This is a genomic window from Candidatus Hydrogenedentota bacterium (genome assembly GCA_035416745.1).
In the GTDB taxonomy this organism is placed as follows: domain Bacteria; phylum Hydrogenedentota; class Hydrogenedentia; order Hydrogenedentales; family SLHB01; genus UBA2224.
On the sequence record DAOLNV010000007.1, the window covers coordinates 1 to 41,567 of the forward strand.

29 protein-coding genes are annotated in these 41,567 nt (G+C 60.8%); 10 read left to right on the forward strand and 19 right to left on the reverse strand.

What is annotated here, in order from left to right; all coding sequences use genetic code 11:
- Positions 1-108: 108 nt before the first annotated feature.
- Positions 109-1,611, forward strand: a complete 1,503-nt coding sequence (locus PLJ71_04155) for a DUF2961 domain-containing protein (GenBank protein ID HQM47854.1) — start codon at positions 109-111, stop codon at positions 1,609-1,611.
- 39 nt (positions 1,612-1,650) lie between these two features.
- Here the strand turns inward: PLJ71_04155 and PLJ71_04160 are convergent, their stop codons facing one another.
- The 9 genes from PLJ71_04160 to hydF form a co-directional block, all read right to left on the reverse strand.
- The gene (locus tag PLJ71_04160; protein ID HQM47855.1) at positions 1,651-5,055 is read right to left on the reverse strand and encodes a polysaccharide lyase family protein; all 3,405 of its coding nucleotides are present in this window, start codon (positions 5,053-5,055) and stop codon (positions 1,651-1,653) included.
- A gap of 175 nt (positions 5,056-5,230) precedes the next feature.
- Positions 5,231-7,540: a hypothetical protein gene (locus PLJ71_04165; protein ID HQM47856.1), complete on the reverse strand. Its 2,310-nt coding sequence runs from the start codon at positions 7,538-7,540 to the stop codon at positions 5,231-5,233.
- 208 nt (positions 7,541-7,748) lie between these two features.
- On the reverse strand, positions 7,749-8,675 hold the full coding sequence (locus tag PLJ71_04170) for a hypothetical protein (protein HQM47857.1): 927 nt from the start codon (positions 8,673-8,675) through the stop codon (positions 7,749-7,751).
- 30 nt (positions 8,676-8,705) lie between these two features.
- Entirely contained in the window at positions 8,706-9,473 is a 768-nt protein-coding gene (locus PLJ71_04175; protein HQM47858.1) for an ABC transporter permease, read from the reverse strand.
- 38 nt (positions 9,474-9,511) lie between these two features.
- Positions 9,512-10,444, reverse strand: coding sequence for an ABC transporter ATP-binding protein (locus tag PLJ71_04180; protein ID HQM47859.1), 933 nt, complete (start codon positions 10,442-10,444; stop codon positions 9,512-9,514).
- Between the two features lie 102 nt (positions 10,445-10,546).
- Positions 10,547-11,692, reverse strand: a complete 1,146-nt coding sequence (locus PLJ71_04185) for an aminotransferase class I/II-fold pyridoxal phosphate-dependent enzyme (GenBank protein ID HQM47860.1) — start codon at positions 11,690-11,692, stop codon at positions 10,547-10,549.
- Positions 11,693-11,933: 241 nt separating this feature from the next.
- On the reverse strand, positions 11,934-12,602 hold the full coding sequence (locus PLJ71_04190) for a redox-sensing transcriptional repressor Rex (GenBank protein HQM47861.1): 669 nt from the start codon (positions 12,600-12,602) through the stop codon (positions 11,934-11,936).
- A gap of 42 nt (positions 12,603-12,644) precedes the next feature.
- Positions 12,645-13,721: a [FeFe] hydrogenase H-cluster radical SAM maturase HydE gene (hydE, locus tag PLJ71_04195; GenBank protein ID HQM47862.1), complete on the reverse strand. Its 1,077-nt coding sequence runs from the start codon at positions 13,719-13,721 to the stop codon at positions 12,645-12,647.
- A 22-nt stretch (positions 13,722-13,743) separates the two neighbouring features.
- On the reverse strand, positions 13,744-15,033 hold the full coding sequence (gene hydF / locus PLJ71_04200) for a [FeFe] hydrogenase H-cluster maturation GTPase HydF (GenBank protein HQM47863.1): 1,290 nt from the start codon (positions 15,031-15,033) through the stop codon (positions 13,744-13,746).
- A gap of 219 nt (positions 15,034-15,252) precedes the next feature.
- On the opposite strand from hydF, the gene PLJ71_04205 reads away from it, so the two are divergent.
- The gene (locus tag PLJ71_04205; protein ID HQM47864.1) at positions 15,253-16,431 is read left to right on the forward strand and encodes a GDSL-type esterase/lipase family protein; all 1,179 of its coding nucleotides are present in this window, start codon (positions 15,253-15,255) and stop codon (positions 16,429-16,431) included.
- Positions 16,428-17,630 carry a sialidase family protein gene (locus PLJ71_04210; protein HQM47865.1) on the forward strand — a complete coding sequence of 401 codons (1,203 nt, stop codon included), beginning with the start codon at positions 16,428-16,430 and terminating at the stop codon, positions 17,628-17,630. The genes PLJ71_04205 and PLJ71_04210 overlap by 4 nt, the downstream gene beginning before the upstream one ends.
- Positions 17,631-17,830: 200 nt before the next feature.
- Here the strand turns inward: PLJ71_04210 and PLJ71_04215 are convergent, their stop codons facing one another.
- Entirely contained in the window at positions 17,831-18,688 is an 858-nt protein-coding gene (locus PLJ71_04215; protein HQM47866.1) for a shikimate dehydrogenase, read from the reverse strand.
- A 14-nt stretch (positions 18,689-18,702) separates the two neighbouring features.
- Entirely contained in the window at positions 18,703-19,050 is a 348-nt protein-coding gene (locus PLJ71_04220) for a histidine triad nucleotide-binding protein (GenBank protein ID HQM47867.1), read from the reverse strand.
- Positions 19,051-19,219: 169 nt separating this feature from the next.
- On the opposite strand from PLJ71_04220, the gene PLJ71_04225 reads away from it, so the two are divergent.
- The 4 genes from PLJ71_04225 (at position 19,220) to glnA (ending at position 27,306) form a co-directional block, all read left to right on the forward strand.
- Positions 19,220-21,244 (forward strand): alpha-galactosidase, encoded by a 2,025-nt coding sequence (locus tag PLJ71_04225; GenBank protein HQM47868.1) that lies wholly within the window; start codon positions 19,220-19,222, stop codon positions 21,242-21,244.
- Between the two features lie 12 nt (positions 21,245-21,256).
- Positions 21,257-25,120, forward strand: a complete 3,864-nt coding sequence (locus PLJ71_04230) for a heparinase II/III family protein (protein HQM47869.1) — start codon at positions 21,257-21,259, stop codon at positions 25,118-25,120.
- 312 nt (positions 25,121-25,432) lie between these two features.
- The gene (locus PLJ71_04235) at positions 25,433-25,774 is read left to right on the forward strand and encodes a P-II family nitrogen regulator (GenBank protein HQM47870.1); all 342 of its coding nucleotides are present in this window, start codon (positions 25,433-25,435) and stop codon (positions 25,772-25,774) included.
- Positions 25,775-25,881: 107 nt separating this feature from the next.
- Positions 25,882-27,306: a type I glutamate--ammonia ligase gene (glnA, locus tag PLJ71_04240; protein HQM47871.1), complete on the forward strand. Its 1,425-nt coding sequence runs from the start codon at positions 25,882-25,884 to the stop codon at positions 27,304-27,306.
- A 195-nt stretch (positions 27,307-27,501) separates the two neighbouring features.
- Here glnA and PLJ71_04245 read toward each other — a convergent pair whose 3' ends face one another.
- The 4 genes from PLJ71_04245 to PLJ71_04260 form a co-directional block, all read right to left on the reverse strand.
- Positions 27,502-28,137 (reverse strand): sulfatase-like hydrolase/transferase, encoded by a 636-nt coding sequence (locus PLJ71_04245; GenBank protein ID HQM47872.1) that lies wholly within the window; start codon positions 28,135-28,137, stop codon positions 27,502-27,504.
- Complete coding sequence (locus tag PLJ71_04250; protein HQM47873.1) at positions 28,062-28,556, reverse strand: sulfatase-like hydrolase/transferase; 495 nt, start codon at positions 28,554-28,556, stop codon at positions 28,062-28,064. Before PLJ71_04250 ends, PLJ71_04245 begins: the two co-directional genes overlap by 76 nt.
- A 187-nt stretch (positions 28,557-28,743) precedes the next feature.
- Positions 28,744-29,316: a response regulator gene (locus PLJ71_04255; protein HQM47874.1), complete on the reverse strand. Its 573-nt coding sequence runs from the start codon at positions 29,314-29,316 to the stop codon at positions 28,744-28,746.
- A 370-nt stretch (positions 29,317-29,686) separates the two neighbouring features.
- Positions 29,687-30,142 (reverse strand): hypothetical protein, encoded by a 456-nt coding sequence (locus PLJ71_04260; GenBank protein ID HQM47875.1) that lies wholly within the window; start codon positions 30,140-30,142, stop codon positions 29,687-29,689.
- Positions 30,143-30,381: 239 nt separating this feature from the next.
- Between PLJ71_04260 and PLJ71_04265 the strand changes: the two genes are divergently transcribed.
- A complete protein-coding gene (locus PLJ71_04265) occupies positions 30,382-31,365 on the forward strand; it encodes an ABC transporter permease (protein ID HQM47876.1) in 984 nt (327 codons plus the stop codon).
- A 25-nt stretch (positions 31,366-31,390) separates the two neighbouring features.
- Positions 31,391-32,353: a sugar ABC transporter substrate-binding protein gene (locus PLJ71_04270; GenBank protein HQM47877.1), complete on the forward strand. Its 963-nt coding sequence runs from the start codon at positions 31,391-31,393 to the stop codon at positions 32,351-32,353.
- A 21-nt stretch (positions 32,354-32,374) separates the two neighbouring features.
- On the opposite strand, the gene PLJ71_04275 is transcribed toward PLJ71_04270, so the two are convergent.
- On the reverse strand, positions 32,375-34,174 hold the full coding sequence (locus PLJ71_04275; GenBank protein ID HQM47878.1) for a metallophosphoesterase family protein: 1,800 nt from the start codon (positions 34,172-34,174) through the stop codon (positions 32,375-32,377).
- Between the two features lie 203 nt (positions 34,175-34,377).
- Here PLJ71_04275 and PLJ71_04280 point away from each other — a divergent pair, with 203 nt between their 5' ends.
- The gene (locus PLJ71_04280) at positions 34,378-35,076 is read left to right on the forward strand and encodes a class I SAM-dependent methyltransferase (protein HQM47879.1); all 699 of its coding nucleotides are present in this window, start codon (positions 34,378-34,380) and stop codon (positions 35,074-35,076) included.
- Between the two features lie 13 nt (positions 35,077-35,089).
- On the opposite strand, the gene PLJ71_04285 is transcribed toward PLJ71_04280, so the two are convergent.
- From PLJ71_04285 to PLJ71_04295, 3 genes are all read right to left on the reverse strand, one after another.
- On the reverse strand, positions 35,090-39,652 hold the full coding sequence (locus PLJ71_04285) for a beta-galactosidase trimerization domain-containing protein (protein ID HQM47880.1): 4,563 nt from the start codon (positions 39,650-39,652) through the stop codon (positions 35,090-35,092).
- 295 nt (positions 39,653-39,947) lie between these two features.
- Positions 39,948-41,087, reverse strand: coding sequence for a Vms1/Ankzf1 family peptidyl-tRNA hydrolase (locus PLJ71_04290; GenBank protein ID HQM47881.1), 1,140 nt, complete (start codon positions 41,085-41,087; stop codon positions 39,948-39,950).
- Complete coding sequence (locus tag PLJ71_04295) at positions 41,084-41,422, reverse strand: hypothetical protein (GenBank protein HQM47882.1); 339 nt, start codon at positions 41,420-41,422, stop codon at positions 41,084-41,086. Before PLJ71_04295 ends, PLJ71_04290 begins: the two co-directional genes overlap by 4 nt.
- Between the last annotated feature and the right edge of the window lie 145 nt (positions 41,423-41,567).

Genomic DNA, 41,567 nt, shown 5'->3' on the forward strand with positions numbered 1-41,567 from the left:
GACCGTTCCTCCCTGTTTTGCCATGACCCCGCAGACCTTGCTTCTCCCAGAGGAAATTGTGAAAAAAGACGCCGAAAACTGATCCAAACGCCATAGGGAGATTGAGTAATGAAAGCCTTTGCAGTGATTGCGCTTTTGGCCGCTCTGCCCGCGTGGGCGTACGAACTTAGCGAATTGCCCAACCTGGACGTTCCCCGTATCCGGGCTGAAAACGCGCTGTGGGTCGAGAATCCGCTTGAAGAACAACTCGTATCGGCCAAGACCGTTGTGGTCGCCCGTCTCGAGGGGCCGGGCCGCATCGAGATGATGCATTTCGCGATGCCGGGCGCGCTCAAACTGGGCCGGGAAGCCATCCTCCGGATTTATTGGGATGATGCGGAGGAGCCGAGCGTGAACTGCCCTCTCGTGGACTTCTTTTGCGACCCGGCCGGGCAGTTCGAGTCGGTCGAAACGGTGGTTCTCAACAAGCGCCGGGGCTTCAACTGCTATTTTCCCATGCCGTACCGAAAGTCGGCGCGGGTCGAGGTAGCGTACGATGGAGAGCTTCCACCGGGGCAAGAACTACAGTCCAAGATGCCGTGCTACTCGTACGTGATGTACCGGACACTTGAGAGTCTGCCGCTCTCGACCGGGTATTTCCACGCCAACTGGCATCAGGAATCCCTGCCGCTCGGGCGGGCGGAGTATATCGCGCTCGACACGCAGGGCAAAGGGAAGTTCATCGGCTGGAGCGTCACCATTCGCAAACCCGGCGCTCCCGCCTATATGGTCGATATGAACGAGATGTTCTACGTGGACGGCGAGGGGACGCCCTCCGTCGAGTTTCAAGGCATCGAGGATGCCTTCGGCTTCAGCTGGGGGTTCCCCGAGACCGAAAGCGAATTCCTCGTCAGCGGGTACCGCAAGTACTTCCAGGGCGCGGCAGCTTACAAGTTCTTCTTGAATGACGCGATCCCTTTCGAGCAGTCGTTGCGCGTAACCATCGACTTCGCGAAGAACGAAAACGAAACGGTGAAGGCCATGGTCGGCGATGAGGGGTACTATCACGAGCTGTCGAGCGTCTGTTATTGGTACCAGGCGCCGGCGTCCCCGGTCTCAGCTCTGCCTTCTCTCGAAGACCGGCAGCCCGCGCCCGACGACAATCCCGCGTGGCCGCACGAGGAGGTCTTGCCAAGTGCGGAAGAATTGCGCAGCCAGGGGACGAAGTTCTACATGCTCTGCGGCAGGCCCGAGAAAGAGGTCATCCATGCCGAAGAGGGATACGCCCTTGGAAAAGTCGACGGATATTCGTATGCGGGGTGGCCGGGACGTGTCTATCACACACGGGCAAGCCAACGTGTGCTCGCAATCGAACTCGAGGTCCCGCCCTCCAGCCAGGGCATATTGCGGCTCTACATCGCCGATCCCGACCACTTCATGGGAGGCAGAAAACAGGAAATCCGTGTAGGCGGCAAGAGCGTCGGGGTATTCGATGATTTCCAGGAAGGAAAATGGATTGAGACGCCCGTTGACGCCACAATGACTCAGGGAGGAACCATTCGCATCGAGGCCGAAAACCTGCGTACGCAAGGCAACGCGGTCATCTCCATCGTCGAATGGCGTGAACAATAGCCCGCACAACCGAGAAAAGCGTCGATCACGGTCACGAGTTCAGTCAGCCGGGCGCTCGACTTTCAGCGTGACTATTTCGAACGGAAGAATGGTGATGGGGCGAGCGGCTTCCTCGATTGCCGCCCCGTCGAGATCGGCTATCCATGCCTGGAGCGGCGCGCCATTAGACGTGTTCAACGTAACCTGTTCAGGCCGCCCTGATGCGCCGAACAGGCGCAATAGCCACGCGCTCTCGTTCGGTATCGGTTTGAGTGCGGTGACGACAATGCCCGGCGGAAGCGCGCCTATCGGAGACGCGAGAAGCGGGGCATCCTCTTCGACCGGAACGGCGAGCAACGGTTGGCTTCTCTCGATACCGAACCGCGCGGCTGTCCCGGCGTCGAAACGTCGATGCGGTTGCACGGAATAGCGGAACAGGATCGCTCCTTCTTGATCATGCCGGTAGTTCGTGGTCCAGTAGTTGTTCATCACATACGAATAGAATGTTGTGGTCTGCTCGATGGAGTCGCGCCACACGCCCTGCGCGAAGGGATCGGCGGGTTGGGGACTCATCATTCCCACTTCAATGACGGGGGCGTCCATGCTGGCCCACGTGATCCCGTAGTCCTGGTTCGAAATGTCCACCCAGCGCTGGACACTTAACCAGTTCTTGCACGACCCGGGAAGCTGGTCGATTTCGGGGCGCACAACCGACCACGGCATATCGATATGCATCACGCCATCCGGGACACCAAACGCAAAACCAAAGTGAAATCCTTCCTTCTGAGGCTCGGGCTTCAGCAGGTTCTCGAGCGGAATAGCCTTCTTGTCGGCCAGATTGAAGATATCGACGCGGTTCAGCCCGTCGATCACGCGCACCTCGCGAAGGAGACGGTTACATCCCGGCGCATCCGACTCGGCGGCGATGGATGCTACGAGCGGCCCGCGATCCTTGATGGTGACTGTCACCGGCCCATTCGAGACGGCATTTTCCGGATTGAACCCCGCGATATAGTGGTAACTGTTGATGCCGGCGCTTTCGCTCTCGGCGAGATCGACGTCCAGGACGTTCCACCGCAATTGGCGAATGGCGCCGGTCGTTTCGTCCAGCGCCACCTGAACAAGGCCGTTGGTCAATGTGGCGCCCTCGGCCCAGGCCGCTCCTGAAGCGCGTGCCGTTCCCGGCTCGAAGATCAAACGCAGTGTGCCAAAGGGGGGCACGTTCTGTACTATAACGGCCAATTCACCGGCGGCCAGACGTTGCGCGGGAAGCTCGTTGCCATCGATATCGTGAACAGAGTCTCCCCGAACGGGAAAATCCTTGGGCAGTATGAGCAGGTCCGAGCGCGGCCATGAACACGTATTCACGACATCCACAGCGGCGATGGGCGCGGATAAAGCCCGCCGTTCCGCCAGTGCCTTTTCCAGAAGCGCGTGCGATTGGGTCTCGGCATCCAGTGCGAACGCCTGTTTGATGCGCCACTGGGCATCGTATTCTTCCGTGCCGGGAGAGAAGGAACTGCTCGAGCCGATATAGCTGCGTGCGCCCCAGGTGTGCTCATCGTACAGAATAACGTTTCGCCACGCGTCCCGGAATTCTTCTTTCGGGAACGGGCCTGCGTTGAAAAGGGCCCAAAGCGTTTCGGCCTGGACGAGGCGTTCCGCGGCAGCTCTGTTGATGGCTGTTTCGCGTGCCGACGAACACGCTCCGTCCTCCCAATAAGGAGAGAAGTCCCCTCTGGCCGAGGGGATACTTTCTCCATAACGGTTCTCGAATGCGCGAAACAGCTCGGCCGTTGTGGCAATGACCAGCTTCGGAGATGCGTACCGTGCGTTCCAATCGTTCACGAATGCAGAGAGAGCCGGGTCTGGGCCCTGGTTATCTCCTTTGCACTGGCGATAGTAGAGGATGTCGTATGGATACGCAGAGATTTGACGTTCGGAGTCCTTCAGAAACGCAAAGAGTTCTTCCTGGTTATTGAATATGGGCTGGTATGCGTTATCCGTCTGCCAGCACAGAACTTTGTATTTCCCGCAAGGTGACACCCACCAGAAGGGGCGGTTGTCCCATGCTTCGCGCGCATGCCCCGTGCGGTGACCGATATTCGGTCCGAGCGAAAGGTATTTCACGCCGCTCTGTGCCAACACAGGAACTGCCCCCCAGGTCAAGCCGGGACAGTCCGTGACCATGGCCGATTCTATGGAAACACCGAGGGCCTTTCTCATTTCGCGGGCGAATGCAAGCAGTTGCACGAGTTCCTCGGGACGGCAAAGGCCGGCAAGTTCGTGGCAGTAGAACGCGTCCAGCCCGATCTGTCCGCGTTTGACGGCGTCGATGAACACGGCGCGGCTCTCGGGGGAGGCTTGTTTAAGATAGCCTTCCACGGGCCAAAGCACTTCGACATTCCATTTGAATTGGGCCTTGGCAGGCAGGTTCTCGGCCTGTTGTGCGGCGGCGACGGCTTGTTCGATGAACGCCCACTGGTCCTTTTCGACCTTTGTCTGGATGTCGGTGTAGCCGATGTCGACATGCGAGTGGGGGAGCAGGTAGATCTCGAGCATGCGGGCCGGTCTCAACGTCACGGATTCCTCTGCAACTACGCCATCGGGAGTGCTGAATGTCAAGAGGAGATGCTGCTCGGCCCCGGATGCGGCCACCAGGAATTCGGCGTCAGTCGTACCGGCATCGATGGTCTGCTTCCCGATCTCGCGGCCCGCAACAGAAAGGGAGAGGTCGGCCGGCGGGCCGAAGTGACGAATCGTGGCCGATACCGGCCGGAATAAGGCGTCTTGCTGCTCTATGAGGAGATGAGGTGTGGCCTCGCAATCGGAAAGAAATGTCCCGGCAACGGCTTCGAGGGCAGCCCCTGCCGGCGCTTCGAGCCCAAGCCAATCGTAGAGGATCATGCTCCCGGAGAGCGTCGTGATTCTGATTTGGTTTCGACCGGGTTTGAGGAGGCCCGCATCAAAAGGAACGCTGAAGCAGTGTTCCTGGCCCTTGGCGGGTTCTCCGTAGTAGGCGGAATCATCGCCGCCGAGCGGCATCTGTTGCCGGAACCTGGAGTCGTTGATCGCAATCTCCAGTTCGGGGGGCTGTTCGTAATGGGTATTGATGAGGTCCACCTGCAGGCGGCATTCCCCGGCCAGACTGTTCGGGCTCAGGCCGAAGACGATGGTGAAGGTGTGCGGCCTGCTCCCGAAAGCGAGGTCGGCCGGTCCGGGCTGGAAATACGGCCAATCGTGCTTTGTTTCAGACTGGCCTACCACAAAGAAGCCATCCCGCTCGTACCGGGAGTAATCCGCTGGGGACAACGCAAACTCGGAATTGTCGTTGTCGCGAACGCCGATTTGCCACAGGAAACCTGTATCTGGGGCGCTAGCTTCGGCATTCTCCGCCGCCGGAGCCGAGAAGCACGCCACGAACCACGCGGTCACAAACAGTTTCGGCAGGAGAATTCGTGTCATGGCTCGCAACTCCCTCAATCTCCGGTCCTGTTGCTTAGGCGATGCCCTCCGTGCCGGTGCATACGTGTTCGGAGCAGCCGAAGGCATCGCTTTCGTTTCTCCTAATCTAATCGAAGCGTTAGCGGCAACTCCGTAACCGTTTGTGACGCTGCGCAATCTCCCGCCACGATGGGCATCAGCCTTCTATCTGCTCGAGGAGCCAGCGGCAATTGACCACTTTCTCCACGAGATCCAGCGGGAGATAGAAGTACTGGCACGAAGGTTCGAAACCGATTCGTGAATCTTCCCGGGTGATTGTGAAGAGCTGGCGGGCGAGGGCGAGCTCGGATTCCAGACACCGCCTGAGCTCGGCCCTGTGCCGGTCCCGCTGCTCGGGAGTCAATGCCTCCCGCGGGCCAGCCAGCGCGTCGCGTGCTATCACATACCGGGATTGGTTAGCCACCGCCTGAAAATGGATTGCGGCGGCTCGGGCCAGACGAAGGTCTCCCTGCGCTTCGGCACGCAAGTCTTGGGGAGTCTTCTGCACTGCGGCTTCGAGTTCCGCGATGCCGAGCTGCCAGCCCTGTGCGACTTTCTCGAACTGCGCGGCGAAGATCTCTGGCGGATATGGGCCGCGCCACCCGTTCAGATCGTCGTAGGGGAAACCCCACATCGTCGCGCTGTAACCGGTCTTTGTTGGATAAATGGGATTGGCGGGGCCGCACTGGACGGGGCAGGTGTACACAACGCTGATATGAAACGGGTACTCGCGAAAAGCTTCGCTCATCAGGGTCCATGCCTTGCGGGCATGGGGCGCGCCTTCGGAGCCAAACCGCTCCGCGGCCAATCCATCCAGCACGGAATCGGCGCTCGGGGCAGGGGTGAGGCTCAACCGGTGCGCGAGCTGGAAATTGGGGGAGGGGAAGCCGCCCATGGTCCAGCCAATGAGCATAGCGTCCAGTTGGGCGGCCTGCCGCAAGTTGGTGCAATGCTCCGCGATCAAATCCATTACCGGAAGATAAGGGATCGTGGCGATTTCGCAGGTGTTGTTGAACTGGATCTCCGTGCCCGTCTTCAATCCTGTTTCGCGCGCCACTTTCCATTGGGCAAGCGAACGCGGACCAGGACCCACTGATGAGATCGAGTATTCGCCTACCGTAGACTTGATACCGCCCCGCTCGATCGGCAAGTGCCACTCGCTCACGGACATCAGATACACGGATTTGGGCAGGCGGGCGATGATGTCGGGCGCGTCGCCGTGGCCGCGCCAGCCCCAGTCGGAGATCAAGACCGCGGCATTCGGGTTGCCCCGGTGCACGCCCTCCTCGATGACGCTGACGACTTCGGCAAGGATGTCGCCATCGCTGCGTGTTTTGCACCGTTCACATGACGTCCAGGCGCCGTGGGATGCGCAGTTGGTGAGGTTTTCCGATGCCGTGATCGCATACACGCCAGCCAATTCCGGCACTTCCCGGAAAACGTAGGCCAGAGCTTCGCTCATCCAGGTGCGGATAGCGGGCTGCGAGGTGCAGAGGGCGGTCAAGTCTCCTTCCTGAACGCCCGCCATGTCGGGATGGCCCTTGAAGAACGAGCTGGGCATGGCCCGTGGCTCGTTGATGTAAAGGTAGATGCCAATGCCGAACGTTTTCGCGCGCTGCACCAGTTCTCTGAGGTTTGCCAGGCGTTTTTCGTGGTCAGCGCCAAACTCCGGAAATGCGCCGCCTCCCGGCGCCAGATCTCTCAGGAGACCCTGAAGCCAGACGCCGTTGATCCCGGCTTCCGACAGGCGCGCCAGCAGTCCGTCGGGGTAGGGGTTCAGTTCGGGGGTCAGCAGGGGATCGCCATATACGGCAACGTACGAATAGACCAGCCGCCGGGGATCAGTCGTGATGCTTACGGACGCCGGCGGGGTGTAGGAGGGGGGAAGCTCCCTGAGCTGCCGGACGAAATCGAAGCGAGGCGCTTCCGGAGCGCTGATTTCGCTGCCGAACACTTCTTCGACCACGCCGCGGATCGCGGCTGCCCTCGACTTTGCCGCCTCGCTCGGCGTCTCGTAGTGAATCGGGTCACACTTGGGTTTGAGGCGGCCCAGCTTGATCCATAGGAAGTCCTCCTCACGCAACGTGAACGCCAGGCGCTCGGGAGACATCTCGACAAGCTGAAGCAGTTGCTCATATGGCAGAAGATGCCAGTTTCGGCGGATCAGGGTAGCGTATCCCCGCTTCTTCAGGTCAGGCGATACCGCCGGTTCGGCGGGGAGCCCCATCGATGTCGCCACCGCCGTGACCTGCTCGACCGACGCGCCGAGAATATCCGCCAGCTTCGCCGGCTCGACAGCATTCCAGTTGCGCCATATGAACTCATGCAATCGGTCCGGGAAATGGCCGATGGAGACTGGCTGGGGGGCATCGCCATATGGCAGCACGGTCTCTTCCGCGGATGCCTTGGCCGCACAAGGTATTAGAAAAACGCATGTCCAGGTGAGAGAAGAAAGAATTCGCGACATCGTCAAGACCTCCATCGCCAGATTGTCAGCCAATTGCACAAACAGGGAGGTTACGGGCGCCCGTTGCCCACGCCTCACGCATCTTGGTAGTTGGCCGGTAAAGACCAACGGGAGCGTGCACTATGCAAGAAACAACGGGCTGATTCAATCATGCCAGGGCGGGGATCCGGGTCCGGGACCGATTCCCGAAGAGCCGTCAGGTCTCCCCCTACTTCCTTGCCTCATTTTCATCCATGCGCTTGGCCGTGACGCGTTTCTGCACCCTGATGAGGTTATATCCGGTTGCTTTGAAACCTTCGTCGCATACAGCGAGGGCTTTTTCATACTGGCCGAGTTCTGTCAGGCTCTTCGCAAGAAAGAGATACGACTCCGCGAACAATTGTTCCTGGTACTCGTCAAGATTGCCGTGAGCCTTTTCGACACGCGCTTTTTCGTCTTTGCCGCAACGGATGGCCTCCTCGAGAACCGACGCGGCCTTTTGATAGGCTTGTTCAGGAGTCATGCCAAGCCGGTCGTGATAGTCGAAGAGATGCCTGCCCAACGCGGCACGGATCTCGAATGTCCATGGGTTCGCTTTGACGCCGGCCTCGAGCAACTCCAGGGCCTTCTGTGGTTCACCGGCGAAATCCGCCATGATGAACCCTCCCAGCGTATAAAGGCGTTCGAGGTTGGGATTGAGCTTCAATGTCAGCTGGTACCAGGGGATGAGTTCGGTGGGGTTGCTGTGGCCATGGATTTCCATGCTGGGCGTAATCATTCGATGAAGACGCCCAACGGGCCCCCGCCAGTCTGTTTCGTCACTCAAGGCGACAGGCACGCCGCACTTGTGACTCAAGCCCGTGGCTACGTCCGTTGCCTCATGGGCATGAAGCCCCCGCGCTTCTTCGGCTTCGGTAGGTATTCGCAGAGCCACACCGTTGTGTAGATATTCGAGGGTCTTCATCCAGATAAGGCTGTGCGCGGTGAACTGAATTTGCCCCATCAAACTCAGCGCGATGGACTCTCTCGCGGCATCCATTTCCTCCGCGGTGAATTGAGTGTGCACCTCTTCGACCTGCGCATTGTACAGCCGGACAAAGAGTCCGCAGAGGGCAAAGCCGGGGATAAGCAACAAGGGAAACAGCTTTGACCACATATCAGCACTCCCGGAATCCTGGAATATGCGTCACAGGGCGATACGCCGAAAACGCCACGACCCAAGGCCGATGAAGATGGCCGCGTACAGCACCGCATACGCCGTCAGCGCCGCCAGGGCCCCGGCGGGAATTGACGGCCATTCATGAATCACTTTCTTTGAAAGGTCAAAGAGCTCCAGATGAGGCGCCACCCAGTAAACCCCCTCTGCAACCCGGCGGGCCGTCCCCTGCAACTCGTCGTGCACCGCGAGGATCGTGTTCGCGAAGGTGCTCATGGCCAGGCAGAGCAAGAGCGAGATGGTTACGTTTGCGCCGTGAGTAAGGAAGAGGGACAGGGTTATAACAACAGCGGCAATCAGCCACATCGAGAGTATCCGCAAATACAGGGCCTGAAAGAAGATCGCTCCCGGGGAAATTCCGAATGCCAGGAAGAGGAGCTGTAATTCCGCCCAAAACAGAACAACAACGGCTGAACTCATCAACCCAACGCCGAGGTACTTGCCCAGGAAGACGGTTGTCCGGTTGACAGGCTTGGCGAGAAGCGGATAGAGCGTGCGGTTGGCGATTTCGACCGGAAGCTGGCGCGCCGCCGCGACAACGCATATGACGATGCATAGGATATTGGTTACCGTCAAGGCAACGTCCTTGACGAATTTTTCGAGCCCCTCGATGCCGAACTGGTTGAACAGGCCCGCGCCGAGCACGATGGCAAACCCCAGAATGAGCACGACGTATGGGTCTTTTCGGCGGACAGATTCGAGAATGGTGGCCTGCGCGATGCCAAGCAGTTTTTCCATCGTCTTTCTCCCTTGCGCGGAGCGCCCGGCCACGAGCGTTACGTCGTCTTATGCCCGAGTTTCCGGACGAAGTAGTCCTCAAGCGAGGGCGGCTCCTCTCGCACGTCAAGGATCCTGGCGCCATGGGCCTCCAGGCGCGCGCGAAGGTCCTGGGCGGCTTCCCAGCTATCGGCCGCGTAGACCTGCTCGCCGTCTCCGGACGCCCGGACGATCACGCTGCCGGGCAGCTCGCCGGGCGAGCCGGTGAGTTGCGCACGTACGACTATGGACTTCGACGAGGCCAGCATATGACCGAGTTCGTCTTCTTCAATGACCTTGCCCTCATCAAGAAGGACGATGCGATCGCACAACAAGGCCACTTCCGTCAATTCATGAGAGGAAAAGAACACGGTTTTGCCCCGAGACTTGAAATCCATGAGAATCGCCCGGACATCGTGCCGCGCCACGGGGTCCAGACCGGAAGTCACCTCGTCCAGAATCAGAAGTTCCGGTTCGCCCATTATGGCTTGGGCGATTCCTACGCGCTGCAACATACCCTTCGAGAATCCGCTGAGCCGTTCGCGCTCGCGGCCGGCCAAGCCGACCTTTTCCATGAGCTGGCTGATATTCTGCTCCCGGTCGCGGCGCGGCATGCCGGCGAGTTTTGCGTACAGGCGCAGGGCCTCGCGCGCGGTCAGAAAGGGATAGTAAACGGCCACTTCCGGGAGATATCCAACGCGGCGCCGGGCTCCAATAGAGCCGGCGGCTTCGCCAAATACGCTGACTTGGCCCCGGTCAGGCTTTAGGAATCCCATCAGCACCTTGATGGTTGTCGTCTTGCCCGCGCCGTTGGGTCCGATAAAGCCCACGACCTCCCCCTGTCTTACTAACAGATCGAGCTTATCAACGGCGGTCACAGACCGTCCCAAGGGTGTTTTGAACTCCACGTGAAGGTCTTCTATCGCGATTACCGGCACTCTGTCGCGAGTCATGGTCTGCCCCTCTCGCCCAAGGCCATGTCCTGTCAGAACCTGCGTTCTGGAAAGACACCCTCCGCAATCGCCATGATACGGGACAAGGCTGGCGCACCCGTCCTAGACGGCGGAGAGCGCCTGGTCCAGGTCTTCCAGGATCCGTTCAACCGGTTCGATCCCCAGGGACAGGCGCACCGTATTCTCGCGCACGCCGAAAATGGTTCGTCTTTCCGGGGGAAGGTACAGCATCGTTGTCAAGACGGGAATGCAGATGAGAGACTCCGTTGCGCCGAGGCTTACCGCGTGATAGATCACCTTGAGCCGGTTGATGAACTCCTTGGCATCGTCCTGGCTGCTGCCTACGTCGAAGGCCATCATGCCCCCGAAGCCGCGCACCATCTGTCTCTTTGCGATCTCGTGGTCGGGACAACTGGGCAGACCCGGATAGGAGAGGCGCGATATCTTCGGCTGTGTTGCGAGAAACTCGGCGGCCTTCTGGGCGTTGTGCGCCATGGTTGCTGCGCGCAGCTCGAACGTCTTCAGTCCGCGGCTCAGCAGAAACGCGCTATAAGCGTCAAGGGTGGTTCCGATGGCCTGGCGGGTAAACCACAGGTCGTTGTAATGTTCTTTGGAACTGGCAATGGCGCCGGCCATGATGTCGTTGTGTCCTCCGAGCGCCTTCGTTGCGCTGTGGATCACGAGGTCCGCGCCGAATTTGAGCGGAAGCTGGTGGTAGGGAGTCGCAAACGTATTGTCGACGACCATCAGGGCGCCCACCGTGTCGGCGGCGTGGCGGACGTGCTGCATGTCAATGGTCTTACAGAGCGGATTGGTGGGGGTCTCCAGAAAGATCATGCGCGTGTTCGGTTGAACGTGCTTTTCAATTTGTTCGGCGTCATTGTCATCGAGCCATGTCACCTGGACGCCCAGCTGCTCGAGGATAAGGGCGACCTTATAGTTGGCGCCGTACGTGTCATGAAAAATGATGAAATGGTCGCCGGTGCGCAGATAGGTCAGATACGCCATGGTGCAGGCAGCCATTCCGGTAGTGCAGACGATGCAGTCTTCCGCTTCCTCGAGCGCCGCGATTTTGTGTTCCACCTCACGCACGGTCGGGTTATCGTCCCGGTGATAGGTGTACCCCTCGACCTCGCCGTCCGTAATCTGGCGCAATACTTCAAACGAGGCGTATTCGTAATTCACCGCGTTGACGATGGGCGTGACCATCGGGCGGTTGCCGTATGGTGTAAGGGGATCATTAGGCATATTAAGACTTCCTCTTGTTTGCGATGTACATGGTGCACGCCTTGCTACGGTTCCGGCGATGTCCCCTTCCGTTCGAGACGTTCGGTCAATGAGCGGAGATGAGAATTGCAGCCATCGACTCCAGCCAGCAGCAACGTATCATATCAAAGAACTTACATGGGATGCCATAGCCGAGCCCATCTTCCTTGCTGCAATAAGGGCTTGCCCCGCAGTTGGGCATCTGCGCAGCACACCCCTGGGCTCACTGGGCGGCGGGGTCTGCATCTTCCCGTTCGCGCTGGAGGTGGTAAGCCAGCTCGGCGAGTCCCACGACAATGTGTTCGTGACGCACTACGACGTTTGGGGGAACGGTGAGGGTGGTAGGCCCGAAATTCCAGATACCCGATATGCCGGCGCGCACAAGACGGTCAGCGAGGTCCTGGCAGGCCTCGGCCGGAACGGCCAGAATGGCGAGCCGGACCTGATTCCGCGTGATGACTGTCTCGAGTTCGCCGGTGCTGTAGACAAAATGGCCGCCAATCGTAGTCCCGACTTTCCCCGGGTCGTCGTCGAACAGGCCCACGATGCGCAATCCATACTTCACAAATCCCCGATACGCCGCGAGTGCCCCTCCCAAGCGTCCGGCTCCAACCAGGATGGCTTTGTGAATTTTGTCGAACCCGAGGACTTCACGGATAGCTTCTATCACTTCCGAGGCGCTGTACCCGACACGGGGAACGCCCCGGACGCCAATGGCCGCCAGATCTTTGCGAACCTGGGTGTCGTCCATGGCGAGAAGCTGGGCCAGTTCGCGGCTGGATACGGTGGCCGCTTTGCGGAGATCGGACTGTTCGCTTAGAAAGTGGAAGTAGTGGACCAGCCGCTCGAGATGCGAATGGCCGAGTTCGTATTTTGCCTTGGACCGCCCCATACTGCCTGCGCACTCCTGTAACTGGGAAAAACAGCGATTTTCTCATTTAGAACCGTGAATGCGTCCTCCCGGTCCCCTCCCTGGTTCGCGACCCATGGCACGGATGCGCGCCAGCATGTCCGTGTGAAACGCCCGCGAAGTCTCTTGGATGCAAGCCTTTGCGGGATAGATCTCGTATTGGCTTCGATACTGCGGCGGCGTTAGGTTCGGCATAATGACATTTGCTCCCCGCGCTAATCCGAGTTCGCGGCCCTGGACGCGGTTCAAGGTGGCCAATGCCGTGGTGCTCGGAATATTGGCTTCCGGACAGACGATGCGCGTCAATGCTACTACCTTGTACGTCATCAACTCGGTATTGGGAACCGGTTCGCCCTCGGGGTCGGGACAACGCCATTCCCCCCTGCCCAGGGGGGTTTCCGGATGCTCAATATACGGTCCCACGCCGATCATGTCCAGATCGAGGGTGCGAAACATGTCGATGTCGTGGGCGAGACTGGCGTACGTCTGTCCGGGAATGCCTATCATTACCCCGCTTCCGGTTTCGTAGCCGAGGGCGCGCAACTGCCGGAGGAGGGCAACGCGGTCAGAGACCTGGCCCCGCGCGTCGGGGTGGATAAGCCGGTAGAGTTCGCGGTTGGAGGTCTCGAAACGCAGGAGGTAGCGGTCTGCGCCCGCTTCGCGCCACGCCCGGAGATCCTCGATGGGGCGTTCGCCCAGGCTCAATGTGACCGCAAGAGGCGTTTCGGTCTTGATGCGCCGGATGATGTTTGCCAGCCACTCGGTCTGGATGCCGTAGTCTTCACCCGATTGCATGACCACGGTACCGTAACCAAAGCGCAGGGCTTCGGCAACGCAGTCCATGACCTCCGCTTCGGTCATGCGGTAGCGCCCGAGCGTACGGTTGCCGGACCGCAGACCACAGTAGCCGCACTGGCGGATGCAGTGGTTGGAGATCTCGACAAGGCCCCTGAGATGAACCTCGTCACCGACATGGGCCCGGCGGACGGCGTCCGCAAGGATCCACAATTCTTCCAACCGTGCGAGCTCGTTTTCGCGAAGCCAAACCAGAATTTGGGATTCGGTGAGCATTTCCGGGCTGTTTGATGATTTCGTCGCCATGGTGTACCGCGTTTCCCGGGGTTCAGCGGTCGTCGGCCGCGGCTGCCGCGTCCGGGACGCGCTTCCGCGAACCGGTTCCGAGCGCTGCCCGCGCTTCGCGGTAGGCGTCCAAGGCCGCCGGGAATGGTTCCAGCGCCCGCTCAAAAATGCCCAGACTGTACGAGATGGTCAATCCGTAATTGGTGATTGGCACGCCTGCCTGGCGGCACTTGAGGATGCGGGTCAGCATTTCGCGGCGGTTCGCCGTACATGCACCGCAGTGAATGACCAGCTTATAGGGGGTGACGTCCTCCGGAAAGTCATGGCCTTGCACCCATTCAAAGTTCAGCTTGCCGCCGGCGTATTCCGTGAGCCAGCGGGGGATCTTAACGCGGCCGATGTCGTCAGCAATAGGGTGATGGGTACAATGCTCCGCGACGAGGATACGGTCGCCTGTCCGCAAGGTGTCGATGGTCATGGCGCCGAGGGTTTGCTGGACCAGATCGCCCCGGAACCGGGAGAACAAGATGGAGAAGCTGGTCATCGGGATGTCCCGCGGCGTGTCGGCGGCGACCTGGAGGAACGCCTGCGAGTCGGTCACCACGAGTTTTGGCGGCTGGTTGAGCCGTTCGAGGGCTTGGCGCAGTTCGCGTTCCTTTACGACCATGCAGAAGGCGCCGTTGTCCAGCAGATCGCGGATCGACTGCACCTGGGGCATGATGAGGCGGCCTCTCGGGGCTTCCTTGTCGATGGGGACTACCAGAACAGCCATCTCTCCCGCGCCGACGAGGTCGCCGAGTATCGTGGGACTATTGATGAACTCGTCGGGGACGCTATCAAGCAGGGCTTGGCGAAAATCGAGGATTCCGGCGCCCGTGTTCGCGGCGGTCAGGACCACGGGGACGCCGCGTTGCTCGAGGGTTACGAGCAGGCCCGGGTCGGGCCGGCACAGGTCGCTCTTGTTGAACACGACGATGGCGGGGACTTGGCGCTGAGCGAACTCCTCGAGGATATCATGCTCGAATTCCCCCCACGTGCCGGGTTCCGCCACCAGGACGCCCAAATCCGTGCGGTCAAACACCTGTCGTGTGCGCTGTGTGCGGAGCTCGCCAAGGCCTCCTGAATCGTCAATCCCCGCTGTGTCGATAAACAGGACGGGGCCCAGGGGCAGCAATTCCATGGGTTTCTCGACCGGATCGGTCGTCGTTCCTGCGTGAGGCGATACGATTGAGACCTCCTGCCGCGTGATGGCGTTGAGCAGGCTCGATTTTCCGACGTTGCGGCGTCCGAACAGGCCGATGTGCAATCTGAACGATTTCGGTGCGCTTTGCATTGCGATCATCCGGCTACTGTGGGCCATTCGTGACCAGGTGCCACAAGGCAGGTACAGGCCGCGCCCACAGGAGCTGGTTGTATGATACGTCAACGCGCGAGGGCTTTTCATGATTTCCGCAGGGCATGACGGCAGCCATACGCCTGGCGGCCGTACGCCTTGTATATCGAGACGATGAAACGCTATGCTCGCGGATGCTTGAAACAGGGGGAAACGCTTATGAGGCCTACGATGCTGATGATCCGAATTGCCGTGGCAATGGCGCTTGCGCCGTGCTGGGCCGTGGCCCAGGAGAACGTGCGCCTGGCGCTGCCGAAGACCGTTTACGCCGCCCCGGGAATCGAGTGTAACCTCTATTTTGACAACGTTGTCCTTGTGCTTGACCCCGGCGACTACACGTTCGACGTGAACTGCTCCAAAGGCGTGCAGCTGGCGGAATGCTGGCGCTACGCGCCTGGTGCGGATGATGCGGGCGATTATCCGCTTACGCTGGTAGTGCGCAACGGAGAAAACGAAACCGTTGCCGAGGGCGCTACAACTGTTCGTGTGGCGCCTGCAGGGGCGGGCTCTGGCGGCGAGGTGTCGATGCTGCTGATAGGCGACAGCCTTACCCACGCCTCGGTTTATTCGCAGCACCTGCTGGACCTCTGCGCCAGCGACGGCAATCCCAGACTAACCCTGGTTGGCTCGCACGGAATAGACGAGCCCCTTGGTGCAAATCGCCACGAAGGTTATGGGGGCTGGACGGCCAAGCGGTTCGCAACACAATGGACCGGCGTTGCCCGTACCGGTCCGTATGCCGAACGCGGCAGCCCATTTCTGTACGAGACCCCGGAAGGTAGCCGGGTCCTCGATTTCAAGCGGTACTGCGACGATGTCAACGGGGGAAAGCTGCCGGATTTCGTAAGCATATTCCTGGGCTGCAACGATACCTTCGGCGCGGATGAGGGGAACATCGAGAACGTGATTGACGACATGTTGGTGCACATGGACGCGCTTGTTGCGATGATCCACGGCGCGTCCCCGGCCATCCGCATCGGCTTGATACAGCCGGTGCCGCCGACAACGTCGCAAGACGCCTTTGGCGCCGACTACGGGACTGGCCAGACGCGGTGGCAATACCGGCGAAATCAACACCGAGCTGTCGAACGCATGGCTGAGCATTACGCCCAGGCGCCCAATGTGACCTTTATCCCCGCTTACGTCAATCTGGATTGTGTGCACAATTTCCCGGCCGCGAGCCAGCCGGTCAACGCGCGCAACGACGAAACCGTTATTCGCCAGAACAACGGCGTACATCCCGCTGAGACCGGGTACCGCCAAATCGGGGACAGCATATACGGCTGGATGAAGAATCAGGTTATGGATCACGCCAAGCCCGAGGAGACGTCTCCATGAGTCGCGTTTCTGTCATTGCCCTGGCCGTTGCGGTTTTGGGGGCGCCTTGCGTTGCCGAAGCCGCCGGTACGGCATCCCCGGACGTGCCTCGCGTATCGTACGATGTGCAACTCGACACCATAACATCCGGGTTCGACAAGGAGACCTGCTGGGTGCATCCCCGCGCTGGCGCGATTCCGGGGGAGCCGCCCATCGTTGTGCTCACGATGCAGAAACTGCTCTTGAGCGGTTCCGACGTGTTCTACGCCCTCAACGAGATGCGGACGGAAGACTTGGGTAAGACATGGGCCGGGCCCACCGAACACGAGACCCTTGGCCGCCGGAATGTCGAGGATGGTATTGTCGCCGTTGTATGCGATTTTACGCCGAAATGGCACGCCAAGACCGGCAGACTCCTGGGCACGGGCCATTCCGCTCTGTATCGAGACAACAAGCTCATCGAGGTGCGCAAACGCTTCACGGCGTACTCAGTCTATGACCCGGACCAACGCTCGTGGGCTCCCTGGAAAAGCATGGTGATGCCGGATGTTCCGAAGTTCTTTAATGCCGGGGCTGGTTGCACCCAGCGCGTCGATTTGCCCAACGGCGACATCCTGCTTCCCATTTACTTCAAAGCCGAGGGCGAAACCCAGAACGCCGCGGCCGTCGCGCGCTGTTCCTTTGACGGCGAAACGCTGTCCTACGTCGAACACGGCGACGAATTGACCATCGCGGTGCAGCGGGGTTTTGTCGAGCCGTCCCTCGCGTTCTGCAACGGCCGCTATTTCCTCACGCTCCGCAACGACGAGGCCGGTTATGTCACGAGCGGCAGCGACGGACTCCATTTTGGCGAACCGGTAATGTGGCGGTTTGACGACGGGGAAGAGCTGGGGAACTACAACACCCAGCAGCATTGGGTTGTTCACAACGACGCATTGTTTCTGGTGTACACCCGGCGGGGACTCAACAACGATCATGTGTTCCGCCATCGCGCGCCCCTGGTGATGGCACAAGTCGATCCCGCGCGGATGTGCGTCTTGCGTGATACCGAGCGCATCCTTGTGCCCGAACGCGGCGCCCGCCTGGGCAACTTCGGGGTCGTCGAGGTCAGCGCGGAAGAAACGTGGGTTACCGTGGCCGAATGGATGCAACCTGTGGGATGCGAGAAGTATGGCTCTGACAACAGCGTCTATGCTGCTCGCATCCGCTGGAAAGACTGAGCGGCGCTGACGTGCGGCCTCTGCCGCTCCTACGGGGCTGGATGATGACGACGCCAATATCCCAGGGCTGCGTCACGTGGTCCACGTGAGTTGCGTTGGGCGATTCTCTGGCGCCCCCGGGCTTTGAGAACGGCCTTTTCAGGAACACCGCTTTGGTTGCGGCCAACGGCCGCGCTGCGTTCCCCAGGACCCTGCGTCCTTCACTCTTCGCCGAGGGCTTGGAGGGCCGCGGTGCGCATGGCAGGGAGAGGGGCGGGGCGCCCGGCCCATCGCTCGAATTGCAGCACGGCCTGGTTGAGGAGCATCTCGATGCCGAGGACGACGGAGCATCCGATGGCTTCGGCCTCCTGGATAAACCGGGTCTTGTTGGGACGGTAGACCATGTCGAAGCACACGTGGTGAGGTCTAAGCAAGTCCTTGGGCACGGGCGTTTCGCCGGGGTTGGGGTGCATGCCAATCGGGGTGCCTTGGATGAGGACGTGGCTGTTGGCCACGGCGTCCGCGAGCCCGGTAGCCAGATTGGCGGCCTTGACGGGTATGGCGGTCTTGGCGGCGACATCGTCGACGATGGCGGCGACCCTTGCCGGGGTGCGTCCAATGACGGTAATGGATTCGGCGCGGGTGAGTTCGGCGACGGCAAAGGCCACGGCGCGCACCGCTCCGCCCGACCCGATGAAGAGGACGCGTTTGCCGTCCAGCGAGACGCCGGCTTCCTCGAACGCGCGCAAGGTGCCGGGGCCGTCCGTGGTGGCGCCGATGAGGCGTCCGCCGTCGTTGGTGATGGTGTTGACACTGCCAACGCGCTGGGCCATGGGCTCGATCTCGTCAAGGTGGGCCATGACGGCCATCTTGTGCGGGATGGTTACGCTCATGCCGCGGAACCCGTGCAATGCGCGCATGCCGGCCAGGCAGGCGGCCACGTCTTCGACCCGGAACGCGGTATAGACGTAATTGAGCCCGGCCGCCTGGAACGCCGCGTTGTGTATCGCGGGCGACAGGGAATGTTCGACGGGGTTTCCAATGACCGCGCAAAGACGCGTTTGGGCATCAATCCGCATGGGCGTGTTTCCCCTCATCCGGGCGGCCATGCCATGGCGCGGCCGCCGAGGATGTGCATGTGCAGGTGAAAGACCGTCTGCCCGCCCCATTCGCCGCAGTTGATGACGTAGCGGAAGCCTTTCTCGGTGAGCCCTTCCTGTTTTGCGATCTTGTTTGCGGCGAGGATCATTCTGCCGACGAGGGCGGCGTCCGCCTCCGTGAGATCAGTCACTTTCGCGATAGGCTTGCGGGGCACGATGAGCACGTGGGTCGGCGCACCGGGATTGACATCGCGAAACGCGTAGAACTCCCGGTCGGAATAGACTTCCTTTGAAGGGATTTCGCCCGTCAGGATCTTTCCGAAAATGGTTTCTTCGGCCATGCTTCGTCTCCTTTTCACGGTTCGCGTAGAACAGTACCGTATGAATGGCTGCGGGTACAAATACGCGCGCGAAGGCGGCATCCGGAGTTTTGTAGGCCTCCGGCCGTTCCCTTATACTGACTTGCCCCTGGGGGGCTGCGTATACTTCGCCGACAGGGAGGCCAAAAGCATGCGAGCTGGCTGCATCTTTGCGATCATGAGTGCAATCACGGCGGGGGGCGTCATGGCGGAGCCATTCACCCTTGAGAACGGCGATCTCAAGCTGACACTGGAAGTCAGCGCGTCTCAAACGCCGCGAATCGCCATGGCCGAGCGTCTCGGCGATAACGCGGCAGTGCTGTTTCGCGACACCAGCGACGTGCCTTTGACCGCGTGGATTCCCGAGGGCCTCGCGGACACCTCGGCCGTATGCACGGAATGGCAACGCGCCGCGCACGATGCGTATGTGCGGGCCGAGGCCTCGCGGCAGCTCGCAAAGGGCCTCGAGGTCACGTGGCGCGCCGAATTAGCCCCGCACGGCACCTTGCTCCGCCTGCAAGCCCTCCTCACAAACAAGAGCAGCATGGAAACCGCGGTCGAATGGTTTCCGGTATGGAACGGCGTGTGGCAGTTGGATTCGTACGACGGTCCGGTCCGGTACTGGGACGCCCTGTCGTTTGTCCATCATGATCGTCAACTGGAAGAAGGTGAGACTCTTACCCTCGCGAGTCATATCCACAGTTCCGATGACGACGGTGACGGCAAGAACCCTTACTGGCGCACGCAGGGCTCGCAAGGCGACGCATGGTTCGGCCTGGAATGGTGCGGCGGGTGGCAGGCAGTTCTGAAACGCGCGGACGGCGCCTTGGCCTTTAACACCTTCCTGCCCCCGCCGGAAACACAGCTGGTCCTGAGGCCGGGCGAGACCATTGCCGGCCCCGTGCTTCACGTCGTGTTTGCCCGGGGAACGAGCGAGGCGGAACGGCGGGCGGACTGGATACGGCAGCGTCTCGCGCTGGCCGGGCGCGTCTACGGCGGCCCTGCTCCGTCCTATCCGTTCACATGGAACCATTGGTACTCGGCGCGTTTCGACATCGACGGGCCGTTCTTGCAGCGCCAGATCTCCGCTATGCCGCCCTATGGCTTCGACTATTTCATCGTGGACGCCGGCTGGTACGAAGCCTGTGGAAAGTGGGAGCCGGACCCGGCGAAGTTCAAGCCCGGCGAATTCCGCGACGCCATGCAGCGGCTCGATGCCCTTGGCGTCAAACCCGGAATCTGGACCTGTCCCCAGTTCGTGCACCCCGATTACGTGGACGAGGCGCCCCTCAAGCTCGACGAGCCGGGGTTCTACCGGAAATTCATCAACGGCCGCCTCGTCGATATGGCGGGCTCGGATTTCGGCACGTATCTGGTTGCACACGCCGCCAAACTGCGCGACGATTATCACGCGAGCTGGTGGAAATACGACCAGGACTTCTTCACCGGCGACCTGAGCAAGGGCCGGATGCGCAATGTCATCGCGTTTGAGGACGCGCTGCGGGCGGTCCGCAAAGACCAGCCCGCTCTCTACATCGAGAACTGCCAGAGTGGCGGCCGCATGATCAACGAGTTTACCGTGCTGCTCACCCAGGGCCAGTGGATCCGCGACGGCGGAAGTACCGGCCTGGGCCATGCCCGCAGCAATCTCAAAGAAGCCCTGGGGGCCCTTGAATTCATGCCGCCGTGGACCGTCATCCGCTGGACCAACCGCCCCTACGACAATGACGCCAGCGATGACGCGTTCACCAGAATGTATTGCCGCAGCGCCATGGCTGGGGTCTGGGGCGTCGTGGCCGACCTGCCCAGGATCCCCGAGGGGCAACGCGCGGTAATCATCGAAGAGGCTGCACGCTACCGGCGTTTGAACGAAGTAAAACGCGACAACCTCTATGACGTATACCCGGCCATTGACGGTGCCGATGCGGCGGGGGTGATGTACTGGACGGCCGATGCACGCCGCGCCGCGGTATTACTGCTGCGCTGGGACGCCAACGGAGCGTTCACGAAGAGACTGGAGATGCCGTTTGTCGCGGAGGCCCCGTACCGGCTCGAATTTGTGGACGCCAACCGGACGGATACGCGCCCCGGCGGCGAGCTTAAACAGAACGGCCTGGAAATCGCCTTCGACCAGGCCCAACTTTCGGCTGTTGTCTTCGTCGAGCGCGCGGAATAGGAGACGCGAAACATGCATTTGACGGCAATTGTCTTCTTTGTGGTTGCGGGCGCGGCAAACCCGCAGATTCGTCTCGAAGGGCTCAGTGTCGCGGCTTCATCGGCAACCGGCGGGAAGTACGCGTGCGAAATGGCGGTCGACGGCCTCCCTGAAACACGATGGGCAAGCAGCGACATGGCCCCCATGCCCCAATGGTTCGAGCTGCGTTTCGCGATGCCCGTTGAGATAGATACGTTGCTCCTGGACATCCCCGTGGACAGTCTGTATGCGGCTTGGAAGGAAATCGAAATATCCTTTGCGGAAGGCGACCCCGTGAAGCGAGTGCTGGGCGAGGAGGACCAGAACGCCGTCATCCGTTTCGAAGCCCGCACCACGCGAAGCGTGCGCGTAACCGTGCATTCCGTCTACGAAGCGCGTCATTACGTGGGGCTTTTCGAGATCCAGGCCGCCCTGGACCCCAACCAAGTGCTCGAGGGGTTGGGCAACAAATCGTGTCCGAAACCGAAGGCGGAAATCAAGGCGCGCGGACGTGCCGAACATCCTTGCGTGAACCTCACTCCTGCCGGCGTCGCGGAAGCGCGCCAGCGGTGCGAGGAGCTCGAGTGGGCAAAGGCGAAACGCGACGCAATCGTCAATGCGGCAGACGAGTGGCTGCGCGAGGACGATGCATACTGGCTGCAATTCCTTCCGAAGCCGGGCGCTGCTTATGCCTACGGGTTTACGGGCGACCCGTCGACAAACGACCGGTTCGGCGGTTCGTGGTCCGGCGCGCGGTGCAGTTGGGGCCATCCCGGCCAGGTCAGGAACAGCGACGGCCGCTGGTTTCCCAATGAAGAATACCCCGATCCTGGCACGGGCTACAAGGCCAAGGATGGCCGCATGCATTACTTCGTGGGCATATTCAACGCCTGGGTGACCGAACAATGGACGCTCAACGCTCTGCCCGCGCTGTCCGAAGCGTATCTTCTGACCGGCGATGAGAAATATGCCGAGCGCGGCACGCTTTTCCTGGACGCTCTGGCGTCCATCTACGCCGAGTCCACCTCAGGGTCGTGGGATTACCCGAGCAACCCGCCCAGCGGCCGCCTCGCACGGCCATGGTACCAGGTTGCGCGAACGCTCGTGAAATACGTCGACCAGTTCGATTTCATGTACAACAGCCCTGCCATGGACAAGCCGTCCCTCCGCGAAGGCATGACACGCCGTGAGAACATCATTAACTACATGCTCCTGGACGGCGCCTACTACTGCTATGAGCACAGCTACGACGGGGCCTTGCACAACGGGCACGCGGACTATGTACGGGGCGCGTTGGCGGTTGGCTGTCTCCTCGACATTCCCACGTACATCAAGAACGCGGTGGGCAGCACGTTTTCGATTTATACCATGCTCGAAAACAATATCGATCGCGACGGACGCTATTACGAGACGGCCCTTGGCTATGCCATCCACGCCCGAAGCCTGTACCTGACCTTCGCCGACCCGCTTTACAACCTGCGAAACGAGGAGTATCCAGACGGCCTCAACCTTTATGACTACCCGAAGATGCAGTCGGCCTTGTTTCTTCCCGAATTGATGGTCATGATGGCGGGCCGCATGCCGAATTTCGGCGACGCTGCACCCGAATACACGTACAAGCCCATACCCAAGCGCCCCATGTCTTCCACCGATTACAGTTATCTTGAGCGGCTGTATGCGCGAAGCACCGACCCCGAGAAGCGCCTGGCATACGGCAAAACGCTGCTCTATCTGGCCGACGGCGACGTCGCTCGCGCTCGCAACGAACAATCCGATTCGTGGTTGCTCTGGCATGCCGCCCCGGTTCCCGCGGGCGACCCTGAACTCCCGCCCGAGGCCGCCGACCGCGTGACGGGTTCGTGGGTGGCCGGCATGAAAGGCATGGTCATGCTGCGTTCGGACGGCCAGGCGGTCTTCATGCGTTTCGGACCCAGCCTGAACCACGGCGATCCCGACGACCTCAGCCTTCTGTATTACGCCAACGGCTACGAACTCAGCTACGACATCGGCTATGGTCTTGGCAGCACCCACGCGCACGTCGGCTGGGCCTCGAGCACCGTCAGCCATTGCCTCGTGACCGTCGACGAAACCAACCAGTTCGAGCAGCCCGGTTCGGGCGGCAGCCTCCTCTTGTTTGCCGATTTGCCAGGGGTGAAGCTTGCCGAGGCCACGAGCGAACTTAGCTACGCAGCCTCCAATGTGACCGAATACCGCCGCGCCGTGGCGCTCATGGCCCGAGGCGGCTATCTGGTCGACGTTTTCCGGGTCGCGGGCGGGAAGAGCCACGATTACGGCTTCGGGAGCATCGGCACGAACCTCGAACCCTTTGGCGTCGACACGCTCGAGGCTCGGGAAGGCAGCCTCGCAGAGGGATACGACTGGGGCCGGAATATCGGCATGGACGGCGACATCATCGGCTATCCCGACAAACCGTATTGGAATCCGCCGCCCGGGAACGGCTACGGTTTTTTCTTTGATGTACGAAGGGCCACACCCGCGGCGCACTGGGGCGGCACGTGGACGATTGACGGGGCCACACCAACGACGATGCGCATGCATGTGCTCGGCGACTCGGCGGAGGCCATTTTCGCATCCGCGCCGGGCCTCTACCCGCACATGCCCCTCTCGAGCTACGTCATTGCCCGGCGCCAGGCGGAGGACGGGGCGCCGCTTGAAAGCACGTTCCTCACGGTCTATGAGCCCTATCTCCAGAATGGGCTCGTCTACGATTTCGATTTCCTGGAGCTGGGTGCCCGGCGGGTTCGCGAAACCGCCGAGACGAAACTCATAACAGGCTTAGGCGCCGTCGTGCTCATGGGTACGCAGCCAGGCGACCTCATGGAGTTTGAACTCGAGCTGGGACCGGGCGTCCCCCCAGACCTGGTCGCGCATTGCATGCAGTCGCCGAGCTATGGAGCCGTGGTCTTCGAATGGGACGGCCAACAGGCTGGCGAACAGGTCTCCCTGGCGGCCGGGAGCGTCCAGGGTCCCGTGGCGTTTCCCCTGGGCAAAGTCGATACGGCGCCGGGAAAACACACGCTTACTTTCCGCACCGCAGAGGGAACAGCCTTCTGCGGCGGCCTGTGCGGCATAAGTTTTGGTGAACTCCCTGACGGCCCGACGGCCCCGGCCCCGAGACTTCGCTCCGTCACGCGTCTCGCGGAAAAGACCCTCGAGATTACCCGCGCGGACGGCATTGTCGATATTGTGGCGGTCGGCGATGCCCGCTGCGATTCCTCTTACGGCCCTGTCGTCTTCAACGGCGATTTCCTGCATCTAGAGGGCGACGGACGGAAGATCACGCTGGCGGAAACCGTGGGGTGTTCGCATCTGGAGGTTGGCGGCGCAAGCCTTCACGATGGTCCTGGCGTGTTCGAGGCAACGGTGGCAGCCGTGGACCCGGAAAACCGGACGGTGACCCTCGATACCGAGGCGCCAGAGGGGCTTGAACGCCTCGTGGCAGTGTTTTCGAATCCCGCCTATTCGCGGACCACCGCCTACCATGTCAGAAAGGCCGAAGGCAAGAGCCTACTGCTGCGCGCAAGTACACTCGCGCTTGGTACGGGGCGCGTGAGCGCGATCCCCGACGGAAAGACAGTCTTCAGCGAGATCACCCATGAGTACACCAGAACGGTTCGAAAAGGACACTCGACGCGCTTTTTCGATGGTAAGCGCATCGTCGGGGCTAACGGCGGCGAGACGCGCGTGGTGGCTACCGTGCCCGGAACACCGCTCCGGCTCGACGTCGAGGACAGCACTGTCCTCGATGTCGGCGAATCCTTTGATTATCTCGATATAGGGCCCGGCGACACGGTGCGTATTGCGTACCCCCGTGTATTCGCCAACGAAACCCGGTGACGGGGCCTCTCGATCCCTACATTCTCGTCGGTTCTTTCTTCTAAGTCTGACCCAGGCGTCGTTTTCGTGGCGGACTGCGAAATGCAAGCGGCAGACGCTTGCCCGGCAACAACGCGCAAATGGGCTGAAAACGGCCCGAAAACGATCAGATTCAGGACTTGGCACACCCCTTGCTCCCCTATGCCCAGCATCGCAGCCGAGACCGCAGTTTCCTTTTCCAGGCCGGGTGCGCTACCCTGTTTCTGTTTGGTTCCTGTGAGATTGGCGGGTAGCGGAATCGTACCCTGCAGCACCATGGAAAGGGGAAAACACGTGAAAAAAGTTGAAGCCATCATCAAACCCTTCAAACTCGAAGAGGTCAAAGAGGCTCTTTCGGGAGTCGGCATTCAGGGGTTGACCGTCACGGAGGTCAAGGGTTTCGGCCGGCAAAAGGGCCACAAGGAACTGTACCGCGGCGCGGAATACGTCGTCGAGTTCCTGCCCAAAATCAAACTCGAGATTGTCATCAGCGACGACAAGCTCGAGGCCGTGATAGACGCCATCGTCAAGGCGGCGTCGACCGGCCGGATAGGCGACGGCAAGATCTTTGTCTCGCACGTGGAGGAAGCTATCCGCATTCGCACCGGCGAAGCGGGTGAAATAGCGATTGGGTAGATTGGTTGCAGACGTCAGCCGTCCTCAGCGATCCCGGGACGCGTCCCATCAACCGTTTGCAGCCAAGAGGTTGAGGGAGTCTCGCAGGAGTACGCACGGAGGACACGATGATTAAGGATTACAGCCCTGAAGACGTTATTGAACTGGTTGAGAAGGAGAAAGTGCAGTTCATTGACTTGCGGTTCATGGATTTCCCGGGCTTGATGCAGCACTTTCACGTTCCCTCCGCGGAGTTGACCGAGGAAACGTTCGAGGAAGGTCTTGGATTTGACGGTTCGAGTATTCGCGGGTGGCAGGCCATCAACGAGAGCGACATGCTGGTGATGCCGGATCCCACGACGGCGGTCCTGGACCCCTTCGCCGACATTCAATCCCTCATCCTGTACTGCAACATTCTGGACCCAATCACCAAAGAACGATACTCGCGGTGCCCGAGGTGTATCGCCCAAAAGGCCGAAGCATACATGCTCTCGACGGGCATCGCCGACACCGCCTGTTTCGGTCCGGAAGCCGAGTTTTTCATATTCGACAGTATCCGCTTCGATTACAACGCCCACATGGGGTTCTTCGAAGTGGACAGCTCGGAAGGCATCTGGAACAGCGGCGGGGATGAGATGCCCAACCTGGGCTACAAGCTTCGCCATAAAGAAGGCTACTTTCCCGTGCCGCCGGCGGATTCGCAGTCCAACCTGCGGAGCCAAATGGTCGCTACCATGCTCGCCTGCGGCCTCGACATCGAATGTCATCACCACGAAGTGGCCACTGCCGGCCAAGCTGAAATCGATCTGCGATACGATACGCTTTCCGCCATGGCCGACAAGGTGACCATGTACAAGTACATTATCAAGAACACCGCACGGCTGGCAGGCAAAACCGTGACCTTCATGCCCAAGCCGCTTTTCGGCGACAACGGGTCGGGCATGCATACCCACCAAAGCCTCTGGAAAGACGGCAAACCGCTTTTCGCGGGCAACAAGTACGCCGGGCTGACTCAGGAAGCGCTGTGGTACATCGGCGGCCTGCTGAGACACGCGCCGGCTCTGGTGGCCATTACGAACCCCACGACCAATTCCTACAAGCGCCTCGTTCCCGGCTACGAAGCGCCGGTCAACCTGGCCTACTCCAGCCGCAACCGGAGCGCCTGCATCCGCATACCCATGTATTCACCCAGCCCCAAGGCGAAACGCATCGAGTTTCGCGTGCCGGACCCGTCCTGCAACCCGTACCTGGCATTCACCGCCATGCTGATGGCCGGATTGGACGGCATCCAGAACAAGATCGACCCCGGCGAGCCGCTCGACAAAGACCTCTACGACCTGCCGCCGGAAGAGAAGGCCTTGGTGCCGCAGACGCCCGGCAGCCTCGAGGAAGCACTGAATGCGCTCGAGGCGGACCACGAATTCCTGCTCAAGGGCGACGTGTTTACCAACGATGTCGTGGAGACATGGGTGAGCTACAAGCGGAAACACGAAGCTGAGCAGGTCGCCCTGCGCCCGCACCCCTACGAATACTACCTCTACTACGACATCTGACAAATTCGTTGCCGCGAACAGACGAGCATGACGAAGGGGTGGCAGACGGCACTGTCATCCCCGCAAACCATCGAAGACAGCATACGCGCGAAAGAATGAGGAAGCATAAGCCCTCTTTCGCGTTAGACACAAGAATCGAGTGCGGCGCGGGCGCGAGACGGCGAAGGGTGTTATCGAGTGCGGACTATAGATGGATCAGAAATACCCTAGCGCCTCGAGTTGCTCGCGCCGCAGTTCTTCGGCGTCTGCGGCAGGAGCTTCCGTCTCCGGCAGATCCTCTGACGTCACCGTACGAGTCAGCACATCTTTGAGGGTGCCGCCGAGGTCGCGTATTTCCAAGTGACAGCGGACTTTGCCGCCGGTCTCCGGCAGCACGTCATCCAGGATGGCGGATACTACACGGTCGAGTCCCACCAGCCCCTGCTCGATGCGCGGCTCGCAATGCGGCCAGTAAATGAGCAGAGGTACGCGCAGGACCTCGTCGTGAAGCGTTCTGCCGTGCTGCGTGCCTCCGTGTTCCCCGAATTCTTCGCCGTGATCTGCCGTGATGATGATAAGCGTATCGGGATGCACATCTGCCAGCAACCGGCCCACCTGATGGTCAACGTAGCGCATTTTCGCATCGTATTGATCGAGTGGTTCCGGTCCAAAATCATTCACCCGCGCGGGCAGATGATAGGGTCCGTGCGGTCCCATCAGGTGCAGATACGCAAACCAGGGCGCCTGGGCGTTTCGCTGCCACCGAATCACTTGGTTCACGAGTACCGCGTCGTCGATCTCGATCTCTTTGCAATGCGCCCCCGCCAGCTTTCGCCAGGCGCCCACTGCCACCAATAATCGAACCCGCGCGCGAAACCGTCCTGACGGCAAATGAAAAGGTTGTTCGAGAAGGCCGCCGTAATGTACCCGCGCCGTTGGAATTCTTCTGGCAACCAGCGCATGCCCTCTGGCAGCGCGTCCCATGCCGCCAACACGCCGTGCTCGCGGCAATTCAGCCCCGTCAGGAGACTTGTCACGCTGGGCTTCGTCCATGAGCACGTTGCATAGCAGTTGGTATAGACGATGCAGTCCCGCGCGAAGGCGTCAAGATTGGGCGTGGTATTGCGCTCGTACCCATAACAGCCGACGTGATCTGCTCGGAGGGTATCGATTACTACGAGGAGAATGTTGGGTTGCGAGCGTGTCGCCTCAATTCCCCCGCAACCGGCCAGAACAAGAAGAATTGCTATAATACTTAAAATTTTAGGCATGCATATATCCGTGTACACGTCCTTATATCACAATATAATTTGCATTTCAAGGCATGCTCGGAGGGATAAGAGATTTGTGGAAGGCCGGGGGGTCGGGCCGCCGTCTCAAGCAAGGCGACACAAAAAAAGAGAGCCGACAAACGGCTCTGAAAAGCATCGCCGATGGGCTCGGTCTTTTGTTTGAGGGCTAGTTGACCTCGACGCCCACTTTCGCCAGGGCACGGCGGAGGTCGTCGGGCGTAAACGGTTTCCGCAGGCAGAGGGCCGCGCCGTTTTCGACGGCGGTTTCCATCACGTCGCGGTCCTCGGAATCAACCAGGGCGATAATCTGCGCGCTGGCATAATCCGGATTACCCTTGATCCGTCCGCAGATGTTTGCGCCGTTGAAGCCCGGCATACCCAAGTCGAGGAACAGCACATCCGGACGAAACACGGCGATCTGTTGTCCTGCATCAAAGCCGTCCATCGCAACGGCCACCTGAAACGAATTCTGGGACCTTTCGAGGAACCGTTGGATGACGGATACCACCGATTTTTCTCCATCCACCACGAGAATCTTCGTGCCGGATTCACGCAGGTCCACATGAACCGGGATCTTGTTCTCGCGCAGAAACTGGATGAGATCCTCGTGCCGGATGCGGCGGTGTCCGCCAGGAGTCTTGAAGACATGGATGCGGCCGGCCTCGGCCCACTTGCGAATGGTGTCTGGGGTGACGTGACAGTATTTGGCAACTTCCGAAGTGCTAAACGATTGTTTCATCTTGACCGTTCAACCGGGTTTGGGCGCTGTGCAACAGCAACCTGAAACTCATGTGACAAGCATCAATTATACTCTAAAGAGAAAGCAAATCCCACACCTGCGGATAATTCCGCAGGAAACTCACGGAAAAATGAACCGTGCGCACTTGAGCGCACGCCCCCACTAACAGACGCGCGGGGCTCTCCAACCTCAAAAGCCATGGGCAATGGTAGCATACGAGAATATGACAATGCAACGAGAAACTGGGCGCAAACAGAACATATCTCTGCCCTCAGGACCTCTCGTATATCCCAACCTCATCATGAGTTGCGCGGGTTTCTCTTCGCCCGTTCAAGATGGCAACTGCCCCTGCGGAATTCGCGGAGACGCACTAAAAACGCCCGATTCTCCACCCGCTCAGGCGGCCGTCAGAAACCGTGGCTTGGAGGCCGGGGAAAACGTGTTGGCCCCGAAAGTTGAAATACCACCACGATCCGGTTTCCGTAGTCTTCGTGGGGTTCCCGAGGATTCGGTCGGCCTCGAGCAATGTCATTCCGTCTTTCAGCACCCCTTCCCGAATGAGAATCTCCCAAGCGAGTTTCGGGGGCGCCTGAGGCGAGGCCAGCATGCGGGCGAAATCGACTGTCTTGCTCCTCAATTCCTCGTTCGCCGGCTCTTCCTGGACGCGTTTCCAGGAGTTTTCGAGAATGATCTCGTTGGACAGCGGAATGCCTCCTGGAAGGTCGAGCACGGTCCAATCCCTTTCGATGCGCATCGCCGGCTCGATTGGCCCCCTGGGCATCAATAGGAACACGGTCAACACAACAACGGCCGCTGCTCTGCTCATATCCTTTGCCTCCGTTTCGCACCGGGCGCACCAACCAAATGAGCATCAGAAGCCCGGCGAAACCCCCTTAAGGGTAGCGCACTCGTGTCTGGATGGCCATTACATTTTCTGCTAAGGTGTGGAGCCGGGCTCGGGCTTCCGGCATCGGTCTAAAGCTTGAATTGCGTGACACGCCGGCCCGGGAATACCCATGGGGCGTCTGCTGCAAAAGAAGGCCAAAAGCCAAACGAAACACGCGGATGACGGATTCGGCCGACAACAAGAGAGGTGATCAAAACCACTCCAGACTCAGGTGTCGCGGCGCATGGCGGCGTTTCGGACTGGTTCTGGCGCTTGCAGCCGTGTGCGTGATCCTGGCAGCCGCAAAACCGCAGGCAGTGTCCATCGACTTCGTACTGACCCTGCTGCGCCAGATCGCCATCAACGGCATCCTCGCGGTGGGGGTCACGTACGTCTTGTTGACGGGCGGGGTAGACCTCTCGCTGGGGTCCGTAGTGGCGCTGACCGGCGTGGTTGCGGCGACGTTTGCCCATCCCGGCGGCTACCCTCTGGTCCTGCCTCTGTTTATGGGACTTCTGACGGGGGCCTTGTGCGGAACCATGAACGGACTGGTCGTTACCAAAGGGGGCGTGGCCCCGTTCATCGCCACACTGGGCATGATGACGGCGGCGCGGGGACTTGCCTACATCGTAAGCGGCGGCAGGCCGGTTTCGCAGTTGCGTCCTGAATTCACCGTCATCAGCAGCGGCAGTTTTCTCAACATACCCATTCCGGTGCTCATACTAGCCGTTGTGGCGGCGGTTTCCGCGATATTCCTCAGAGGCACGCGAGCGGGGCGGCATCTCTATGCCACGGGCGGCAACGAAACCGCCGCTTACGCGTCCGGCATCAACGTGCACGCGTCCAAGATGCTTGCCTACGCCGTATGCGGCGCCTTGGCGGGTCTTGCGGGAATCGTGCAGGCCGCGCGCAGTACCACCGGCCAACCCAACGCAGGTATCATGTATGAGCTCGATGCCATCGCTTCGGTGGTTATCGGCGGCACGAGCCTGGCGGGGGGCGTCGGCGGCGTCGGCGGCACCATCCTCGGGGCGTTGTTGATGGGGGTGATCGCCAGCGGACTGGACATGCTGAATGTCCCCTCCTACTATCAGCAGGTTGTGAAAGGTCTCATCATTATCAGCGCGGTGATGCTGGACCGGCGCGGGTCAAAAAGAAGCTGAGCACGGAGAAAAGGAACGAGTGCGTATGAGAATCCTGGGCAATGTATCTGCCGCGGCAGTGGTCATCCTACTTGCGGCTGGGGCCTGCGGCTGCGGCAAGAGCCGCGAAGTCCCCGGCGGGGGAAGGGGAGATGCGGCCAGCGGCGAAATCGTCATGGGCGTCTCTCTCCTGAACTTGTCCAATGAATTCATTGTTTTGCTTGACGAAGCCATGAAGGAAGAAGCCGCGAAACTCGGCGTGCGCCTCATTGTCAACGACGGGGCCCGCAGCGCCGAGAGGCAAGTCCAGCAGATTGAGAACTTCCTGCTCCAGGACGTGGACGCCATCATCCTCAACCCGTGCGAGCTGGATGCCAGCTCTCCCGCAGTTGATAAATCCATCGCTTCGGGCGTCCCCATCGTGAACGTGAATTCCCAGACCCGTTCGGTCCCCACGGCGTTCGTCGGGTCGCGCGACGAAGAATCCGCCCAGATCGCCATGCAGTACATCGCGGACCGGTTGGGCGGGAAGGGCAACGTGCTCATGATGCAGGGGTTCATGGGCCAGACCGCCCAGATCGACCGCGAACGCGGCGCCCAGGATGTGTTGGCCGCGCACCCGGGACTGAAGTTGCTTGCGGTCCAGACCGCGGAATGGGATCGAGCCAAAGCCATCACCTTGATGGAGAACTGGATTCAATCGTTCGGGGACGATATAAGCGCCGTGTTTGCCCAGAACGACGAGATGGGGATGGGCGCCGTGGTCGCCCTGGAACAGGCCGGGATCAAGGAAAAGGTTGTGGTAGCGAGCGTAGACGCGATCGCCGACGCGCTCGATGCCGTGAAGACCGGTCGCCTCGATGCCACAGTCTTCCAGGACGCGCAGGCCCAGGGCAGCACCGCCGTCCAGACCGCCTACAAGATCATCACCGGAAAACCCTTCGAGAAGCAGGTGTTCATTCCGTTCCAGCTCGTCACCAGAGACAACGTGGACGCGTTCATGCGGTAGCTTTCGCCGGTAACATCGCTCCTATTTCACGATGGTCAGGCGGTCGCGTTCGTTGCCATCGGCGCTGTAAGCACGCAGTTCAAGGGTGTTTCCGTCGATGTACAGGGTCTGGTAGAGGGCCGGGCCGCTGAAGATCACTTCGGCGTAGTCGGGTCCGCCGCCGCTCCAGTCCTTCGAAGGAATTCCAACCGAAACCAGGTATATGGTTCCCTCCGCGGGGGATCCGGCGGGTTTGCCTTCACGCATGGGCTTGCTGCGCAGGTAATGGTGCACATGGCCGCCGAACACCATATCGACGTGATACTTGTCGAAAACGGGCCCCCACACCGCCCGGATATCGGGGTAGTCTTCGGTGGGCGCGTAGGGAGGGAAATGGAACATGGCGAATTTCCATGTTGCGTTGGTGTTGGCCAGCTGGGCCTCCATCCAGGCAGCCTGGATGTCCAGCGGCGTGTCGATATCGAGGATCAGAAACAGGGCGTTGCCGTATTCAAAACTGTACATGCGCTCGGGTGCGATCCCCTCGGGACCGTTTTGGGGCAGCCCGAACATTTCGAGGTACATCCCCGCGCCCAGCCCGTCCTGGTCGTCATGGTTTCCTATACACGGCACGGCGGGCCGTTGCCGGAACACGGCGGTTGAATACTCGAAGAACTGGTCCCAATCGTCGCGATAAAGGCCCGTGCCCACAAGGTCGCCGCCGAGCATGTAGAAGGCGGTCTCGGGGTGCCGGGCAAAGGCGTTGCCAAGCATCTCGCCCCACTGAGGAGATCGGTGCGTGTCTCCCATGAAAACAAACGTGAACGGGGTGGCGGATGCGGGCCCGGTCGTGAATTCCGATTCTTCCGACCAGTGGTCCGGCGTAGCGTCGCCTACCCGGTATACGTACGCCGCCGCCGGTTGCAGGCCTGTCAAAGCCGCCGTGAACCAGTGGCAGACGGGATCGTTGGCCAGCAAACGGTCCTTTATGACGGCCTTTTCGGCGGTCACGGACTGCCAGGGGGCGTCCGGGGCAGCCTGTTTGGGCCTGTACTGCACTACACCGTTCTCAACGGCTGTGCCCGTTCGCCACTGGATGGTCTGGGTGGTGGCGGGCTCGGCGCTCCAGGTCAACGCCAGATGATCGGGCTTCTCCGACGAAGGAAACGGCGTCTGGCGAAACGCCCCGATGAGATGGGCTTCTCGGGCGCGCCCGCGCACCGTTGTGAGGAGCACGTGACCCGTGAGTTCGGGGGGCACTTCCTCGAGCACGAGTTCGGTCCAGTCGTGATAGGTTAGTGCTCCCTCGCACATAAGGCTTTTCGAGTAGGCGGCGGGCATCAGGTTTGTTACCCGCAAGGGCGTTCCGGGCCGCTGAGGGCCCACGGCGACGAAGTAGTGGGGGCGATGTTTGTCAAACCCGTTGATGCCCAGCTCGACGCGGCCCGCCTCGAAACGCTTCTGCCAGACTTCGTATACGTTGAGCTCGTTCCGCACGGCGAGAGCCGTCTTCTGAAATCCGGCCTCGGCAAGCCAGAACGGCGCCACCTCCTGTTCGTTGTGGCGCATTACCGACACCACCACAGGGACATTCACGTCGAACGTCCAGTATTTTGTGGCCAGAACCGTGCGCTCTTGCGGCGTTATGAACTTCCAGATGGTCTCGTAACCGGCATTGGCCAGTTCGTCAAGGGTCAAGGCGTCGTACATGCGCTGGACGACGTTATCCATGACCGCGGCCACTTCGGGGGCGGGCTCGGCATGAACCACACGCGAAACGATGACCAGAAACAGTCCGGCAGCACATGCCACACTCTGCAACAAGCCCAGTCTTGCTCGCATCGGTTTTCTCCCTGAATCTACGCAGCCCTGGCGGCGTTCATCCGCATAACGGGTTCCTGCGTGCCGTCATCGCGCTCAATACGTATAATCCTGCACGATTCTGAACCTTTCCCGGCCCGTTTGCCAACCCGGGTGTACGCATACTTGCAGATTACATCAACGAACGTCAGATTCAAAAGAAGCGTTCAGAGGAGATGAAACAGATGACCGGCCCCAGTACGTGGCTCTATGATGAGTTTACCTACACCGGCACGGACTACGGGGACCCGGCTGAAGTGGCCCAATACGAATCCCGCATGGCCCAGCTGCGGGATTTCGACGCGGAAGCCGGCGAGATCATGGACGCCGTCGGCCTCAGCCGCGAGCACACGCTGCTCGAGGTGGGCATGGGCACGGGGTGGCTGGCCCTGCGTGCCGCCCGGCGCTGCCGGTTCGTGTACGCGTGCGACGTCTCGATGTCCATGGTCGAGCACGCCCGGTCGCGGGCCGAACAAGAGCACATCCTGAATATTGCGGTGCACCACGCCGGTTTCCTGACCTACGCGCACGCAGGAAGCCCTGTCGATACCGTGGTATCCCAGCTTGCCCTGCACCATATTCCGGATTTCTGGAAGGCCGTCGCGCTGCAGCGCATCGCCTCGAACCTGAAACCTCGCGGGGTGTTCTGGTTCAAGGACGTCGTGTTCGGATTCGACCTTGCGGACTACGAGCGGGTGTTTGACGAGGCGCGCGCATCGTTTCCGCCCGCCTTTCGCGACCCGTGGGTGGGCCACGTAAACCGCGAATACAGCACGCAGGCATGGATCATGGAGGGCCTCCTGGAACGGGCGGGGTTCGCCATCGAGTCCGCCAAAGATGGCCCGCTACTCACGGTAAGCTACCTTTGCCGCAAGAAGGCCTGACGCTCGAGAGCCGTCACCGCGCGGCGAGATTCACCGTGGCCTCCGCCGTTACGCCGCTGGCCGCGTCGCGGAAGGCCAGACGCCACGTCCCGGCTGGCTCGTTCAGGGCGAACGGGATCGATGCCTTCCCCTGACCGTTGGGACATGCGATGTTCTGGCTATACTGGCGGTGAGAGGTGTTGCTGCCCGGCGCAAACACGTCGACGCGTACAACGTGATACTCGGGCTGCGCGCCTTTGGCCGTCACCGCAGCGGCAAGTTCCAGCGTATTGCCTTGGACGGATTCCGCGGCAACGGTGACGGCCAGGCTCGACACCGCGTAAGGCATGAGCGCATAAACCAAGGGGCGCCCGCGCGAGATCGCGGCGTTCCAGGAGGTTATGGGTTCCTCTGCCGCGGCCCGTCCCGCCCGCATGTCATAAACATATGCTGGCGCGTCAATTGAGACGGTGAGATTCTGCGCTTCGAGCCCCCGAAGCAGGATGTCCTGCTGGAGACACAAGTAGCGCAGAGAACCATCCACAAACAGGGTCTGCTCGACGCAGCGGGCGGGTTTGCCTTCCGCGGTCAATTGCGCGTACGGCTTGACGCCGGCCAGCGCCAGTTGCCGCGCCAACGGCTCCAATAACAGGCGCTCGCGTCCTTTGTGGCGCAAGGTGTTGATGGTCGAAAACGGCATGTTGAGCAACACGGCGTGTCCATTGCCGAACGAGTTGGTGATCAGACAAGGCACGTCCCCCGCGTTGATCTCGGCCTTCCCGTGGGTGATTTGAAGACCGGTCTCCAGCGAAGCGGCGGTTATCGTCTCGCCCCCCAGTTCGCAAGTGACCGTCTTCGGCGCGGACTGGAACGCTTCCAGGCCGGCTGACAACTTCACGCCGAACAGGTCATCCAGCAATCGCTGGCCGCGAACCACGCCGTTCTCCGTGAGCAGGCACGCGCGGCCGTCGGCAATGATGAGGCCGCCCCGTTGCGCGAACTCCCGTACAGCCTGCACCAGCGCATCCGACATGCACGTAGCGAGGGGCAAGACGAGCGCGCGGTACTCATCTAACCGGCCCGGGGCCGTCTCGATATCGGGCGCGGCAACGAACGAGTATTGGCAGCCCATGTCCTGCAACGCGTACATGACGCCCGTCAGGTTTGCCAGCCAACCGGGCACGGGGGCCTTGTCCGGCACGGACTCAAACAGTTTCGCGGCAAACAGGTCGGCCTGATTGTAGAGGACGGCCACCGCCGAGTCGTCCCGGCGGCCGTGAAGCAGCAGCTTGCCGGGACCCGCCTTCACCTCCGCCGCGCTGTCGAAAAACCATTTCCCCATGTGCGAGATCGACATGTCGGGATTAAAAGGAATGTAGTCGCAGCCCCACGATGTCCACCACCAGCACGAATTGTGGCCTCGGAAGAGATTGTGCCAGGTAATGGCCGAGAACCCGGCTTCGTTGTCGGCCACGGCATTGCCCCATTCGCCGGTAAGGGCGCCCGGACGCTTGAACGAGCGGACCAGCTCGCCCTGGAGCGGTTCTATGGTGTAGACCTGGTTGAGCTCGAGGTTGCGCGTAAGCTTGTAGAAATCGTAGCCGGCCAGCCAGTGATAGCCGAGCAGTCCGTCCCATCCCACCCTGGCGCCGGGATCTTCTTTCCGCACGAACCCGGCGAATGTCTCGTGCAGTTTGGCGAACGCCGTGTCCATGAACATCCGGAAATCGAACCATGGCGCGAAACTGGCGGTCTGTTTAGCGGCCTCGTCCAGAAGCATCGGAGCGCCGATCGCGTCGAAACTAGTATAGGCCGTCTTCCACGCGGTGTTGAGGGCTTCTATGTTTGGATACTGCTCGCGGAGCCGCGCGCGGAACGCGGCGGCGTTTTCGGGCGACAGATCCACCTCGACGCGCGCGGAGGCAAGGTAATTCTCGTCACCTAGCGTGTAAGCCGCTGGATGATACGGCGCGGCCTGGCGGGAGCAGACTTCCATGGAGGCTCGTTCCTGCTCGAGCCAGGCCTGGTCGAAGAGGCTGGGCCGCAGGATATGGTCATCGCCCGACTCTCCGGCAATGCGCGTCACGTAAGGCACCAGGCGCTGACCGGATTGGGCAGACACAGCGTACTCGCGCGCCGCGCTGGCGTCGGTGTACCCGCGCATATGGCATAGATCCATCATGTCCGAGCCGAGTTCATAGCACAGACGGTTCTCTGCGCGCAGAACGATGTCCCCTTCGGCGTACGACCACATCAATATCGTAAAGTCGTCGTACGGATAGGGCGCCGCCGCCGTGAAAGCCATATTCGCCGTCGCCAGGAGCGCCTGTCCCGATACCAGCTGCATATCGAGCCGGTGCGGGACGACAACCGGACGCGGAAAGTCGACGACTGCCTCGGCACGCCCGTCCGCGGCCACAGGGGCTTCGGCCCGCGCTACCACGCGGTCCACGCAATCCCGGAGCTCGAATACCGCGCGCAGCGTTCCCGGCTCCGGAGCGGGGCTGACCGTTCCGGATACCGTAAGCTGGCCGCCCTCGGGCATATCTACCGCCGGTGGAGCTTCCGGGTGGTTCTGTTGCGATGGCGATACCGCAAGGGAGGCGAGGGCGTATTCCGGGGCGACATCCAGGGTCGCGCCCCCGAGTCCCACGCATTCATTGGCCTCATTCAACGCGACAACGTCCACGTAATACGTGTGCATCGCGGGCAGGGGCGGTATCTGAAGGCGTGTACCCGTTTCGTCGAGCAGGTCATCACGCAGCGCGCGCACGGTATCCGTATCGTCTTGGATGCGCGCCAGCACGCGGGTCCAGTTCGCGCCCGAGAAATCGAGCGGCAGCGTGGTTGCCGTGGCCGCCATCACAGGCGCGAGGGACTCGCCAAACGCGATACGCGCGGGAAGCGGTCTGCCGGCCGCCGCCGCCCAGATCAAGCCGTGCAGCGCGAGGAGACGGTCATCGTTTCCATCCAGGCCCTGTTTCAATGAATTCAGCGGCAAAAGGGTGCAGTAGTGCGCGATATTTGCCTGAAACACCAGCACCCGGCCCTCGCCGTACCGGTATGCGCGCAGTGGCGGAGCGTCGCTCAACCGCCCGCGGCTTCCTTTTCGCAGGCTGGGAATGCGCTCCCACGGCAGGTAGGCGAGGAGCGTGCTCGCCAGTTCCGTGTCTTCCTCCGCGAAAACTTCCTGCGGCCACCCGGCCATCGCGTCCGCGCCGCCGGTGATGATCAGTCCTTTGCCAGCGCGGACCTGTCCAAGGATCGTCTGTTGCAGGCGCGGTCCCAGGGCCTGCCCTTCAAGCGAGCCGGCAACGATGACGTCCCGGTTGGCATCCAGGCAGATGTTCACGGCGTTTCGCATGGCCAGGCTGGCGTTGAGGGCGCCGATGCCGGTCTGTCCCCTGTAAGGCCACATGTCGGGACTTGCGATAACGGTGCTCGAGTCGAAGTATTGGCGCCGTACGTCCAACTCGACGCGCCGCGCGAGTTCCATGGTGTCGTACGCCGCCCAGCGGGGCGCCAGCAGCGCCGCGCGGACCGGGCCGCCCGGCAGACTTGCGGCCCAGGGAAACGCCAGCGGTTCCGGGTTTGGACGCCACAACTCGGCGGGACGGTCGAGGCTCGATTCATCTTCCGCTCGCACGCGCGCCACCCGTTCTTCGTCGACCGGGAGCGGCACGAGTGGCTGCTCCCAGTCCGTGCCGGACAAGGCCGCGAGGGCGTCCGATTCAGCATTAGCTATCCGTCGAAAATACGCGCGCGTGGCCTCATAATCGGGTATCGAAGGACATTCGTATAGTCCGAGAGCGAAGGTGCGCCGCTCGGGCTTCAGAACAATGTCCGTGTACTCGGCGTAACCCCCGATTTCGGCTACGGTCACACTCGCGAAGGCCGAGGCGTCGCCGAGCAGCAGGCCCGCCGAACCAGCGCCTTTGCGGCCGGGCTCGATATCCTCGAACAGCAGCCACCGTTCCTGTGTCAGGTCGATTTCGGCCGCCCCTTCCGCAAGGGTGCGTACCTGACTTGTCAGGCGCCGGTTGTAGGGTTTTTCAAACGTCGCGGGATAGGCCATCAGCCTCAATGTAACCTGTTTGACCTGCTCCTTGGGTTCGTAGCGTCCGAAAAACAACAGCTTGTCGCTGCGCGAGGTGACGGCGAACCGCGCGACGGCCTTCACTTTCGGCGTGTCCCACGCGTACTCGACCATGGCATCCGGCCCAAACTCGCGGATGACACGGAACTGTGCTTTGTAGTCGTTGATGTTGAAACCATCGAAGGTCCACTGGAAAAACCCTTGGTTGTACCAGTTTTCCATGGAGGGCTCGGCGATGCCGAGGGGCACATACCCGATCGTGGGCGCCCACTTGGGGAAGGCGATGCGGCCGGAATCGCCGTTTTGTTCGAGGTATTCATAGCGTAGGGTGTAGGCAGCCGCGGCGGTCGCAAGCGACACATCCTGCACGACGCGCTTCCCTGCATCCGTAGGCTCGGACCGCTCGTTTACGACCGCGCTCGCGTCCTGAAGCACCTCTTGTGCAAAGGACGGAACGCCAGGAAGTACGAGACAGAGCAGTGCGGCGATTCTTCTGGACATCGTGTCGTCTCCTCGTGAAAAGCGGCTCACAGCGAGCGTGTTCGCACCGTGATCTTATAGCCGAATACCCCGGCACAACCCAAATTCAGGTGTGCCCGCCCGCGCGGAAGAGGACTCCCACGCCGGGGAAAAACCGCAGAAAGCGGCCCGCTCACCAACGGGGCCCCGAACGAGCCCGTCTATAGCCGCGGCTTGTCCTGGCAGGTTACCGGCCAGGAGCAAGGCTCCCCCTTTTCCTGTGAAGGGCCCGGGCAAAGGACCCATCCGAACGGACGCGGTCAGGCAACCAAGGCCGTCAATATCTCAAGAACGCGCCGATGCCGGCTCCCTCCTCTTTCAGGCGGTTCCCGGCTTCGCCGTGCAACACTTCCACCTTGCCACCCTCGCGCGCGGTACTTTCGACCAGCAGGTCCAGCACGTTCTCGTCGGGCCGGATCGGTTTGCCGAAGAAATCGGTCAGTTTTGCGCCGCCGCCGTTCGCCGGCAATGTCGGACATTCCTTTGCGAGCACCATGAAATCGCGCGGATACACGAGCATGCGTACCCGCCCTTCGACGGTTGCTTTTACCGTAGCCGGAAGTCCGATCGCCGCCAGATGACTCTTTGCGGCGGCGGTCAGCAGTTCTTCCGTCAGCGCCATTTCGCTTCGGCACTCGTAATCTTCATCCACCCGCAATGTCTCGTCGAGCACGGTTCTTCTGTCGGCCTCGACGGGAAGCGTGACGGTGCTCACGACACGGTGCTTCAGCGGTTCCGACAAGAGGCGCTCCAGATCGGCCACGGCTCTCGACGGGCCTCCGAGGATAAGCCGGTCGAACTGGGTGCTCTTGTCCAGGTCTTTGAGCGCCCCCACAACGTTCTTGAGATGATGCTTGGCATGTTCCTGGGCGTTTCGTTGAAAGCGCATTTGAGACCGCGTCTGGTCTTTTCCCGACGCATCGAAGTGTTTTACGTCTTCCTCCGCGACTAATCCCTTTTCCTCTTCGATCTCACCCATGTAGACGGTCAGCAGGCGCGTTTTCCCGCGGTCTGTAAGCGCAACGACATACCGGGGATGTCTATTTCGCGCTTCGAGGAACGGCCGAATAAATGGACGGGGAAGCCATCGGGCATGGTTCTCGATGGACATGCGAAAATCCCGCGCCCAGAAGAAATCCTGCGACGGGTCTGCAAAAAGCGCCAGCGTGCGGCCCGACGGACGGTATTCCGCCACGTACTGGCGGACCCGGACGGCACACTTCTCGAAGTCCCCGCGTTCACTCACATCACCGGCAACGCCTTCGATGCCTCGAAGCATGTTGTGCAGCGGCACTTCAAACTGCCGGTTCAGATTGGCGGCGCGCGCCTGATCGACGTTCAGGTACACGCTCAACATGTTATGTCCCTCTTTTGCGGCGTGATGAATCAGCGTCTGCAGCTCGTCATGTGTGATCATGTGTGGCCCTCCATGTTGATAACACACACGCCAGTATTGAAAAACGGGCATTCCGGGCATGGCCGTTGCGCCAGACCCTGAACCGCCCGTGGCATGCCGTTCAACATCTGTTGCACTTGACCATCGCTCGTGTAGCTCGGGAAAAGGATGAACAGGGGACGCGAAACGTCATTGGGGGGATTGGTGGCGCGGTCACACTGGAACTCGTCTGCCAAATGGAGAATGGTTTCGCCGGCCCCATACCTCTGCGAGTGGTTCGCAACCGTATAGCTCTCGAAGTCTGCGCCTCGAATCAGCATCAGCAACTCCGCAGCCAAGTCCAGCGCTGTATCCACGGGTAGCCGGTCCTGCGTACCTAATGATACACCCTGAAGGGCATCTTTGGACCGCATATGTTCATTCTGGCCTTCTACGCCGGCCGGCACTGCCGGGAAAAGCCCTGGGCAAAAGCCTTCAGGCAATCCTCATGCCAACTCCGGA

Coding starts and splice junctions, on each gene's coding strand:
- hydE (HQM47862.1), bottom strand. CDS start 13,721: ATGGCGACGAAATCATCAAACAGCCCGGAAATGCTCACCGAATCCCAA.
- PLJ71_04170 (HQM47857.1), bottom strand. CDS start 8,675: ATGTGGTCAAAGCTGTTTCCCTTGTTGCTTATCCCCGGCTTTGCCCTC.
- hydF (HQM47863.1), bottom strand. CDS start 15,033: ATGCAAAGCGCACCGAAATCGTTCAGATTGCACATCGGCCTGTTCGGA.
- PLJ71_04225 (HQM47868.1), top strand. CDS start 19,220: ATGCGAGCTGGCTGCATCTTTGCGATCATGAGTGCAATCACGGCGGGG.
- glnA (HQM47871.1), top strand. CDS start 25,882: ATGATTAAGGATTACAGCCCTGAAGACGTTATTGAACTGGTTGAGAAG.
- PLJ71_04155 (HQM47854.1), top strand. CDS start 109: ATGAAAGCCTTTGCAGTGATTGCGCTTTTGGCCGCTCTGCCCGCGTGG.
- PLJ71_04185 (HQM47860.1), bottom strand. CDS start 11,692: ATGCCTAATGATCCCCTTACACCATACGGCAACCGCCCGATGGTCACG.
- PLJ71_04175 (HQM47858.1), bottom strand. CDS start 9,473: ATGGAAAAACTGCTTGGCATCGCGCAGGCCACCATTCTCGAATCTGTC.
- PLJ71_04260 (HQM47875.1), bottom strand. CDS start 30,142: ATGAGCAGAGCAGCGGCCGTTGTTGTGTTGACCGTGTTCCTATTGATG.
- PLJ71_04255 (HQM47874.1), bottom strand. CDS start 29,316: ATGAAACAATCGTTTAGCACTTCGGAAGTTGCCAAATACTGTCACGTC.
- PLJ71_04275 (HQM47878.1), bottom strand. CDS start 34,174: ATGCGAGCAAGACTGGGCTTGTTGCAGAGTGTGGCATGTGCTGCCGGA.
- PLJ71_04160 (HQM47855.1), bottom strand. CDS start 5,055: ATGACACGAATTCTCCTGCCGAAACTGTTTGTGACCGCGTGGTTCGTG.
- PLJ71_04270 (HQM47877.1), top strand. CDS start 31,391: ATGAGAATCCTGGGCAATGTATCTGCCGCGGCAGTGGTCATCCTACTT.
- PLJ71_04190 (HQM47861.1), bottom strand. CDS start 12,602: ATGGGGCGGTCCAAGGCAAAATACGAACTCGGCCATTCGCATCTCGAG.
- PLJ71_04210 (HQM47865.1), top strand. CDS start 16,428: ATGAGTCGCGTTTCTGTCATTGCCCTGGCCGTTGCGGTTTTGGGGGCG.
- PLJ71_04285 (HQM47880.1), bottom strand. CDS start 39,652: ATGTCCAGAAGAATCGCCGCACTGCTCTGTCTCGTACTTCCTGGCGTT.
- PLJ71_04250 (HQM47873.1), bottom strand. CDS start 28,556: ATGCCTAAAATTTTAAGTATTATAGCAATTCTTCTTGTTCTGGCCGGT.
- PLJ71_04265 (HQM47876.1), top strand. CDS start 30,382: ATGACGGATTCGGCCGACAACAAGAGAGGTGATCAAAACCACTCCAGA.
- PLJ71_04280 (HQM47879.1), top strand. CDS start 34,378: ATGACCGGCCCCAGTACGTGGCTCTATGATGAGTTTACCTACACCGGC.
- PLJ71_04220 (HQM47867.1), bottom strand. CDS start 19,050: ATGGCCGAAGAAACCATTTTCGGAAAGATCCTGACGGGCGAAATCCCT.
- PLJ71_04230 (HQM47869.1), top strand. CDS start 21,257: ATGCATTTGACGGCAATTGTCTTCTTTGTGGTTGCGGGCGCGGCAAAC.
- PLJ71_04205 (HQM47864.1), top strand. CDS start 15,253: ATGAGGCCTACGATGCTGATGATCCGAATTGCCGTGGCAATGGCGCTT.
- PLJ71_04180 (HQM47859.1), bottom strand. CDS start 10,444: ATGACTCGCGACAGAGTGCCGGTAATCGCGATAGAAGACCTTCACGTG.
- PLJ71_04290 (HQM47881.1), bottom strand. CDS start 41,087: ATGATCACACATGACGAGCTGCAGACGCTGATTCATCACGCCGCAAAA.
- PLJ71_04165 (HQM47856.1), bottom strand. CDS start 7,540: ATGTCGCGAATTCTTTCTTCTCTCACCTGGACATGCGTTTTTCTAATA.
- PLJ71_04215 (HQM47866.1), bottom strand. CDS start 18,688: ATGCGGATTGATGCCCAAACGCGTCTTTGCGCGGTCATTGGAAACCCC.